Annotated in this window: 48 protein-coding genes (1 of these 48 running past the window's edge); 16 read left to right on the top strand and 32 right to left on the bottom strand. The window is 63.4% G+C overall.

What is annotated here, in order from left to right; translation table 11 throughout:
* Positions 1–2,630, top strand: the 3' portion of a protein-coding gene (locus AC6RV7_RS18665) for a family 78 glycoside hydrolase catalytic domain (protein ID WP_500095709.1). Its footprint begins 184 nt before the window's first position; 2,630 of the gene's 2,814 nt are visible here — the last part of the coding sequence; the start codon falls outside the window, past its left edge; its stop codon occupies positions 2,628–2,630.
* A gap of 57 nt (positions 2,631–2,687) precedes the next feature.
* On the opposite strand, the gene AC6RV7_RS18660 is transcribed toward AC6RV7_RS18665, so the two are convergent.
* On the bottom strand, positions 2,688–5,528 hold the full coding sequence (locus tag AC6RV7_RS18660) for a family 78 glycoside hydrolase catalytic domain (RefSeq protein ID WP_500095708.1): 2,841 nt from the start codon (positions 5,526–5,528) through the stop codon (positions 2,688–2,690).
* Positions 5,529–5,683: 155 nt separating this feature from the next.
* On the opposite strand from AC6RV7_RS18660, the gene AC6RV7_RS18655 reads away from it, so the two are divergent.
* Positions 5,684–8,248, top strand: a complete 2,565-nt coding sequence (locus AC6RV7_RS18655) for a glucosidase family protein (protein ID WP_500095707.1) — start codon at positions 5,684–5,686, stop codon at positions 8,246–8,248.
* A gap of 5 nt (positions 8,249–8,253) precedes the next feature.
* On the opposite strand, the gene AC6RV7_RS18650 is transcribed toward AC6RV7_RS18655, so the two are convergent.
* A complete protein-coding gene (locus tag AC6RV7_RS18650) occupies positions 8,254–9,897 on the bottom strand; it encodes an MFS transporter (protein ID WP_500095706.1) in 1,644 nt (547 codons plus the stop codon).
* A 237-nt stretch (positions 9,898–10,134) separates the two neighbouring features.
* On the opposite strand from AC6RV7_RS18650, the gene AC6RV7_RS18645 reads away from it, so the two are divergent.
* Entirely contained in the window at positions 10,135–11,310 is a 1,176-nt protein-coding gene (locus AC6RV7_RS18645) for a glycoside hydrolase family 27 protein (protein ID WP_500095705.1), read from the top strand.
* Between the two features lie 20 nt (positions 11,311–11,330).
* Positions 11,331–12,794 carry a glycosyl hydrolase family 28 protein gene (locus AC6RV7_RS18640; RefSeq protein WP_500095704.1) on the top strand — a complete coding sequence of 488 codons (1,464 nt, stop codon included), beginning with the start codon at positions 11,331–11,333 and terminating at the stop codon, positions 12,792–12,794.
* A gap of 141 nt (positions 12,795–12,935) precedes the next feature.
* Here the strand turns inward: AC6RV7_RS18640 and AC6RV7_RS18635 are convergent, their stop codons facing one another.
* The 13 genes from AC6RV7_RS18635 to AC6RV7_RS18575 form a co-directional block, all read right to left on the bottom strand.
* Entirely contained in the window at positions 12,936–15,008 is a 2,073-nt protein-coding gene (locus tag AC6RV7_RS18635; RefSeq protein ID WP_500095847.1) for a glycoside hydrolase family 43 protein, read from the bottom strand.
* 229 nt (positions 15,009–15,237) lie between these two features.
* A complete protein-coding gene (locus AC6RV7_RS18630) occupies positions 15,238–17,229 on the bottom strand; it encodes an alpha-L-arabinofuranosidase family protein (RefSeq protein WP_500095703.1) in 1,992 nt (663 codons plus the stop codon).
* A gap of 116 nt (positions 17,230–17,345) precedes the next feature.
* Positions 17,346–20,537, bottom strand: a complete 3,192-nt coding sequence (locus AC6RV7_RS18625; RefSeq protein ID WP_500095702.1) for an alpha/beta fold hydrolase — start codon at positions 20,535–20,537, stop codon at positions 17,346–17,348.
* 167 nt (positions 20,538–20,704) lie between these two features.
* Positions 20,705–21,658 (bottom strand): ribokinase, encoded by a 954-nt coding sequence (locus AC6RV7_RS18620; RefSeq protein WP_500095701.1) that lies wholly within the window; start codon positions 21,656–21,658, stop codon positions 20,705–20,707.
* 5 nt (positions 21,659–21,663) lie between these two features.
* On the bottom strand, positions 21,664–22,689 hold the full coding sequence (locus AC6RV7_RS18615) for a nucleoside hydrolase (protein ID WP_500095700.1): 1,026 nt from the start codon (positions 22,687–22,689) through the stop codon (positions 21,664–21,666).
* An 11-nt stretch (positions 22,690–22,700) separates the two neighbouring features.
* The gene (locus tag AC6RV7_RS18610; protein ID WP_500095699.1) at positions 22,701–23,663 is read right to left on the bottom strand and encodes an ABC transporter permease; all 963 of its coding nucleotides are present in this window, start codon (positions 23,661–23,663) and stop codon (positions 22,701–22,703) included.
* Positions 23,660–25,186 (bottom strand): sugar ABC transporter ATP-binding protein, encoded by a 1,527-nt coding sequence (locus tag AC6RV7_RS18605; protein WP_500095698.1) that lies wholly within the window; start codon positions 25,184–25,186, stop codon positions 23,660–23,662. Before AC6RV7_RS18605 ends, AC6RV7_RS18610 begins: the two co-directional genes overlap by 4 nt.
* Positions 25,187–25,217: 31 nt before the next feature.
* On the bottom strand, positions 25,218–26,165 hold the full coding sequence (locus tag AC6RV7_RS18600) for a substrate-binding domain-containing protein (RefSeq protein ID WP_500095697.1): 948 nt from the start codon (positions 26,163–26,165) through the stop codon (positions 25,218–25,220).
* Positions 26,166–26,210: 45 nt separating this feature from the next.
* Entirely contained in the window at positions 26,211–27,788 is a 1,578-nt protein-coding gene (locus AC6RV7_RS18595) for a sialate O-acetylesterase (protein ID WP_500095696.1), read from the bottom strand.
* Between the two features lie 4 nt (positions 27,789–27,792).
* A complete protein-coding gene (locus tag AC6RV7_RS18590; RefSeq protein WP_500095695.1) occupies positions 27,793–28,833 on the bottom strand; it encodes a sialidase family protein in 1,041 nt (346 codons plus the stop codon).
* A 9-nt stretch (positions 28,834–28,842) separates the two neighbouring features.
* Positions 28,843–31,731, bottom strand: a complete 2,889-nt coding sequence (locus tag AC6RV7_RS18585) for a TonB-dependent receptor (protein ID WP_500095694.1) — start codon at positions 31,729–31,731, stop codon at positions 28,843–28,845.
* A 74-nt stretch (positions 31,732–31,805) separates the two neighbouring features.
* The gene (locus AC6RV7_RS18580) at positions 31,806–32,861 is read right to left on the bottom strand and encodes a sialidase family protein (protein WP_500095693.1); all 1,056 of its coding nucleotides are present in this window, start codon (positions 32,859–32,861) and stop codon (positions 31,806–31,808) included.
* 324 nt (positions 32,862–33,185) lie between these two features.
* Positions 33,186–34,190, bottom strand: a complete 1,005-nt coding sequence (locus tag AC6RV7_RS18575) for a LacI family DNA-binding transcriptional regulator (RefSeq protein WP_500095692.1) — start codon at positions 34,188–34,190, stop codon at positions 33,186–33,188.
* A 329-nt stretch (positions 34,191–34,519) separates the two neighbouring features.
* Between AC6RV7_RS18575 and AC6RV7_RS18570 the strand changes: the two genes are divergently transcribed.
* From AC6RV7_RS18570 to AC6RV7_RS18535, 8 genes are all read left to right on the top strand, one after another.
* Positions 34,520–35,173 (top strand): phosphopantothenoylcysteine decarboxylase domain-containing protein, encoded by a 654-nt coding sequence (locus tag AC6RV7_RS18570; RefSeq protein ID WP_500095691.1) that lies wholly within the window; start codon positions 34,520–34,522, stop codon positions 35,171–35,173.
* A gap of 111 nt (positions 35,174–35,284) precedes the next feature.
* Positions 35,285–36,064: a ParA family protein gene (locus tag AC6RV7_RS18565; protein WP_500095690.1), complete on the top strand. Its 780-nt coding sequence runs from the start codon at positions 35,285–35,287 to the stop codon at positions 36,062–36,064.
* A gap of 87 nt (positions 36,065–36,151) precedes the next feature.
* On the top strand, positions 36,152–36,964 hold the full coding sequence (locus AC6RV7_RS18560) for an ABC transporter permease (RefSeq protein WP_500095689.1): 813 nt from the start codon (positions 36,152–36,154) through the stop codon (positions 36,962–36,964).
* Positions 36,965–36,969: 5 nt separating this feature from the next.
* Complete coding sequence (locus AC6RV7_RS18555; protein WP_500095688.1) at positions 36,970–37,761, top strand: ABC transporter permease; 792 nt, start codon at positions 36,970–36,972, stop codon at positions 37,759–37,761.
* Complete coding sequence (gene rnc, locus AC6RV7_RS18550) at positions 37,758–38,453, top strand: ribonuclease III (protein WP_500095687.1); 696 nt, start codon at positions 37,758–37,760, stop codon at positions 38,451–38,453. The genes AC6RV7_RS18555 and rnc overlap by 4 nt, the downstream gene beginning before the upstream one ends.
* Before the next feature lie 65 nt (positions 38,454–38,518).
* Entirely contained in the window at positions 38,519–42,025 is a 3,507-nt protein-coding gene (gene mfd / locus AC6RV7_RS18545) for a transcription-repair coupling factor (protein ID WP_500095686.1), read from the top strand.
* On the top strand, positions 42,022–43,017 hold the full coding sequence (locus tag AC6RV7_RS18540) for a peptidylprolyl isomerase (protein ID WP_500095685.1): 996 nt from the start codon (positions 42,022–42,024) through the stop codon (positions 43,015–43,017). The genes mfd and AC6RV7_RS18540 overlap by 4 nt, the downstream gene beginning before the upstream one ends.
* A gap of 118 nt (positions 43,018–43,135) precedes the next feature.
* A complete protein-coding gene (locus AC6RV7_RS18535) occupies positions 43,136–43,645 on the top strand; it encodes a hypothetical protein (protein ID WP_500095684.1) in 510 nt (169 codons plus the stop codon).
* 16 nt (positions 43,646–43,661) lie between these two features.
* Here AC6RV7_RS18535 and AC6RV7_RS18530 read toward each other — a convergent pair whose 3' ends face one another.
* Entirely contained in the window at positions 43,662–44,405 is a 744-nt protein-coding gene (locus tag AC6RV7_RS18530) for a ThuA domain-containing protein (protein ID WP_500095683.1), read from the bottom strand.
* Positions 44,406–44,454: 49 nt separating this feature from the next.
* Here AC6RV7_RS18530 and radC point away from each other — a divergent pair, with 49 nt between their 5' ends.
* Positions 44,455–45,180 carry a RadC family protein gene (radC, locus tag AC6RV7_RS18525; protein ID WP_500095682.1) on the top strand — a complete coding sequence of 242 codons (726 nt, stop codon included), beginning with the start codon at positions 44,455–44,457 and terminating at the stop codon, positions 45,178–45,180.
* A gap of 186 nt (positions 45,181–45,366) precedes the next feature.
* The gene (locus AC6RV7_RS18520) at positions 45,367–46,647 is read left to right on the top strand and encodes a Gfo/Idh/MocA family protein (protein WP_500095681.1); all 1,281 of its coding nucleotides are present in this window, start codon (positions 45,367–45,369) and stop codon (positions 46,645–46,647) included.
* 73 nt (positions 46,648–46,720) lie between these two features.
* Here the strand turns inward: AC6RV7_RS18520 and AC6RV7_RS18515 are convergent, their stop codons facing one another.
* Positions 46,721–47,506 (bottom strand): PRC-barrel domain-containing protein, encoded by a 786-nt coding sequence (locus AC6RV7_RS18515; RefSeq protein WP_500095680.1) that lies wholly within the window; start codon positions 47,504–47,506, stop codon positions 46,721–46,723.
* A gap of 386 nt (positions 47,507–47,892) precedes the next feature.
* Between AC6RV7_RS18515 and AC6RV7_RS18510 the strand changes: the two genes are divergently transcribed.
* Positions 47,893–48,567: a phosphoribosyltransferase gene (locus tag AC6RV7_RS18510; protein ID WP_500095679.1), complete on the top strand. Its 675-nt coding sequence runs from the start codon at positions 47,893–47,895 to the stop codon at positions 48,565–48,567.
* A 103-nt stretch (positions 48,568–48,670) separates the two neighbouring features.
* On the opposite strand, the gene AC6RV7_RS18505 is transcribed toward AC6RV7_RS18510, so the two are convergent.
* The 9 genes from AC6RV7_RS18505 to AC6RV7_RS18465 all read right to left on the bottom strand — a co-directional run bounded on the left by AC6RV7_RS18505 (position 48,671) and on the right by AC6RV7_RS18465 (position 53,112).
* Positions 48,671–48,967 (bottom strand): hypothetical protein, encoded by a 297-nt coding sequence (locus tag AC6RV7_RS18505; protein ID WP_500095678.1) that lies wholly within the window; start codon positions 48,965–48,967, stop codon positions 48,671–48,673.
* A gap of 87 nt (positions 48,968–49,054) precedes the next feature.
* Entirely contained in the window at positions 49,055–49,489 is a 435-nt protein-coding gene (locus tag AC6RV7_RS18500; protein WP_500095677.1) for a pyridoxamine 5'-phosphate oxidase family protein, read from the bottom strand.
* Between the two features lie 281 nt (positions 49,490–49,770).
* On the bottom strand, positions 49,771–50,343 hold the full coding sequence (locus AC6RV7_RS18495) for a transglutaminase-like domain-containing protein (protein WP_500095676.1): 573 nt from the start codon (positions 50,341–50,343) through the stop codon (positions 49,771–49,773).
* A 40-nt stretch (positions 50,344–50,383) separates the two neighbouring features.
* Positions 50,384–50,752 carry a DUF2200 domain-containing protein gene (locus AC6RV7_RS18490; protein WP_500095675.1) on the bottom strand — a complete coding sequence of 123 codons (369 nt, stop codon included), beginning with the start codon at positions 50,750–50,752 and terminating at the stop codon, positions 50,384–50,386.
* 84 nt (positions 50,753–50,836) lie between these two features.
* Positions 50,837–51,247: a GFA family protein gene (locus AC6RV7_RS18485; protein ID WP_500095674.1), complete on the bottom strand. Its 411-nt coding sequence runs from the start codon at positions 51,245–51,247 to the stop codon at positions 50,837–50,839.
* Positions 51,248–51,279: 32 nt separating this feature from the next.
* On the bottom strand, positions 51,280–51,681 hold the full coding sequence (locus tag AC6RV7_RS18480; RefSeq protein WP_500095673.1) for an MmcQ/YjbR family DNA-binding protein: 402 nt from the start codon (positions 51,679–51,681) through the stop codon (positions 51,280–51,282).
* Between the two features lie 229 nt (positions 51,682–51,910).
* Positions 51,911–52,312 carry a hypothetical protein gene (locus AC6RV7_RS18475; protein WP_500095672.1) on the bottom strand — a complete coding sequence of 134 codons (402 nt, stop codon included), beginning with the start codon at positions 52,310–52,312 and terminating at the stop codon, positions 51,911–51,913.
* A gap of 90 nt (positions 52,313–52,402) precedes the next feature.
* Positions 52,403–52,627, bottom strand: a complete 225-nt coding sequence (locus tag AC6RV7_RS18470) for a hypothetical protein (protein ID WP_500095671.1) — start codon at positions 52,625–52,627, stop codon at positions 52,403–52,405.
* A 143-nt stretch (positions 52,628–52,770) separates the two neighbouring features.
* Complete coding sequence (locus AC6RV7_RS18465) at positions 52,771–53,112, bottom strand: YciI family protein (protein WP_500095670.1); 342 nt, start codon at positions 53,110–53,112, stop codon at positions 52,771–52,773.
* A 175-nt stretch (positions 53,113–53,287) separates the two neighbouring features.
* On the opposite strand from AC6RV7_RS18465, the gene AC6RV7_RS18460 reads away from it, so the two are divergent.
* Positions 53,288–53,614: a zinc ribbon domain-containing protein YjdM gene (locus AC6RV7_RS18460; RefSeq protein ID WP_500095669.1), complete on the top strand. Its 327-nt coding sequence runs from the start codon at positions 53,288–53,290 to the stop codon at positions 53,612–53,614.
* 192 nt (positions 53,615–53,806) lie between these two features.
* On the opposite strand, the gene AC6RV7_RS18455 is transcribed toward AC6RV7_RS18460, so the two are convergent.
* The 6 genes from AC6RV7_RS18455 to AC6RV7_RS18430 form a co-directional block, all read right to left on the bottom strand.
* A complete protein-coding gene (locus AC6RV7_RS18455; protein ID WP_500095668.1) occupies positions 53,807–54,247 on the bottom strand; it encodes a hypothetical protein in 441 nt (146 codons plus the stop codon).
* A 105-nt stretch (positions 54,248–54,352) separates the two neighbouring features.
* Positions 54,353–54,643: a VOC family protein gene (locus tag AC6RV7_RS18450; protein ID WP_500095667.1), complete on the bottom strand. Its 291-nt coding sequence runs from the start codon at positions 54,641–54,643 to the stop codon at positions 54,353–54,355.
* Positions 54,644–54,846: 203 nt separating this feature from the next.
* On the bottom strand, positions 54,847–55,341 hold the full coding sequence (locus tag AC6RV7_RS18445) for an energy transducer TonB (protein ID WP_500095666.1): 495 nt from the start codon (positions 55,339–55,341) through the stop codon (positions 54,847–54,849).
* A 117-nt stretch (positions 55,342–55,458) separates the two neighbouring features.
* The gene (locus AC6RV7_RS18440) at positions 55,459–55,836 is read right to left on the bottom strand and encodes a hypothetical protein (protein ID WP_500095665.1); all 378 of its coding nucleotides are present in this window, start codon (positions 55,834–55,836) and stop codon (positions 55,459–55,461) included.
* A gap of 535 nt (positions 55,837–56,371) precedes the next feature.
* Positions 56,372–56,740 (bottom strand): hypothetical protein, encoded by a 369-nt coding sequence (locus AC6RV7_RS18435; RefSeq protein WP_500095664.1) that lies wholly within the window; start codon positions 56,738–56,740, stop codon positions 56,372–56,374.
* 114 nt (positions 56,741–56,854) lie between these two features.
* On the bottom strand, positions 56,855–57,196 hold the full coding sequence (locus tag AC6RV7_RS18430; RefSeq protein ID WP_500095663.1) for a CPCC family cysteine-rich protein: 342 nt from the start codon (positions 57,194–57,196) through the stop codon (positions 56,855–56,857).
* Between the last annotated feature and the right edge of the window lie 475 nt (positions 57,197–57,671).

Below are 57,671 nucleotides of genomic sequence, written 5' to 3'. Positions count from 1 at the left end.
GCGGACGCGTGTCCAGCGAACAATCCGTGCAGGTCCGCTACGCCGGCCAGCCCCTCCCCTCGCGCACCCGCGCCTACTGGCAGGTGACCTACTGGGACGACCAGGGCACGGCGGTCACCAGCCAACCGGGCGCAAGCTTCTGGGAAACAGGACTGCTGCGACGCGAAGACTGGTCCGCGCAATGGATCGGAGCCCCATGGCATGGCGACCAGCGCCGCGGCGCGCACGCGCCGTACCTCCGGAAACGCTTCGAACTGCCGGCGACGCCCGTTTCCGCCCGGTTGTATATCACCGCGCTCGGCCTATATCAGGCCTATCTCAACGGCCATCAAGTGGGCTCCGATGTTTTCACGCCGGGCTGGACCGACTATATCAAACGCGTCCAATACCAAGTATACGACGTAACCGAGCTGCTGGTGGCGGGGCAAAACACGCTCGCCGGAGTCCTGGGCGACGGCTGGTACTGCGGGCATGTCTCCGCCGAGGGACGGGAAAGATACGGCCATCAACCCCGTCTGCTGGCCCAGCTCGAGATCACCGGCCGCGATGGCCAGCGCGTCACGATCGTCTCAGATGGCACCTGGCAGGTGGCGCGCGGAGCGATCGTCGAGAACGATCTCCTCATGGGCGAAAGTTACGACGCGCGTCAGGAGTTGGCGGGCTGGCCGGGCGCCGCGCCCGACGACCGGACGGCCGCCGTGACGACGTCTCGCATCCCGGACACCAAGTCCACCAACGGCGAAGCGACGCCTACCGACCTCTGGGAATCCGCGATGGTGTTCCCCGATCCGAAGATCGAACTCTCGCCGACGCTGGCCCGCCCCGTGCGGGCACATGAAACGCTCACGGCCAAGTCCATCGTCAAGACCTCCACCGACGAACGGCGCGAGGGGTTCATCTTCGACTTCGGCCAGAACCTTGTCGGCAACGTCACGCTTCGCGTCAAAGCGCCGGCCGGCACCACCCTGCGCCTGCGTTTCGCCGAAATGCTCGACGCCTCGGGCAAATTATACACCGAGAATCTGCGCACCGCGCGGGCGACCGATTACTATACCTGCAAAGGCGACCCGGCCGGCGAAGTGTGGACGCCCCTGTTCACGTTTCACGGGTTTCGCTACGCGGAGATCAGCGGTCTGCCGGACGAGACGACACCCGACACCACCACCCTCGTCGCCCGCGTGCTGCACACCGATCTACCGGAGAGTGGCGGCTTCACCTGCAGCGATCCGCTCATCAATCAGCTCCAGCACAACATCCAGTGGGGCGAGCGGGGCAACTATCTGGAGGTTCCGACCGACTGTCCGCAGCGCGACGAGCGCCTCGGCTGGACCGGCGATGCGCAGGCGTTCATTCGCACGGGCATCTGGAACCGCGACGTCGCGGCATTCTTCACCAAATGGCAGCGCGACCTTGCCGACGCGCAGGGCTCCACCGGCGCCACGCCGCCAGTCATTCCTTCCACCGACCGCTCGGGCAGCGACGGCGGGCCGGCTTGGGCGGACGCGATGGTGATTTGTCCGTGGACTGTCTATCAGTGCTACGCCGATCGCGCGCTCCTCGAACAGCACTTCGACTCGATCCAGCGCTATGTCGACTTCATCGCCACGCGCACGCTGAACGGCATCCGCCTTCATCCCGACCTTCCGCATTGGCAGGGATTCGGCGACTGGCTCGCGCTCGACGGCAGCGGCAAGGTCGACGGGGGCACCCCGAAAGACCTGATCGGAACCGCCTTCTACGCCCACGATCTCCGCCTGCTCGCCGCGATGGCTTCGGTGCTCGGTCAGGACGAACTCGCCCGGCGCTACTCCGCCCAAGCCGAGCAAATCAAAGCGGCGTTTGTCCGCCGGTTCGTCACCCAAGACGGACTGGTCGCGGGCAACACCCAGACGTCGTATGTGCTCGCGTTGCACTTCGACCTGGTGCCGCCGGAACTGCGCCCCAAACTTACCGCTGCGCTGGTGCGCGATATCCGCAGCCGCGGCACCAAGCTGAGCACCGGCTTTGTGGGAACGCCGTATCTGTTGCACGTGCTCACCGCCGAAGGGCAACTCGATCTCGCGTATGAACTGCTGATGCAGAAGGAGTGGCCGTCATGGTTGTACGCGGTGACCCAGGGCGCCACGACAATCTGGGAGCGTTGGGACGGCTGGACGAAGGAAAAAGGGTTTCAGGATCCGGGGATGAATTCGTTCAACCACTACGCCTACGGCGCCGTCGGCGACTGGCTCTACCGCGTGGTCGCCGGCGTGGAACTCGATCCGGCCAAACCAGGCTACAAGCACTTCTTTCTCCAGCCGCGCCCTGGCACGCGGCTGACCTCCGCGCGGGCCCATCACCGCTCGCCCTACGGCGAGATCGTCAGCGATTGGAAAACATCGCCGGAGACGTTCGAGTGGGAGGTCGTCGTTCCGCCCAACACGTCTGCGACTGCCCGTTTCCCCGTGCCGGCAAACGCCACCGTCGTCGACGGCAACACGCCCGTTGACTCGACGATGGGAGTGACGCAGGTGCGACGTGAGGGCGGTGTGCTCACGTGCGAGCTGGCGTCCGGCCGGTATCGCTTCCGGGCGACCTGGCCCAAAGACGAAGCCACGCCGGTCCCGGCCGACGCGCAGAAGACGCTTTGACGCCGCCGCGAACTTTGCCCGCTCGCGGAAGTGGGCGCACGTTGAGATTGCTCGATCTCAACGTGCCATCGCGGCCGTTGGCTGCTCGATCGAAGAAGGTTCGGGCAGCGTCGAGGTGAAGCGGTACTTTCCTGAGCCCACCGTCAGGAACGCCCGGCCGTCGCTCAGGTTGGCCGTATCGACGCCCTGCACTTTGGCGAGCGGCTGGTCACCCTCGCGCACGGCATTGAGAGACACCGCCGGGATCTGCACCGAGGCCGTTGTGTTCGGCGGCACCGTGAGATCCAGCGTGAACATCCGGCCCTCCCTCCGCCAGGCGACCTCGATTCGCCCGGCGGGCGAATCGTAGGCGCCACGCGCCCAGGTCAATCCGGGTTCGCCAACCGGTCCCGGCCGCACGACAAATGTCCGGAATCCCGGCACCGTCTCATCCGGCTGGATACCGAGAACCCCGTGAATGAACCACGCGCCGACATACAGATACGAGCTGTGCAGCCGGGACAGCTTGTCCTCCCAATCTTCCGGGATGGTCGTGTTGCCGCGGCGCAGCAGATCGCCCCAGCCCGGATAACCGGGCTGGCGCACCATCGTGTACAACAGGTCATCGCGCCCTGCTTCCATGAGCGTCTTGAAAAGGAAAGCGCCTGCCGTAATGCCGGCGTGGATATGGCCCTTGTTCACGACGAGGATCTCGCGTTCGAGCCGCCGCCAGACGGCCGGCCGTTCCGTTGCCGGCGGCACGTCGGTGAGCAGCGCGATCGCGAGATAGGCGGGGAATCCGTTCACATAGCTCGCGTCGGCGGTGTTGTAGAACTCGCGATGCACCGCGCGCCGGACGGTCTCCGCTCGCGCCGACCACGCGGCCGCTTCCGCGGGCCGGCCGATCTGCTCGGCGATGCGCGCCGCCGTGGCCAGGTTGTAGATCCAATAGCAGTTGTTGAAAAACAGCGTCTCGCGCGTGTCGCCGTTCACCCCGCGGGCGCCGGGCCAGAGCCAGTCGCCCAGAAAATCCCAGTCGCCGCCCCAACGTCGCAAGAGGTCGCCCGAGCTCTTGGTTTCGAGGAACTGCAGCCAGCGCACCATCATGTCGAAATTGTCCTCGAGAATCCGGCGATCGCCCGCGATCCGGTACATTTCCCACGGAAGGTGCACACAAATGCCGCCCCAGCTCGGGCCGCCGCCGCCCCAGTAGGTCGGCGCAGTGTACGGCAGCTCGCCGGGATGGACCGGCGCCGCCTCTTCCAATCCGACCCGCTGCGATCCCTGTACATCGCGCCAGTCCTGCATCCATTTTGTATACAGCGCCTCGGTGCGGAAATTCATCAACCCCGTGGTGGTCGTCGCGTGTCCGTCGCCGCCGTACCCCATCCGCTCGCGCTGGGGACAATCCACGATATAGCCGCCAACCGTGAGGTTTTCGTAGGTCCACAAAGTCGTATCGTAGATCTGATTGAGCAGCGGCTCCGAACATTCGAACTCAGACGCGCGCGCATAATCGGTGCGGACCAGCCAGCCCGTGAAATCTTCCGCCCGCGGCGCGGACGTCAGCCCGCGGATCGTGACCCAGCGACCCGACATGTAGTTGAACCGGTGTCGGAACCGGCCGCGGCCTTCGGGCCCGACCACGTAGACGCTGTGCAACGCGTGCGTCATCGAGCGCTCCTCGCGTTCCGAAAATTCGAAGGTGATCCGATCGCCGGGCGCGCCCGTCACCTGCGCTTCGAACCATCCGGCGTAATTGCGTCCCATGTCCACCCGATACACTCCCGACTCGACTTTTTGGATACTAATGGGATCGAGCTTCGCGACGAGACGGTTGGGTTCGGAATACTCCGGAGAAAGCTCCAACGCCGCCTGGTACACCTGCACCGGCCGCCATTCCTCACCGCCACCGCCCACCGCCGCCCAGTCCCGTTGCTCGCGCCGTGCATCGTACTCTTCGCCGCCGAAATCCATGAAGTTCCACGAACCCAGCAAACGATTCGGGCTCGAGCGACACGTCCAGGCTCGGTCCGAGGCGATGCGCACCCGGCGGCCACCGGTCATCTCCGCGTCGAGCTGAGCGCGGACGATGGGCGCCCAAGGTTTGTCCGATGTGGCGTATTCGGGAAAAATCGACCAAGCCGTGCCGAGCCACAGGCCGAGGGCGTTACGACCGCGCTGCAGAAGCGGTGTGACGTCGTAGGTCACATAGCGCGCGCGCCGGCGGTTATTGGCCACGCTCGGCATCAGCACCGCGTCGCCGACCTTTTGGCCGTTCACATAAAGTTCGTGATAACCGACGGTCGCGACCGTCATCAATGCGCGGCGGGGGACTTCCTCCAGATCGAACTCGCGCCGCAGCCACGGATCGGGCTGCGCGACGAACTTTCCGGCCGCCAGCGGATCGGGCGGAGCCTCGAAGTGCGGATCGTCGGGCGCGCCAATCCACTCCGCGGTCCAGTCCGTGGGCGCAAGCAGTCCCATCGTCCAAGTCGCCGGCGGGCTCCATTCGGACCATTCGCCGTTTCCATCCCGCACGCGCACCGACCACACGCAGCGCTGCGCCGAACTCAACGGCCGGCCAGCATATTCCACTTGCGACGTCGCTGCCGAGATCACCTCGCCGCTGTCCCACAGGTCGCCCGCCGGCAGGCCCGCCGCACCGGGAGCCCCGCTCACACGAATATGGTAGGCGGTTTGCCGCACGCCCCGAGTCGAAGGGTCCGTCGCGGAAAGATTCCAACTCAAACGCGGACGCGCCGCGTCGATGCCCAGCGGAGAGTCGAGGTATTCCGTTCTCAGATCCGTCGGAGCAAGCGCGGCCGCCGATGCGCCCGCCACGCCTATGGCCAGGGTCGTCATCGTCGCCATCCGGCGCATCCACCGAGTGATCCATCTGAAAGTACGGAGCGTCATCGGGGCAAACTCATGGGCGGTCACCGCCCCAGCAATTGGCATAAAGGTAATCCCGTTGACTTTTGGGGTTCTGGATTTGCATCGCCGACGGCGACCTCGTTTCGCTTGCAGAGTCGGCCGCACGGGCACTCCCGCCCGGCGCGGCGATTCACCCCATGCACGCGTTCTCTCGCTTCGTCTTCGTTGCGACCATTGGCTCCGCGCTCGGCGTGCAGCCCCGACTGCCCGCCCGTCCTGCTCCGAATCCGCTGGTTCAGCAGGCCACTCGCGAAGGTCTGCCCATTGCGGTGCAGCGCGCCCAGCCACTCGATCGTCTGGTCGTGACGGACGCGAAAGACGCGACCGTCGAAGTGCGCGACGGCGCCGGCCGCGTGTATGCCAGCGGCACGGGCAATCCCGCCTTTGTCTTCCGGGCCGGCGGCGCGCTGGGCACCCACCGCGTCACCGTACAGCGGTCCAGCGGGGAGGCGCACGCGGCGGAGTTCGAGCTCGTGGCGCAGACGCAGGTCGTCGACGGCGGGAAGTACGAAGACATGTTCAACCTGCTGCTGAAGGGAATGAAGACAGACCGGCCTGACGGCGTGTTCACGATCGACTGGAACGGACGCCCCCGGCGGATGTTCGTGAACTGGGGTCTCGACCATTTTCACACGATGAAAGGGATGAAGTACTTCAGCGACGCGGGCGGCGACTTCATCGACATGCAACGCGACACGCAGCGTGAAGATGGGATGATCTGGAGTTTCATCAACCCCGGCGACGCGCTGGCGTATTACCGCACGGCGTATAGGCCTTTCGGATACGTGCGAGCGTACGGCGACCGCACCTTCGTCCGGCAGCCAAGCGAAAATCATCCGGAATACATCTATGTCAGCTCCGTCTACCAATGGTGGAAGGCCAACGGCGACGACGCCTGGATGCGCAACCATCTCTCCTCCGCGATGCGGGCGCTTGATTATCCGATGAACGATCCCGCGCGATGGAGCACGCGCTTCCAGCTGCTCAAGCGCGTCTATACGATCGATTCCTGGGATTTTCAGGTCGACGACGCCTACACGCCCGACATCGGGCTCACCAACACGATGCTCGTCGATCCGGACAAATCGAAGTTCGGCGTCTTCTTCGGCGACAACGTGCACTATGCGGCGGCCTGCGAGGAACTCGCCGAGATGCTCGACCGAGCCGGCCGGCCCGATGAGGCCGCCCGATTTCGCGACCGCGCGGGCGGCATCCGCCAGCGGCTCGACTCCCTGTCGTGGAACGGACGCTTCTTTACGCATTTCATCGACGAGGATCCGAGCGTGAAACGGGATCTCGGCGTCGACGAACGCTCGCAACTGGCGCAGGGCAACATGTACGCCCTCAACCGCGGCATCACCGCCCCGAAAGCGACCGCGATCATCGGCACCTACCAGCAGTTGCTCGGCCATCTGCCGGTCGGGTCGCCCGGCGAATGGTACTCCATCTATCCGCCGTTCGAGCGCGGCTTCGAGATGCACAGCCCGAAGTGGCAGTACATGAACGGCGGCGTCGCCGGTCACGCCGCGGGCGAGTTGGCGCTCGGCGCCTTCCGCTGCGGTCAGGAAGACTATGGCCGCGACATCCTCGACCGCTTGAGCGCACTGGGCCACCGGCACGGCGACAAGATCTGGTTTGCATACACGGGTTCGATTCCGCCGCCGCCCCCCGCCCCGGCCTACCAACCGATCGATCTCAGTCCGTTCGCCAATATGGACCTGTGGTCAACCGATTCGCCCCGTGCGAAACGGTGGATGCTTCAGAAGAAGCCCGGCGACGACGTGCGCGGGCTGCCGACCGGCGAACAGGATTTCGCCGGCATCCGCTTCCACATCGTCGATCCGGCGCGCAACGAGCGACGGGCCGCGGTCGCCGTCTCACACCAGCAGGATTTTCCCACCTCCGTCACCGTGCCCGTGAATGCCAAAGCCGGAAGCGTTTACCTCCTTCACACGTCGTCGAAGCCCAGCAGCGAAAACGTCTGTGGCAGCGTCAACCTGGAGTACGACGACGGCACCTGGTCCACCCACTACATCACCATGGGGAAGCACCTCACGTATTGGTGGTTTTCCGAATTGAAAACGCCCCGCTCAGGAATCGCGTGGCATGGGCCGAACCTCGTGAGCGACGACGTGGGCCTGTCGTGGTGCGCCCTCGATAATCCGCATCCGGAAAAAACGATCGCGGCGATCCGTCTCCAGGCACCGGAGGACACCGGCATCTACACCGTGGTGGGCCTGACGCTCGCCACCCGTCCGCACTACGTTCCGCCCAGCGCGACATCGTTTGGCGGGCCCGACAACTGGGCCGCCGCCACGGCTATGGGGGCTTTCATCCGCGGTCTGGCTGGTGTCGACGACGACGGCGGTTCAGAGGCGTTCTCACACCCGCTGCTTTCGCCGCGTTGGGACACGCGCGAGTCACGCTCCATCCGCACGACGGTTCGTTATGCCCCGTCGTCCGGATACGTTTCGTATTGGTTTCAGCATGACGCCGCGGAGCACACGACCGACCTGACGATCACGGGCAGCGCGCGATACGTTCAATGTCATCTGCCGCTTCCTCCCGGCACGAGCCAGCCCAGATCAATCGAGGTGGATGGCGCGGCGACGGCGTATCGAACCATCGCCGTCGGCACCTCGACCTACCTGGATCTTCCGCTCGACCTCTCGCGGGTGCGCACGGTGCGCCTCCGCTACTGAATGCATCAGCGGACAAGCGTGGGCTGAGATTTCAAGGCAGCCTCGGCCCGGTTTGCTGTGCCGTCGGACGCGAGCCCGAGGCGGCCGTATTCGACGATCGCGCCACGCCGCACGGTCTGCACGATCCTGGTCAGCACTGCCAGTGCGATCAGGCCCACGATCATCTGGAACAGGTAGTTGCTCGCATAGTCGGGCCGGCCTTCAGGCTCGCCGCGGGAAAAGAGGTAAATCCAATAGCCGCCAAGATTCGCGAACACGGCCGAACTGACATAGCCGATCACTCCGAATCCCGCGCTGAGCGTCCCCATCTTGTCGCAAGGAACGAAGTCGAAGACCATCGGCGCCACCACGACGGCATTGGCGCCGATGAAGCTGCCGAATGCCTGCGAGCAGGCGAGCCACACCAAGGGACTCGGCGGCGCCCCTCCCGCACCGAACTTGATCACCAGCCACAATACGCCGGCCGAGGCGATCTGGACCATCAGCGTGACCCACGCGACGCGAACCCGCAGGGCTCCGACGGCCGTTTCACGCGAGACCAGCGTTTGAATGACCAGCAAGTAGCAAGCGCCTCCAAGCACGGTGGCGAACAAACCGGTCGCAAACACCGCCGCCAGCGGCGGCGGCGCGCCACCCCCGCGAGTGGCACTCCACACGAGCGCAGTGAAGGCGGTGCCGATCAGTCCAAGCAGGAGCCAAGGCGGGAACCGCGGCAGCCGGTCGGAGTACCAGCCGAAAAAAGGAGCAATCGCGACGATCGAGAGGATGGCGCACGGCAGCCCCAGCAACGCCACGGTCAACTTGCTATAGCCGAGCTGCTCGGTCGTGAGCAACACGTCCATATGTGCCCAGCAAACATTGCCGAGGCTGAGCCCGCCGAGCATATAAACACCGTAGATCCACCACCACCGGCGGTCGCCGAACACCTCCGAAAAGAAGGTCACGACCACGCGATGCAGACTGCGTGTGGCCGTCGGGACGACAGGAGCGGGCGCCGGTTGGGTTTCACGGAGCACAAGCGCCGTGAGCGCGACCATCGCGAGAAAGAACGCACTCGTAAGCGCATAGATGAGCTGCTCGCCCGAGAAGCGATGCCCACCGATCACGGGTATCGCGACCGGCCAGACGAAGTGCAGGTCGAACAGCGGAAACAGCCCCTGGAAATACACGAGCGCCGCAATACTCACCATGGCCTGCCGCATCGCGAGAGCGCGTCCCCGCTGCGCCGGCGGAAAAAACTCGATGCAGAAAGGTTCCAGCGGTCCCGCCAGGGAGACCACGACCGAGTAAGCGACCAGCACGACCAGCAACGCCGGCAAGTCCGGCATGTGCGGGACCAGCCCAATCCCGATGCCGGCGGCGGTCCAGCCGACGATAATGAAGGGACGCCTGCGTCCGAACGGCGTCCAGATCCGGTCGGCCAAATAATTACAGAGCGAGCCCACCGTCAGCCCGAGCAACGGCCACAGGCTCGCGATCAACGCGAACACCCTCGGATCCTGGGTGAAACGGCGCGTGGTGAGCACCACCGCGTTGCCCTGCACGAAGACGCTGAAGATCTGGCAAACCCAGAGCAGGTTGACGACGCCCACCGACAACCAGGGCAATCGCGGCTGGAGAGTGGCAATCGGTTGGAGCCAGCGGGGCATGGGGGTGCCGTGATCGCACCGATTTCGCGACCATCCGCCAATCACTTTTCACGAGCCTGTTCGCAAGGCCTCCCGCGCCACGCCCCTTGGCCCGCATCGCTGCGATCGCCGACACAGGGGTCAACGGGATCACTGTCTCTCCGGCCCTGCAACGGGTCCTGCGCTTGCGACGTTTCGTCAGAAGGTTGGGTTTGTCCTCACAGTCATGCCCCACGGTCGCCCCGTTGTTTCTCCTTCATGAACTCGTCCCACCTGCTCGTTTCCGCGCTGACGGCCATGCTGTCGTTGCGCGTGCTGGCCTCCAGCCTTCCGCTCACGCCACCGATGGGCTGGAACAGCTGGAATCATTTCCAGGCAAACATCACCGATGCCATCGTGCGGGCACAGGCCGAGGCGATGGTCAGCAGCGGCATGCGCGACGCGGGCTATGTCTATATCAACATCGACGACGGGTGGCAGGGATCACGCGCGGCCGACGGCACGATCCAGCCCAACGAGCGTTTCCCCGACATGGCGGCGCTCGCCGACTTCCTCCACGCGAAGGGTCTGAAGCTGGGGCTCTATTCATCGCCCGGCACGAAGACGTGCGCGGGCTACACGGGCAGTTTCGGGCATGAGGAACAAGATGCCCGCACCTACGCCGCCTGGGGCGTCGATTATCTGAAATACGACCTGTGCAGCTACAACGACGAGGTTGTGAACAAACTGACCACGCCTGCCGAGCGACTCGATGCCATCCGTGAAGCTTACGCGAAAATGCACCGCGCCCTGCGACAGACAGGCCGGCCCATCTTCTACAGCCTCTGCCAATACGGCCTCAATTACGTCTGGCGATGGGGCGCCTCTGTCGGCGGCAATTCCTGGCGCACGACTGGCGACATCGGCGACAGCTACGCCGCGATGGCAGCGATCGGCTTCGGTCAGGCCGGCCTCTCCCGCTACGCCAGCCCCGGTCATTGGAACGATCCAGACATGCTCGAGGTGGGAAACGGCGGCATGACCGCCGAGGAATACCGCACGCACATGAGCCTCTGGGCACTCCTCGCTGCGCCCCTGCTCGCGGGCAACGACCTGACAAAAATGAACGCCGAAACCATCGCGTTGCTTACGAATCGCGAGGTCATCGCCATCGACCAGGACCCCGCCGGCGTGCAAGGCGACCGCTTCTCCGCCGAAGGCCCTTACGAGATCTGGGGCAAACCACTCGCCGACGGCAGCAAGGCCATCGGCATTTTCAACCGCCAGGACACCTGGACGCGCGGCGAAGTCATCCCGGTCGATCTGCGGCCGCTCGGCTTCCCCTCGGGCGCACACGTTCGCGACGTCTGGAAACACATCGATCTCGGCCGCCGCGAGATCATTGAGGCCACGGTGCCGCCTCATGGTTGCGTGCTCCTTCGGGTCCGCGCCTGACGTTCCGCGCCGCCATTCTCATGATGAAAAGAAACCTCATCGGACTCTGCGGGCTCATGCTCGCCATCCTCGGCCGCGCGGTTTTGGCGCAGCCGCAACCGCTGCCCCTCCACGTCACGATCGCGGGCAATGAACTCCCGCTGCATCACTTCAACCAGGGGTCGTTCGGGAATTTCGAGCTGACCGCGCCCGTCGAGGTCATGATCCGCGCGGACTTCAATGTTCGCTGGGTCGATCTTCGACCACGCTCCGCCGGCGTCACCGCCACGATCGATGCGGATCACCGCACGATCCGCTTTCGCATCACCACGGCGCGCCCGCTCACCGTCGAGTTCAACCGCGACCTCGCCCGCGTGCTGCACCTGTTTCCCGCCACACCGGAAGACGACGCGCCCAAGCCCGGCGACGCGAAGGTCCGCTACTTCGGACCCGGCATCCACGACGCCGGTTTGATGGACCTCGCCGAGGGCGAAACGCTCTACCTCGCAGCTGGTGCGTGGGTGAAAGGCAACGTCCGCTCGATCGGCACCCGGAACGTCAGCATTCGCGGACGCGGCGTGCTGGACGGCACTGACATCCCGAACCGGCCGGCAACGACGTCCGCCGATCGCACCGCCAAACCGATTCCGGAAGATGAGTCCGGAGCGCGCAACATGATCTACCTGCAGAATGTCGAAGGCGCTGCCATCAAAGGGATCACCGTTTTCAACAGCCATTACTGGACGGTGTTCGTCCGTTCCTGCCGCAACGTGCACGTCGACGGCGTGAACGTCCTCAGCGGCAGCAATCATTATGGCAACGACGGATTCGATCTCGTCTCTTCGAGCGATGTGCTCGTCGAAAACGTCTTCGTCCGCACCAACGACGACTGCGTCGTCGTCAAAAATCTGGACGATATCGAAACGAAAAACATCGAGGTGCGCCGCTCCACCTTCTGGAACATGCCGGTCGGCGGCAACGCGATCGAGGTGGGCTTCGAACTGCGCAGCCGGGGCGCCTCTCATCTCGTGTTTCGCGACTGCGACATCCTCCACGTCGAGCGCGGCTCCGCCATCAGTATCCACCAAGGCGATTCAGGCACGGTCGAGGATGTCCGTTTCGAGGACATCCGGGTCGAGGACGTCCGCCGCAAGCTGATCGATTTCTGCGTGCTCTATGCCCAATACGGCATCGACAAACCGGCGTCACAAGCGGAGCGCGAGCGCCGGATGGACCCCGGCGGTGTGTGGGACGGCGAACAACGCCTCACGCCGGACGAATATCGTCAACACGCAGCCGAACGCGGCCGCATCCGCAACGTGCAAGTCCGCAACCTGCAGGTCATCGAAGGTGCGCTGCCCTACAGCATCATCGCCGGTTACGACGACGACCACCTCGTGGAAAATGTCACGATCGACGGCCTCTCGTATCTTGGCCAGCCGCTGCGCACGTTCGAGGCCGCCCAACTGGTCGTGCACGACGCGAAGAACGTCACGATCGACTAGGCCAACGTGCGGAAAGCCCGAGGCCACTGGGCGGGTCGTAGTCCGTTCATCAATACGCAGGGTGGACCTGTCCACCCTGTCCGCGCGTCCCATTTCAGCCTGCGAATGTCGGAACCGCTTCCAGGCTCCGCCAAGTTTGCGCTACTCCGCCGGCACTGCCGTCCACGTCAGCACCGTGCCGTCCTTGCGGTCGGGCTTCGCACCGGGCCAGTCGGCGCCGTAGGGCTCGCCGGTGTCGGGCGCGATGCCGACGAAACGATTCGTCTTCAGCGAAAGCAGCATGCACTGCCGGTCGCGCAACATGTCCTGCCACATGAACAGGCTCGCCTCGGACTCCGGCTTCAGCGGCCGCACATCGGCGGACAACCCCGCGCCAACCACCGTCAGAAAGCCGCTGCCATCCATCGCCTCCAGCGCCACGCGCCCCTGTCCGCGATCATGCACGCGGAAACGCGACTGCGCGCTCGTCGCCTGCTTCGAACCGGGCGCCGCGGAGTGCAACATGCCGTGCGGATTCGCCCACACGACGGAGCCATTGGACAGATTTGTGAACGTCACGATTTTGCCGAGGGGGATATTGGCCGAGCGATCGGCGAGAGGTTCGTCGACGCGAAAATCCGCGAAATCGGCATACCCACCTTCTCGGCCCGCGGTGTTGAACGCGAAGAGCCCGAGGCGCGTGCCCTGGAACGTTTTCAACTGATACGGCAGCCGAATTTCGCCACCGATTTGGGCGAAGGCATTGCCGTCGACGCTGACGCTGAAATGCGCGACGTCGTTATCGTAATCTCCGGTCGCGCGCAGCCAGAGGTGCGGCGACGCGAGCGGTTGCTCGATGGTTTCGTTTTTCGACTGATCGTAGTAGCGCAGCACGAAGCCCGCATCGGTGCGGACCACGCCCAGCGTCGCAAAGGGGATATTGACCAGCGCGAGTCCGGCATAATCGCCCACGCGCAAGCCCGCCGCGTCGAGTTCCGCGGTCGCCACGGAAACCGGTCCGATCGCACGCTGCGTGAGCATGTTCTTCGCCCACAAGAGATGGTCGGCGGGGAGCGTGTGCAAACGGAGCGCACCGGGTGTCTCCGTGAGCGACCATTTCTCGTCCACCGGGTGGTGATTCCACTGCCACACCGGCAACAGCTTCGAGCCCGAAAAATCGTCGCTGCGCTGGTAGGGCGCGTGCGGCTCCACTTGCGTGCCAAGCGCCGGTTTGGTCCACGTGCGCGGCGTGCGGCCGAGATTACCCGGGAGACCGAAATACGGCCAGCCATCGACCCAGGTGACCGGCGAGAGCGCCGTGGTGCGACCAACGGAGCGAAAATCGAGCATCGAAAAACCCCACCACTCGCCATTCGGCAAATCAACGATACCGCCCTGGTGCAGCGGCACGGCGCCGAGTTGGTTGCCGCCAGGTGGCGTAAGTTTAAAATCTGATCCGGGGCCGGGGATCTTCATCCCCAGGCCGATGGGCTGCAGCAGCCATCCGCGCTGCGTTCCGAGCGTTTCCTTCGCCGCGATCACGACTGTTTCGTAAGGGCCGTAAATATGATCGGCGCGCGCGGCCTGCATCCGGCCCGTCGGCGCATAGTTGGCGCTGAGAATATAATACTTGCCGTCGATTTTGTAGAAATGATGCCCCTCGCCCATCGCGTTGCCGCGCGGAATGATCACCCGGTCGGAGCCTTCGACGATGCCGCTGAGGTCCGGCTTGAGCTCGGTGAGAACAACCTCGTCGTATCCGTGCACAGCATACACACGGTTGTCGTCATCGAAGAGCACGGAAAGATCGTGGATGCCGCCCTGGAAGCGGCGATGCTCCCAGGGCCCTGCGGGATTCTCCGCGATGAAGACCTGCAGCCCGTGGCCGTTGATGTTGGCGAACAGGTAGAACTTGCCGGCGTGGTAACGAAGGCACGGCGCCCAAATGCCCTGGCCGTAGATCTCCTTACCCTCGTCGAGCTTGAACCCGGGCCCCAAGTCCAGCCGCTGGAACGCGTAACTGAGGAATTTCCAGTTCACGAGATCCTTGGAGTGCAGGATCACGAGCCCGGGCATCGCGTGCATCGTCGTGCCCGCGAGATAGAAATCCTCGCCGACGCGGATCAGGTCGGGATCGGAGAATTCGTCGTAGAACAGCGGATTCGTGAACGTGCCGTTGCCATTGTCGGCCGTCCAGCTCACCGGCGCGGCCGCGGCCCACCCGGGAGCAACCATCACGAAGGCGGACAGGCAGACAAGAAGGGACAGGAAGCGTCTCACGAATGACATATCTGGAAAACGAGAAGGGTTATGGGGGAGCGGGGCAACGCGGCGACGACGCGGCAATGCAAGAACGGAGGAGCGGGCGCCAACCTCAAGGATGCGTTGGCCATACCCGCGACTATTACTTTAGGCAGGTCCGCGCCCAGGCGGCGCCGGTCCCACCAGCGCGGAGTTCCACACCTCAACGCGCCCGAATGCGCCAGATCGTCAGCGAGTTTGCCGGCGCCTCGTAAGTGAACTCGGCGGACAGCGGCACGGTTTCGGTGACCGGCGTGACGGCCGGCGGCTGGCCATCGGTGTTCACCGCATCGGCGTCGGCTCCCCCGAAAACGGTGCGCTCGGCGGTCGCGGGGAGGCGGCTCGCCCCAGCCAGTTTCGTTGCGACGGACTGAGCGGTGGCTTCGCCGTTGACGAGCTTCACGATGAGATCGCCGTTCCGGCTGTCGCGCACCGCCGAGGCCGCCAGTTTCGCGCCGGTAGGCCCGGCGTCGAACGAAGTCGTCACGGCCGTGTCTCCGCGATTGCGACCGAAAAGCTGCTGCACGGTATAGTTGAGACTTGGATACACCTCGGTCGCGTTGAAATAGATCATGTCCGGGTGCCATTGGGTGTGCTGACGGCGGGCGAGCAGCGGCGCATACGAGGCCAGCCGCACGACGTCGCCGTTGCGCTCGAGGCTCGTCAAATACGCGGCCTCGGCGATCGCGGTGCGCAGGGTGTTGCGGCGGTCCTTTTCATGTGCGGCGTATTCGCCGAGATAAACCTTCGGTCCGTTCCGGTCGTAGGAATCGTAGCGGGAAAGATTCTCCCACATCCACTGCGGTGAGACGTAATAATGCTCGTCGACCATCGCCAGCTTCAGCTCGCGCGCGAACGCCCAACCAAGGTCGAAATCCTCCCCGTTCGCGAACGGGCCGGAGGTGCCGATGACGACAATCTCGGGATGTTTCTCCTTGAGCACGTCGTTGATCATCCGGAAGCGCTCCTTAAAGTCCGGCGTGATCGCGTCCTCGTTGCCGATGCCGAGGTATTTCAAGCCGAACGGCGCGGGATGTCCGGCCGCGGCGCGCACGGCGCCCCACTTCGACGTCGCCGGACCGTTGGCCCACTCGATCAAGTCGAGCACGTCCTGGATGTAGGCCGGCATGTCCTCCAGCGGCAGCCCTTCCTGTCCTCGGCCCGGCGAATGCCCCGCGTGCTGACAGCAGACGCCCGCCGTCACGACCGGAACCGCCGCCGCGCCGATGTCCTCGCAGAACTGGAAATACTCAAAATACCCAAGCCCCATGGTCTGGTGGTAACCCCACGAATTCCGCGACGCGACCCGCTGCTCGACCGGTCCGACCGTGTGCTTCCAATCGTAATACGCACGCACGCCGGGACCGTGCACGAGACAGCCGCCGGGGAAGCGCACGAACTTCGGCTTCAGGTCGGCGATGGTTTGCGCGAGATCGCGGCGCAATCCCTTGGGGCGGTGCTTGAACGTGTCCCGCGGGAAAAGCGAAACCATGTCGAGCGCCACGGCGCCCTGCTCGTGCGCGAGCAAAACAAAGCGCGCCTCGGGATCGGAACGCGACGGCGTGAGCGTTACGGTGTGCTTCGTCCACGTGCGACCGGATACCTCGAGCTTCGCTTCGGCCAGCACGCTGCCGTCCTTGCCTTCGAGACGGAGCGTCAGCGGCATCGGCTTCGTCTGGTCGCCCGGACCCCACATCACGCCCATGTAGGCCTGGTAAGCCCAGAACGACGCGTCGTAGGCCTTGCCGGCCTCGAGCGGAAGCTGGTCGAAACCGCGATTGGCGATCCCGACGCCGTCGCCGGGCTTCGTCACCGTGAGAATCAGGTAATGCGGGTTGTTGACGTGCACCGGACGCGCATCGCCCAGCCCGAGCCGTCCGTCGCCGTCGGCGGTTTTCACAAGATCCCAAAATGAAAACGGTCCCCAATTCGCCTGCTCGGTGGCGCTGTATTCGAAAGACCGGTTCTGCAACAGCTCGGCGTAGAGTCCGCCATCCGCGGCGTAGTTGAGATCCTCGAAGAAGATACCAAATAGCTCCGGACTGATCGCCTTCGCTGGCGCATCGAGCGCCACCGTGAGGGTGCGCGGCTGGGCCGCGAAAGCGGAAACGAACGCGAGAAGAAACGGCAGCCCGACGGGGAGAAAGCGCATCATAACGCCACAGCCTGCGGTCGCGCCCGTGATTTTCCAGCCAGGCGTTTTGTGACCGTCACATCGCAAGACGTGGCGGCCGGAACCGCCGCCTGCCCTCGCGCGCGGCTCCGTCGCAATCAGCGCAGTTCCCAAACGTAAGCCTCGCCGGCGCGGAGGGCGATCTCCTGCTTTCGCGCGCCGGTGCGGAGGGTGACGCGGCCATCGTGCTGCGCCCGAATCGTCGCCGACACGAGTTTTCCGTCACGCCACACCAGATCCACCTCGTATCCGCCGCGCGCGCGCAGGCCGCGCACCGCTCCGGTGGGCCAATGACTCGGCAGCGCGGGTAGCAGCACGAGGTCGTCGTGCTGACTTTGCAGCAGCATCTCGCAGATTCCCGCCGTGACCGCGAAGTTGCCATCGATCTGAAACGGCGGATGCGCGTCGAAGAGATTTGAATACGTCCCGCCCCCGCTGCTGCTCTGCGCCCGGTCCGAGGGCGCGAAACGCAGCTGTTGCTGGATCATTTTGAAGGCGTGATCGCCATCGAGAAAACGCGCCCACAGACAGATCTTCCAACCGAGCGACCAGCCCGTGCCGTCGTCGCCGCGGAAACGCAGCGACTGCTTCGCCGCCGCAAACAGCTCCGGCGTCACCGGTGAAATCTCCTCGCCGGGAAACACGCCCCACAAATGCGAAACGTGCCGGTGCCGGCTGTTCGGATCGTCCTTGTCCTCCAGCCATTCCTGCAGCTGGCCATGGCGTCCGATTTGATTCGGCGCGATCTGCGCGCGCAGGGCTTCGAGTTGATTCGCAAACTCCGCATCGCGGCCGAGCGCGCGGGCCGCCGCCGCGGTGTTCGCGAAGAGTGCGCGGATAATCTGGTGATCCATCGTCGGTCCCATCACCAGCCCGCCGTGCTCGGGCGAATTCGACGGCCCGCTGACGAGCCAGCCCGTGCGCGGATCCTTGACCAGATAATCGACGAAGAACTCGCTCGCCCCCTTCATCGCCGGATAGGCGCGCTGCGCGAGAAACTCGCGATCGCCGGTGAAACGAAAGTGCTCCCACAGGTGCTGGCAAAGCCACGCGCCGCCGGTCGGCCAGATGCCGTGATTTGACGCGTTGATCGGCGCCGTGCCGCGCCACAAATCCGTGTTGTGATGCAGCACCCAGCCGCGCGCACCGTAATGCGCCCGCGCCGTCTCCCGTCCGCTCACCATCAGATCGTCGATGAGGTCCCACAACGGCACCGCGCATTCCGCCAGGTTCGCCACGTCGGCGGGCCAGTAGTTCATCTCGGTGTTGATGTTCACCGTATATTTGCTGCCCCACGGCGGATTTGTGCGGTCATTCCAGATTCCCTGGAGATTCGCAGGTTGACCGCCGGGACGGCTGCTCGCGATCAACAGGTAGCGCCCGTATTGAAACATCAGCGTCGCCAGCTCCGGATCGGCCGACTTGTCCGCGGCGCGCAGGCGCTCGTCCGTCGGCCACCGGCGCGCCGGTGACGTTCCCAGATCAAGGCTCACGCGCCGGAACAGCGCCCGATGATCCGACACGTGGCGCTCGCGCAACTGCGCCGCGTCGAACGCCTCCGCCGCCGCCATCGTCCGCGCGGTCACCGTCTCCGGATCGCCCGAGATGTCGCGGAAGTTCTTGAAACTGGTCGCCGCTGCGATCCGCACGACGGCGGAATCGGCGCCTTCGACCTCGATGCCGGTTGCGCTCGCGCGCACCGTGCCGCCGCGGGTCGTGACGTTCACCTGCGTTGCGAAACGCAACCCGTCATCTTGCACGCGTCCGAGCAGCAGCAGCGTATCCGAATTGACAACACGCACCGTCGCCGCCGCGTGCGGTGCCCCGAGCCGGAGCGCGAAACGCAACGCGCCGGGCCGGTCCGTTTTCAGTTCCTCGACAATCAGCTGATCCGGGTGACTCGCATAAGTTTCGCGCGAGAACGTCGCCTCGCCGACGCGATAACGCACCCGCGCGATCGCCGCATCGAGATCGAGTTCGCGTTCGTAATCGCTCGCGCGCTCGTGTCCCGGAAACTGCAGCAGCAGATCGGCGAGCGGTTGATACATCTTCTGCCGCAGCGGCACGCTCATGAACTCGCGCATCGCGAGGTCCTCGGCCTCCTTTTGCGCGCCGGCCCAGAGCAGTTCCCGCAGCTTGGGCAGCACGTTGACGGCGCCTTCGTGATGATACGCATGCGGCGCGCCCGTCCACAGCGTGTCCTCGTTCAACTGCAGCCGCTCTTCCGCCAGGCCGCCAAACACCATCGTGCCCAGTCGGCCGTTGCCGACCGGCAATGCTTCGGTCCACGCGGTCGCCGGCTGGCGATACCAGAGGCGAAGGGGGCGCGCCTCCGCCGCGTCGTTCGCCTGCGCCGCGCGGATGATCGGCCGCGGCGTTTCCCGATTCGTCTCCTGGTCACTTCCCTCCAACTGCGTGCGAATCCACGCGATCATGCGATCCGGATAATCGGGCGCCAAATCGCGCCAGTTGGCCAACCGATGCCCCGCGCCGGGGATCACGAGCAGATCCGCGTGTGCGCCGACGGAGCGCAGCCGGGATTGAAAGTTCAGTGACTGCTGCAGCGCCACCGTCTTGTCCGCATCGCCTTGCACCAGCAGAAACGGCGGCGGTGCCGGCTTCTCCTTTACGGCTTCGATCGGCGCAAACGCCCGCAGCAGCGCGAGAGACTCCGGCGTGATTTCCTTCGGTCGATCGAACAGCGCCTGCAGCGACGTGCTCAGCCCGCCGCGCACCGGCAATTCGAATTCCGGATCCGTGACCGCCGCAAAACCCACCACCGCCTGCACGCGTGCGTCCGGCGCCGCCGCGAGACCGGTGAGACAGGCGAGTTGTCCGCCCGCCGAGTGTCCGAAAAGAACGATGCGCTGCGGATCGCCTTTGAATTCCGCGGCGTGTTCCTTCACCCAGCGGATCGCAGTTTGCACATCGTCGAAACACGCGGGCCAGCGATGTTTCGGCGCGAGCCGGTAGTTGATCGAGAACCAGGTGAAGTTCGCGCGGGTGAGCGGATCGAACCACGGCGTGATGTCCGCGCCGTCGGTGGGCCGCGTGCCGGCTTTGTCGCCGCCACTCCAACCGCCGCCATGCACGAGAATCGCGATCGGAAATGGCCCCTCCCCGTCCGGGACGCTCGCATCGAGCACCAGCCGCTCGCCGCCCGCTTCGCCATAAACCAGATCGCGACGGATCTCCGCCGCCGACATACCCATCATCGCTCCCAGCAGCAGCGCGAGTCGGGCGAAAATTTTGATCAACGACGAAGACAGCGAGAGGGGAAAAGTGCGCATGCAAGGGGTGGTTGGGGAGCCGCAGGCTATAGCGGCGGCGCTCGTTGTCCAAAGCCGCAGCGGCGCGCTCAAACGCCGCGCTGCTCACATCGTTGAAATCCGACAAAAAAGCCGCTCCCGGCTTGGAAGCGGCGCTGAGTCGTGGCGGACGCGGGCGGCGCGCGTCGCTAAATCGGACGCGGCTCCAGCAACTCCTCCACGCGCGATCGCTGTGGCATCGCCGATTGCGCACCAAACGACAGCGTCGACAGTGCCGCGGCGACATTGGCGTGCCACAGTGCTTCCGGCCAGGACGCCCCTTCGGCGAGCTTCACCGCCAGCGCGCCGACAAACATGTCCCCTGCGCCAACGGTGTCCTTCGGTTCCACGCGATAGGTCGGAATCACATGCGTCGCATCCGCGGAGAAATGCAGCGTCGGCTCGCAGCCCTGCGTCACCACCAGGTGCTGCAGTCGGTATTTTTTCAGAAATTGGCATCGCCCGGCGCGGTCGAGCGCCCCCAGTTCCGCCGGAGTGCACTGGAAGAAATCGCGGCACTCGTGCTCGTTGATCACGGCCGAGTCGATCGGCTGGTCCCACCGGAAATCCGACGTAAACGGCGACGCGTTCAGAATCGTGCGCACACCGCACGCGGCCGCCTGTCGCAGCGCGTCGGATACAACCGCCGCGGGGGTTTCCAGCTGTGCCAGCAAAACGTCGCTCCGCGCCAGCAGCGCCGGCAATGCCGGTGCCAGGGAGTCCGAGGTCACGCGCCAGTTGGCCCCGCTCGCCACCACGATCTGGTTCTCGCCGCGCGCGTCGACATAAACATGCGCCGAGCCGGTGATCGTATCGCGTTCCGTGCCCACAGCCGAACAGTCCACGCCCATCTCTGATAAATAAGTGCGGTAGCGCTCGCCATCGTCGTCGCCGCCGACCGCGCCCATCATCGCCACGCGCGCGCCCTGACGGCACGCGGCCACGGCTTGGTTGGCGCCTTTCCCGCCGAACTCCGTGCGCGTCGCACTCGCGAGCACGGTCTCCCCGCGCGTCGGCAGTTCGGCGACCGACCAGATCCGGTCGACATTGAGCGAACCCAGCACGGTCACGCGTGCCGGTTTTGAAGAACGGGAAGGCTGCATCAGAGTCATTTCGCCGCCGGCTCGCTGACGAGCGCCGCAAACAGTTCCCGCACGCGTGCCGCGCGCGCCGGATCCACGATCAGGTAGCGGTCGCGTCCAGTCTCTCCTTTTTTTGCCGGCACGAATTTCGTGAAACTGTCCGGCAGCACCTCCACGCGGCCGGCAACCGACAGCGCGAAGTAGTCCCGCTCCGGCCAGACCGCCTGCAGCACGCTCGTGAGATCGTAGCACGGCCGCTCGTGCGGCGTCGGGATATACAACTGATACGACTCATGCACCGGATGCCGCGCCACGTAGCCGAAATCGTGATCGACCACTGTCGCCGGGAAGCGGATCGCCTCGCCGATCTCCACGCCGCTCCAAACCATGGGCGTGGGCCACTCGGCCGCGACTTTCTGCGCCGAGGCGATGTCGTAGCGCACGTTGAACTCGAGCGGATAATTGCTCCCGTTGAGCGTGCTAAAGCCGCCGGCCATCAACGACAGCTCGCGCACTTTTTTCGCCACGAGCTCGCGGCCCGACAACGGGCTGTAGTCATCCGCTGGTGACGCCAGCAGCGCCGCAAGATTCGTGAAGAAACCCACCTGCAGCAGCACGATCTCGCCATCGCGCGCAGCAGCGAGGGTCTTGCGCAGCAATGCGACCGCGGACAACGCGTTCGCCGGATCGAAATCGTGCGGGTAGTTTTTCTCCGCCTTCAGATAACGACTGCCCTTCCCGACCAGGGGCGCGGACGGGTTCACGCCGATCGGAATATCCGGCCGTCCGTAGAACGTGTTGATCGCGTCGACCAGTTTCCCGGCCTGCGGTTCGGGATTCGTGAGCGTCACCGCCAGCAACTCGCAGGCGCCACGGTTCTGCAGCGCATGAATCACCGCCAGCGCCATCGCATCGTCGCAGTCGTTGCCGATATCGGTGTCGAAGATCAGCTTCACCGGCGCCGGTTTCGAGCCGGTTTCAGGCGCAGCCAACGCCGGCTCCGCGATGAACAAGGGAAGCGTCAGGGCAAGAATGGGGATAATTTTCCGCATAAAGTCAGCGTTCAGTTCGCGCGATTCAGCCGCCGGGCCACCCAGCCGGTGCGCAGCGCCTCCGCCGCGACCGCGCCAACGATCACCGCGCCCGTCACCACCCGCTTGATCGGCTCCGACACGCCGAGATGCGCGAGTCCCGCCTCGAGCGTGGCGATGATCAACACGCCTACAAACGTCGAAAGCATCGAGCCGCGTCCGCCCATCAAGCTCGTGCCGCCGATCACGGCGGCCGCGATCGCGGAGAGTTCGAGGCCCGAACCCGCATTCGGGTCGGCCGCGCCGAGGCGCGAAACATGGCAAAGCCCGGCCAGCGCCGCGAGCACGCCCGAAAGCACAAACACCGCAGCGCGCACCCGCGACGGCGACAAACCGGCGAGCCGCGCCGCCTCTTCATTCGTGCCGACCGCCACCACGTGCCGGCCAAACACCGTGCGCGTGATCGCAAAGTGCGAAATCAGCATCAACGCCACCGCCAGGAAAAACGCCGTCGACAGCCCCGCTCCCGGCAAGGTCGCCTGCAGGAAACCAAGCCGTTCGCCGAGGTATTTTGTCTGCGAATCCGTCGCGAGATACGCCAGGCCGCGCGCGCCTTCGAGCACGCCGAGCGTGACGATGAACGACGGCATCCGCAGCCAGTTGACGAGCGCGCCGTTGAACGCGCCGCATGCGAGCCCGGCGCCGAGCGCCGCGGCAAACGCGATCGGCAGCGGCGTGCCCTGGTCGATGACCATCCAGCCAAACACCGCGCCCGCCAGCGCCGAGATCGATCCGACCGAAAGGTCGATGCCGCCGGCCATCAACACGAACGTCATTCCGATCGCCGCCAGAGCGAGCGACGGAATCCGGTTGGCCACCGTATTCAAAGTTTGGAGCGACCAGAAATGATCGCTCAGCCCGCTGAACAAACCGACCAGCGCCACGAGCAACGCGGCGAGGAAAAGAAAATCGGCGAAACGTCGCACCAGATTCATGAAGAGAAAGAAGTTTCCGCGCCGGAAAAGCCGGCGAACGCCGCAGCCATGAAAGCCTCCGGCTCGAGCGCCGAGCGCTCAAACGCCGCGGTGAGGCGGCCATTCGACATCACCAGCACCCGGTCGCACAACTGCGCCAGCTCCTCGTAGTCGCTCGAGGCGACCAGCACGGCGGCGCCATCGGCCGCGAGGCCGCGTAGCAAATCGTAGATCCCCTGCCGCGCGCCGACGTCGACGCCGCGCGTCGGCTCGTCGAGCAACCACACGCGCACCGGACACTGCAGCCAGCGACCGATGACGACTTTCTGTTGATTGCCGCCGCTGAGCTGCGCGATCGGCTGCTCCATGCTCGCATGGCGCACGCGCAATTTCTCCAACAGCGCCGCGATGCCGGTGCGTTCTCCCGCCGCATCGATCCAGCCCGGCAAACCCCGCCGCGTCGGCAACCGCGTGACGCTCGCGTTGGCACGCACGGAGAGCGTCGCGAAAATTCCCTGCTGTTTCCGGTCCTCCGGAACAAACGCCAGCCCGCGCCTCACCGCGTCACGCGTGCTGCGCGGATGGAACGGCCGCGTGTCGTCGCCGAGAAAAATCTCGCCCGCGCTACGTCGGTCCGCGCCGAAAATTGCGCGCAACAATTCCGTGCGGCCAGCCCCGACCAATCCCCCGAGTCCGACGATCTCGCCGGCCGCCACCTTGAAACTCACGCCACGCACCGCGCTACCGGAACGCACCTCGCAGACCTGCAGCGCCGGCGTCCCGCGATGAACGCGCGCGTCCGTCGTCGCCGCCGGAGCGGGCAGCGCTCCTGCCATCAATCGGATCAATTCGTCGCGCGGCGTTGTCGCCGGCAGCGTCGCGACGAGTTGCCCGTCGCGCAGCACACTCACGCGATCCGCCAACTGCGCCAGTTCTTCGAGACGGTGACTGATATAGAGAATCGACGTACCGGCCGCGCGCAGGTCGCGCAGCAGCGCGAAGAGCGTGCGGATCTCCGCGCCTGACAGGGCCGCGGTGGGTTCGTCGAGGATCAGCACGCGGCACTGTTTCGTCAGACCCGCCGCAATCTCCACGAGTTGCTGCTGTCCCACGCCGAGCGTGCTAGCGGAACGATCCGGATCGAGATTGCTCAGACCGACCCGCGTGAGCGCAACCTTGGCGTCGCGCGCGAGCCGGCTACGTTGAATCCAGCCGGCGCGCGCCGGCAGGTCGTCGAGGAAAAGATTCTCCGCGACCGAGAGCGTCGGCAGCACGTTGAGCTCCTGCAGCACCATCACCACGCCCGCCGCCTGTGCTTCCTGCCGCGACGCCGGCGCGAACGCCACGCCGTCGAGTTTGATTTCTCCGCCATCGCGCGTTGCCAGACCGGCGATGATCTTCGAACACGTCGACTTCCCCGCGCCGTTGCCACCAATGAGCGCGTGGATCTCACCCGGCGCGAGCGCGAGATCGAGCCCGCGCAACACGACGTTGCGCCCAAAGGCCTTTTGCAGGCCGCGAAGCTCGAGTCGGGAAGGCTGCATCACGCGAGGAACGATCGGACGATTCGGACGCTCAGCGCGTTTCCGCGGTCACCACATCGACCGGTGTCGAGCGATCCTGCGCCGAACCGGACTGCAACGCCGCGAGCGCCGCTTCGATCCCGAAGACCGCGAGCTGGCCGCCGTGCTGGTCGGCGGTGGCGACGATCGCGCCGCTCTCGAGCAGCGGTTTGACCGCACCGATGTGATCGAAGCCGGCGACGAGCACCTGGCCCTCGCGGCCGGCGGAGCGGATCGCGGCGACGGCGCCGAGCGCCATGTTGTCGTTGGCGCAGAAGATCGCCTTGAGTTGCGGATGCGCGTTGAGGAGCGCGTTGGCGACGGTGTTGGCGCGTTCCATTTCCCATTGTCCGCTTTGCACGGATACAAGATTCAGGCCGGCGTCGCGCACGGCGTCCTCGAAGCCGAGGCGACGCTGGCGACCGTTGTCCGCCGTCGGAATTCCCTCGATGATCGCCACCGCGGCGCCGCGCTCCAGTTTGGCGGCGACCACTTTTCCGACCGCGGCCGCTCCCGCGCGGTTGTCCGGACCGACGAACGGAATCGAAACGCCCGCCTCCGCCAGCGCCGCCGCATCGAGGCGGTTGTCGATGTTGATGGCGACGATGCCGGCGTTCATCGCGCGTTTCAGCACCGGCACGAGCGCTTTCGAATCGGCCGGCGCGATGACGATCGCTGACACCTGCATCGCAATCATCTGTTCGACGAGGCCGACCTGCTCGGCGAGGTCGGTCTCGTTTTTGATGCCGTTCGAAATGAGATCGTAGTCCGACGCATGCGCCGCCTGGTGGGCTTTGGCGCCGGCCGCCATCGTGCCGAAAAATTCGTTCGCCAGCGATTTCATCACGAGGGCGACGCGCGGTTTCGCCGGCGACGAAGCGGAGTCGGAAGACGATTTGCTGCAGCCGGAAAAAAACAAAAGCCCGGCACTCAGCGAAAGGAGCAGACAACGAAGTTTCATGGATACGAACGGGTTTGAGGGCGGCGCCGATTCAGGACGAAAGGCTCAGCGAAAGCGACGCGCGATCGTGGGCGAGGAATCGAAAACTTTGGCCGCAACCGACTCGCCGCCTGCGGGCCAGTCGTCGGAGCGGAACGGCGCGGCCGGCAGACCTACGTCGTTGAACAACGAGACCTCGGGCGTGTTGCGCCACGCGTAGCGAATGGCGACGGGCGCCGGCACCGCCTCGGCGCGCACCAGCACCGTTTCACCGTCGAGCTCCGCGTGGGCTGGATGGAATTTTTGGTCTGCGCCGGCGATCTCGAAACCCGCCGCGCGGCCGTCGCGAAACCTCAATCCCCGCGCATGCGAGAACGAGACGCGAATCGCGGCGCCTTCGACTTTGGCGCTGAGATAAAGCGGACCGGAAAACTCCAACGCTTCGTGTTGCAGCTGCGCGCGCGCGATGAGCGAGAGCCGGCGCCCGGCCTCCTGCTTGTTCTTGAAATGAATATTGCGGTCCTCGCCGATATCGACGGTCACGATCATGCCCGTGTGCGGCAGCGCGAGCGCCGCGGCCTGCGCCTCGCGAAGAAACGCCCAGGTTTGCCCGCTGGGATCGTTGGGCGTGGCGTAGTTCGCAAGTTGGACGAAGTAGAACGGCCAGTCTTCGCGCTGCCAGTCGGCGCGCCACTGCCGGATCATGGTTTGAAACAATTTCCCGTATTCAGCGGCGCGAAACTCGTTGGCCTCGCCCTGATACCAGAGCACGCCGCGAAACGGAAACGGCCGCAGCGGGTGAATCATGCCATTGTAGAGTCCTGACGGCAGCCAGCGTGACCCCGGACCTTCGGCGGCGGCCGGTTTTCGCTGCGTGATTTTCTTTCCGGCCGCTTTCGCCGCGGCCGCTTCCTTTTCCCAGGCGGCGATGGCCGCCTGTTGTTTCAGATCCTCGGCGGGAAACGTCGCGAGCCGCTGCTGCCAGCGTGTCTGCACGACCGCGAAGTCCGGATCCGCGGCGAGCGCGGGTGCACTGATCCACGACTCAACCTGCGTGCCGCCCCACGCGCTCGTCACGATCCCGATCGGAACGCCGAGCGTGCGATGTTGGTCGCGCGCGAAGAAATATCCGACCGCGGAAAAACGCAGCACCGTCGCCGGACTGCACGTCGCCCATTTCGCTTCGACGATCGCGGCCGGCGTCTCGCCCACCGTGCGGGTGATCTTGCAGTGCCGGATCTGCGGAAAATTGGCCGCGGCGGCTTCCGGCTGAGGATTCAACGCAGTCGACACCGCCCACTCCATGTTCGATTGTCCGGAGCAGAGCCACACGTCGCCCACCAGAATATCACGAAGCTCGAGGCGGTTTTTTCCTTTCAGCACCAAACTGGCCGGCTCGGCCGACGCGCCGAGCGGCGCGAGCGTGACCTGCCAGCGTCCGTCTTTGCCGGCGCGTGTCGTGTGTTGTTGATCGCGAAAACGCACGTCCACGCGTTCGCCCGGATCGGCCCAGCCCCACACGGGATGGGCGATGTCGCGCTGCAGCACCATACCGTCGGCGAACAGGGACGCGACGGTGACGTCGGCGCGGGCCGAAGCCGCGATGACGGCGAGGACAAAACCGAGAAACAGCGAGAAGCGCATGAGATCAGATCAAGGAGGGATCGAGGACGACGTAGCGGATGCGTTTGCGTCCCCAGGTGTAGGTGAGATGCACGCGCTCATCGGAGCCGACGAGCACGCACGGATAAGCATAACCTTCACGGATCGGCGCCGTTTCAAGATCGATGACGTTGCGCCAGTGCAGGCCATCCGTCGAGACGGCGACGGTGAGCGGATAACGCGGCCCCCAATCGGAAGCGCGGGCAGGTTTCCCGGTCGGTGTATAGACCAACAGGATACGCCCGTCCGGCAGCCGCGCGGCGTCGATCGCCGAGTTGGCCATCGTGATGCCGAGGCCGGTGAGCGGCGTCCACGTTTCGCCGCTATCCGCAGACCACGCGGTCGCGAGCTCGCGCGCATACGTGCGGCAGAGCATTTGCACGCGACCGCCGCCGTGGTCGATCAGCGTCGGCTGTAAGGCGCGCAATCCAGCGGGATCGGCGAGCTGCGGCCGGCGCCGCCACTGCGTGAGCGACGCATTGGAGATTTCGAGATGCACGCCGCCGCTCGCGGTCGACGGATGCAACCAGGCGCCGTTCGCGAGGCGTAGCGGACGATTGCGATCCGGCCCGCGCATACCTTCGGGCAAGCGCGTAGGCTCGCTCCAAGTCGCGCCGCGATCGCTCGACCACTGAATCCAGGGCAGCCACGACTCGCCCTCCCACCCGGCCGAATGCACGAGCGCGAGACGGGAGTCGTCGACGGCCATCAGCACGGGATTGTAGGCGGGCACCGGTTCGCCCGCCGGGCCGCGCGCGCGTGCCACTTCGTGCGCGGCGGACCAACCTGACGCATCGCGACGGGCGCTCCAGATGGAGACGTCGACGTTGCCTTCCTGCGAACCCGCAAACCACGCCGCGACGAACCGGCCGGGCGACGCTTCGACGAGCGTCGAAGCGTGCACTTCCGGTTGTCGCGGCGCGGGCTCAATGAATTCCTCGACGAGCCTGGGGCTCGTCGCTGCGCCGGTGGCCGGGATCGAACCGCAGGCAGCGGACAACCAGATCCAGAGGAGGCGGCGGCGCATGGGCGGAAATCAGAAGCGTCCGGTCACGCCGAGCGTGAGACGCATGCCGGTGATCTCGCTCTTCAGAACGCGATTCTTGTTGTCGAGGTTATACCAGAACGAGCCCTCGTTGAGCACGTTGACCATGTCGACGTAAACGGCGATCGCGTTGCTGAAGCGGTAGCGGACGTTGAGATCGAGGCTGCGGTCGGCCGAGTTGCGGTAGGCTTGGAGCGGGTCGCCGTTATAGTTCACGAGGTAATCGCTCTTGTAGGTGAACGCGGCGCGAAGCGTGAGATTGCGCCAGGAATGCGCGAGACCGGCGTTGTAGGTGCGCGGCACGAAGTTCACGAGGTCGTTCACGCCATCGCCGTAGTTGCCCTCGGTTTCGAGGAAGGTCGCGTTGCCGAACACCGTCAGCGCGCCGAAGCGCGACGGCAGCCACGGCAGCTTCTGATTATAGTCGAACTCGATCCCCTGGATCTTCGCGCTGCCGAGATTGCGCTTGGTGCGGTATTCGAAGCCTTCGAACTGCCCGCCGAAGCCGTTGTCGGGACCGGCGCCGATGATGTAGTTGTCGCTCGAGATGAAGTCGTCGATGTCCTTGCGGAACACGCCGACCGAGATCACGCCGCTGGGCCGGAAATAATATTCGGCCATCAGGTCGAAGTTCTCGGAATACTGCGGCTTCAGGTTGGGATTGTTCTGCGTGAGCGTGCCCTCGGCGCCGATGGCGGACGAGTAGCTCACCGTCGTGGAGGGAGCGACATTGGCGAGCGACGGACGCGCGAAGCTGGTGGTGACGCTGCCGCGGAAGATCAGCTGCTTGGTCGCGCTGTACTTGAGGTGCAGCCCGGGGAAGAAGTTATCGTAGGAACCTTCCTTGCTGATGCTCTTCTTGTCGGGCAGCTGCGGATCGGAATAGGAGCCGATCGCATCGATGCGCGTGCCTTCGTAGCGGACACCGGCGGTCGCGATGAGTTTGCCGAACGAGAAATCGGACATCGCGTAGGCAGCGAAGACCTGCTCGTCGACCTCGGACGCCGGCGCCGGCACGTTCGAGAAGTTCGGCTGCGCCGCGAAGTTGGACGGCGCGGTGAGGAAGTCCTGATAGATCGACTGGAAATTGAACTCCGCGGTCGAATCGTAGTAGCCGTTGAACAGACCGTACGTCGGGTTCGGGTTGAGGAAACGCGCGAGGTTGTCGTCGCTGTTCAAGTTGGCCGGACCTTGCACGCCATTCGGCCCGACATAGTTCCAGCGCGGCGCCCAGTTGCGGCTGTAACGGTATTGCTCACGGAACGCGGCGCCCGCCTTCACGTTCATCGGCACCTTGCCGTGGAACGACTGGCTCGCGTCGACGTAGGCGGTGCCGATCTCGTCCTTCACGTGGCTGAAGCTGAGATTGAGGACGCCCGTGTAGTAGCGCATGTCGGTGTCGGCTCCAATGGAGCGGCCGTAGGTTTGCGTGAACACCGGGCGTTCCGGGTTCGTGCTGTCGATGCCGAGGCCGATGCCGCGGGTCGTCGCCGCGAAGGCGTTGAACGAGGAGTCGGCGACGGAGCGGCTGAAGGTGCCGCCGGCGGTGACCACGAGGCCGGAGTCGAAGGTCTTCTTCACCGACGTGCCGACCTTGTAGGTTTCGGTCTCGCCGTCGCCGCGTGCGCGCTGGTTCACGAACGTGGCGTGCAGCATTTCCGTATAGGTGTCGGTGTAGCCCGGCGCGACGCTCGCGGTTTGGTTCGTGGCCGTGCGCGGTTGTGTGCCGTTCTCGATCGCGGCGCGGGAGACGCGGCTGTAGTCCGCGACGCGACGGCCGCCCGAGTCGCTGATGTTGAGATTATTCCGATCCGAGGACTGCTTGTATTGATTGACTGCGGCGTCGAAGCGAACCTCGAGGTCGTTCGCGAGGCGGAACTCGAACTTGGAGGAAAGGCCGCGGCGTATCCGGTAAACAATGTCATCCAGCCGGCGCGCCTGCGTGACGCGGCCGTCGTTCTCCAGGCGCTGCACCTGCACCCAGTCGCGGGGATGCGTGCTCTCGTTGTGCGAGGCGGAGAGCGCCACGCCGACGTTGCGCGCCTGGCCGAGCGTCGTGAGATAGCTGATACTCGCCTGCGGACGCCAGTCCCACAGGTCGTCGCGATAGGTGTTGACCGAATAACCGGCCGAATACGTGAGGACGGGGTTGCGATAGTCGAACGCGGACTTGGTCACGAGGTTGACCGTGCCGCCAATCGAGTCGGACCACTGGTCGGCGGTGTTGGCTTTGACGACCTCGATCTCCTTGATGAATTCGGACGGCAGATGGTCGATGCGCACGGACCGATCGCCCTGGTTGATACCAGAGTCGGCGGACGCGAGACGCACGCCGTCCATCGTGACAGAGTTCAACTCCGGTGGCGCGCCACGGACGATCACGCCCACGGCGTCGCCCGCGTCCTTGTTGACCGCGATGCCGGCGACGCGCTGGAGGAAATTGCCGATGTTGCCGTCGGCCACGGTGCCGTAGGTGTCCATCGAGAGGACGTTCTCGATGTTGTTGGCGGCCTTCTGGCGCGCCACGGACGCGGCGTAACCTTCCTTCTCGGTCGTGACGACGAACTTCTCGAGCAGGAGCGCCTCCGCTTCGTCGGAGGATTCGCGCAGGCCGACGTCGACCGCGCGCGGCGCGGTGTCGGTGGCCTCAACCATCAGCGCTTCCGGCTCCAGGCCGGGATACTCGACGCGCAGCTGCCGCGCGCCCGGCTCGAGCTGTTCGATGGTGAAACGACCGGTGCGGTCGGTGCGGAAAACGGTCGGTTTGCCGTCGACCGTGATTTCGGCGCCTTCGAGATAAGCGCCGGTGCGTTGGTTGCGCACGGTGCCGCTGACGCTCGCCGCTTCGATCGCGGCCGGCAGAAACAGGCCGGCGGCCATGAGGACGGTTAGCTTTCTGAGTCGGGGTATGGATCGGTTTGTCATGGGTGAGGAAGATGGGAGAACGCCGCGCTTCAGCGCGCCTCGAGGACCACGTGCTTGATGCGCGCGCGATTCCACGTGTAGGTGATGTGCACCCGGCCATCGCCCGACTGGATCACGGCGGGATAGGCGTAGCCGTGGCGATTGGGCGCGGTTTCGAGCGTGAGGATCGTTGTCCAAGCGAGGCCGTCGTCGGAGTGCGCCACGACCAGCGGACGCCGCTCGCCCCAGCTCTTCGGGTTGGCGTCCTTCGGAGACGGATTGTAGATCAGCAGAAATCCACCGTCGCGCAGCGTGACCGCGTCGAGGCCGGAGTTCGGCATGAACAGCTGCGTCGGTTCGAGCGGCGACCAGGTGACGCCGCCGTCCGTGGACCAGGTCTGCACGAGTTGCCGGACGCTGCTGCGGCACAACGCCTGCAGCCGCCCGTCGGCGTGAACGAGAATCGAGGGCTGGATCGCGCCGAGCCGCTGCGGATCGGCGACATCCGGGCTCACCGTCCAGCGGCGCAGCTGCGCATCCGTGCGCTCGATCCGCACCGCCCAATGCTTCGCGTCGTATTCGAAACTCGAGGGGCTCACGATCGTGCCGTCGGCGAGACGAACGGCCTTGTTCTTGATCGGGCCGAGCACGCCGTCCGGCAGCTTCTGGCGCTCGCCCCAGGTCCGGCCGTGATCGTGCGACACGAGAAACTCGCCCCACCACTTCTCGGGCGACGGACCGACTTTGATGAACAAAATCAGGCGACCGTCGTCGGCGCGGTGCAGCACGGGGTTCCACGTCGGATAGCGCCGGCCGTCGGGCTCCTCACCCGTCGCCGCCACCACCGCGGTCGTCCACGCGCCGCGCTCGAAACGCGACACCCAGATATCGATGTCGTCGTTGCCTTCCTTGCTGCCACCAAACCACGAGGCCACGAGCGAGCCGTCGCCGGCCTCGACGATCGTCGACGCGTGCACTTCGGGGACTGCGGGCGCGGGTTCAATGAACTCGTCGCGCACGACGCGCCACGACGCGGATTCCGCCCGCAGGCTCAGGAGCGCGAAAACGAACGAAGTAAGAACAAGAAACCGGAAGCGGAGGGGCATGGCGGGAGGGGGTTGGGCGAAGCGCAGGCCGCCGGATAAGCGAACAGGCGGAGGGATGCGCTGGAAGTGAGCAATCGATTGCGCAGGCCAAAAACAATCGTCAAGCGCAATCGATTGCGCAACTTATTAGATTATTTCCTAACTGTCTGGTCTAACTACGCCTTACAAAGATAAGAGCGGCCGATTTTTCTTTGCCGGTCCAAAACGACACCGCGTCACCGAAGCAACTTCGCAGCGTGCTGCTCGAACCGGTAGCGGCGATCGTCCTGATCGCCACAAATGCGCACCGCCGCCCTTTCTCGCAATCCGCCGTAAACCGGAGAGCTACGATGACTTCCGCACAATCAATTCCGGCGATAGCGAGAGTCGAATGAACTCCGCTTGCGGCTCGTTAAGCCGCCGCAGTAGCAGCTCCGCCGCCTTCTGCCCTACTTCGTAAGCCGGTTGCCGCACCACGGTGAGCGGCGGATTGAACACCGCGGCCAGCGGCACGTCGTCGAAACCGACCAGCGCGATCTGCTCCGGGATGCGTAGCCCGCGTTCCGACGCCTCCTGGATCGCGCCGACGAGCATCTGGTTGTTACACGCAAAAATCGCCGTCGGTGGCTGCGTCAGCCCCAACAAAGTCCGCGCGACCTCCCGACCTGAATCCTGCTTGTAATTACCGAAGCCGACGAGGTTTTCCACCAAGGGAAGACCCGCGTTTTTGTAGGCGCGACGATAACCTTCGAGGCGCGCGCGGCCGGTCGACGAATCCAGCGGTCCCGAAATCAAACCGATCCGCCGATGCCCCTTCTGCAGCAGGTGCGTAACCGCATCGAACGCGCCGCGCTCGTTGTCCACCTCGACCTTGTCGATGCTCGGATCGCTGAGACTGCGGTCGACGCATACGATCGGCACGCCGCTGCGCTGCACGCGCAACACATCCGCATCCTCTTCATGCGAAGGAGGTAGAATAATTCCGTCGACTGACTCGGCGAGCATCACATCGAGGTAAAACTGCTCCTTGCGCGGATCCTCGTCGTAGTTGCACAGCATCACCGCGAAATCGTTTTTATAAGCCACGTCCTCCACGCCGCGCGCGATATCCGCGAAAAACGAGTTTTGGATGTCGGGAATGATCAAGCCGATGAGATGGCGTTTCCCTCCCTGCGCGCGCAACCGGCGCGCGACGCGATTGGGCTTGTAGCCGAGTTCGCGCATCACGCGGTGCACGAGCTCGCGTGTCTCCTCGCTGATGCGACCGCTGCCCGTAATCGTCCGCGAAACCGTGGAAACGGATACATTCGCGCGTCGCGCGACATCTTCGAGGCTGGGCTTGCCGTTCATGGAACGAGCAAACGATTGCGCACCCGCGCTCCAGCGCGAGGCGAAAGTGTGTCACCTTCATGCGTCCCCCTCAACCGCCGCCCTCTTTAACCCACCCACCTCAACGCCTCCCTGGCTGTTCACCAAGTCCCACCGCCAAAACCAGAGTGTCATATAATGTATGACACTTTACACTCCCGAGCGCGGCGGTGACTCCCCGCCCCGACTCACTCCGCGCGCACGGCCCTCGCCACTGCGCGCGCGGACGCGACACCGCGCGGGTTGCGCGACGTAGCGCGTCCTTGCCTCGCTGCTTGGGCCCCGCTTCCGTCGTTAACTCCCCGCTCCCGATGCCTTCTTCGCCGACTCCGCTTCGTTGCTTGATCACCGCCGGGCCGACGCGCGAGCACCTCGATCCGGTTCGCTTCCTCAGCAACGGCTCCAGCGGCAAAATGGGCTACGCGCTCGCCGCCGCCGCGCAGGCGCGGGGTTGGGAAGTCGATCTCGTCAGCGGTCCCGTCACGCTGCCCGCGCCGGCCGGCGTGACGCGTCACTCCGTCGTTTCCGCCGCCGAGATGTTTGCCGCGTGCGAATCGCTCTTTCCTCGCTGCGATGTCTTTATCGCGGTTGCCGCGGTCGCGGATTATCGGCCGCAGACTTTTTCCGCCGAGAAACAAAAGAAAACCGGTGGCGCCGTGATCCTTCATCTCGTGCCGACCATCGACATCCTCGGCACGCTTGCTTCGCGCAAGCAGACGCAGCAGTGCGTCGTCGGTTTCGCCGCCGAGACACACGACGTCGAGACCTACGCGCGCCACAAACTCGCCGCGAAACACCTCGACTGGATCGTCGCCAACGACGTAAGCCAACCCGGCATCGGCATGGACGCGGATGCCAACGCCATCCTGCTACTCGGCGCGCACGGCGAGCGTCACGCCTTCGGTCCCGCGCCGAAAGCGGCGGTGGCGGAGTTTATTCTCGCGCACGTTCGACCGGAACGTTGACGCGCCACCGTCGCGGCCGACGCGTCAGGAAACGCCCGTTTTCGCATCGCGCGAATCCCGCCGACGCCGCGCTTGCGCCGCGCCGCGTTTCCTCCTTACCCATTGCTGCAAATGCCCACCACCGTCTTCACGATCGCCAACCAGAAAGGTGGCGTCGGCAAAACCACCACCGCCGTCAATCTCGCCGCCGCGCTCGCGGAGAAAAAGATTCCGACGCTGCTGCTCGATCTCGATCCGCAGGCCAACGCCACCAGTGCGATCGGCGTCGAAAAGCAAAACGGCAAAAGTCTCTACGGTCCGCTCCATAACGAAGGCACCGCCGCCGAGATGGTGACGACCACCAGCTACGAACACCTTGCGCTGATCCCGAGCGAGGAAGACCTCGCCGCCGCCGAGATGGAGCTCGCGCAATCGGAGAACTACCTGCTGCGCCTGCGCACCGTCCTCGAACCAATCCGCGCTTCCGAGCAATACCGCGCCATCATCATCGATTGCCCGCCCGCCCTCGGCATGTTGTCGATGAACAGCCTCGCGGCCGCCAACTACCTCCTGATCGCGCTGCAGTGCGAATACATGGCTCTCGAAGGTCTCGGCCAGATTCTTCGCAACGTCGACCGCCTGAAAGCCGCGCACGTCAACGACGACCTCGAACTCGGTGGCGTGGTCATGACGATGTTCGACATGCGCACGAATCTCTCGCGCCAGGTCGTCGAGGAAGTGAAGCAGCACCTGCCCGAGAAGATCTTCAAGACCGTCATCCCGCGCACCGTCCGGCTCAGCGAAGCGCCGAGTTTCGGCAAAACGATTTTCGCCTACGACGCGTCCAATCCCGGCGCGACCGCCTACCGCCAGCTGGCAAAGGAAGTGATCGAGCGTTTCGGCCTGAAATAAACGTCATCGCTTCCGCGAATTGACGCCGGCCGGCTCCGCGCTTCGTTCCTGCGAATCGCGCCGGCTTCATCACCGACGGTTTCCCACATGTTTTCCGCGCTCGAAAAATACCGCTACGCGTTCCTCGTCGGGCTGCAGAGCAACATCGTTTACCGGTGGAACTTCGCGATTCGCGGGTTCTTTTCGCTCTTCCATCTCGCGGCGATTTTCATCCTGTGGACGGCCGCATTTTTCGGGCGCGACGAGCTCGGCGGCTTCTCGCTCAACCAGACGCTCACCTATTTCGTCACGCTGCTGGTGCTCCAGTTTTTCATCAGCGCGTTCAACGAGGATTATCAGATCAGCGAGGAAATCCGGCAGGGCATCATCAACCAGTTCCTGCTGAAACCGATCAATTACTTCCTGTATCGCTTCAGCATCTTCGTCGCCGCGCGTCTGGTCTCCGGCGCGCTCGTGCTCGTGCCGCTCGTGATCGCGATGCCGTTCGTGCACGACGCGCTCACGTTTCCCGCGGAACCGTGGCGGCTCGCGGTCGGCATTCCCGCGATGATGCTTTCGGCCATGATCCAGTTCAGCATCGCCTACTGCTTCGGCCTGCTGACGTTCTGGTTTCTCGAGATCCAAGGCTTTGTGATTCTTTCGATGGCGATCGAAACAATCCTCGGCGGACAGATGTTTCCTTTGGATCTGCTGCCGACGTGGGCCTACCAGATCGCGAAATATCTGCCGTTCTATTACCAGATGTATTTTCCGGCCGCGATTTTCACCGGACGCCTCAGTGACGGCGGCGCGATCGCCGAGGGTTTCGCGATCCAGATCGGCTGGGTGCTCGCGCTGCTGCTACTGAATCACTGGCTCTGGCTGCGCGGACTGCGCCGTCACACTGCGGTTGGAGGCTGATCACGATGCTGCATTATCTCAAAGTCTGGCTCGCGTCCGCGCGGTATTCGATCGTCCGCACGCTGATGTTTCGCGGCGACTTCTTCGTCTGGTCGCTCGTCGAACTTTTCTGGATGGTCGTCACGCTGCTCACGATCGGCGTAATTTATCAACACACGGACTCGATCGCCGGCTGGAGCAAATACGAGATGGTCCTGCTCGTCGGCACCTCGATGATGATCCAGCGGCTGCTGATGGGTTTTTTCTGGAGCAGCCTGTTCGAGATGGGCCGCAATATCCGCACGGGCAATTTCGACTTCATGCTGGCGCAGCCGGGCAACGTCATGTTCATGGCATCGACGCGCAAACTCGATCCTGACGGCCTCGTTAACCTCGTCGCCGCCGGCGCCGTCGTCATTTACGCCGCGCAGCAGTTGCAGCTCGAGATCACGGTCGCCGGCGTCGCGCTGTATCTCCTGATGATCTTCTGCGGCCTGGTGATTCACTACAGCATCCTCGCGCTCTCGATCTCGGTCGCTTTCTGGCTCGCGAACGCACAAGGACTCGAGGGCGGGTATTTCACGCTGACGGAGTTTTCACGTTTGCCGAAGCAGGCGTTCACCAACCTGGCGACGCGCGTGATTCTCGTCTGGGCGCTGCCCGCGGTCGTCGTCACCAACGCCCCCGCGAGCACGTTGCTGCACGGCTTCGATCACACGTGGTTGCTGTGGCTCGTAGGTTGCACGATCGTCTGGTTCGGCCTCGCGGTGTTCGTGTTTCACCGCGGCCTGCGCCGCTACTCCAGCGCCAGCTCATGAGCACGCCGCTCGAACAACTGCAGGACCGGCTGACCTACACGTTCCGCAATCCAGCGCTGCTCGAGTGCGCCGTCACGCACCTCTCCTATTTGCCCGAGCATCCGGAGGTCGCCGAGAGCAACCAGCGGCTCGAGTTTCTCGGCGACGCCGTGCTGCAGCTCGTGTTGACGGAAACGCTGTTTCAACTGTTTCCCGGCGATCGCGAGGGTTCGTTGAGCAAGCGCCGCGCGGCGCTCTCCCGCGGCGCGTTTCTCACCGAACTCGCGCTGGAACTCGGCCTCGACCGCTGCCTGCGCCTCGGCACCAGCGAAGAGTCGACCGGTGGACGCCAGCGCCCCGCCGCACTCGAGGATGCGATGGAAGCGCTCTTCGGCGCGCTCTATCTCGACAGCGATCTCACCACGACGCGCCGGATCATTCTCGGGCTTTACCGCGACCTGCCGGAACGGCTCAACGCCACCGTCGAGGAACAGAATCCGAAAGGCCAGCTGCAGGAGCTCGTGCAACCGCAGCATGGCAACAGCGCCCTGCGCTACGAAGTCATCCGCATCGAGGGCGAAGATCACGCGCGCCAGTTCGAGGTCGCGGTGTTCCTGCACGAACGGGAACTCGGCCGGGGTCGCGGCAGCTCGAAGAAAACCGCCGAGGAAGGCGCGGCGCGCATGGCGCTCGCGACGTTGCGCCAAGGCTAGCGTTCGCCGCGCCGCTGGCGGCGGTTGCGCTCCGTTCGTTCCCTCGTTTCCTGATTGCCTCTCCCATGTCAGATCTCGCCGCGCTCACGCGTCACAAGCTCACCGGTGTCTGCCCGCCCGCGCGCGGCGCCGTGATCCAGGAGCTCACGCGCGCGCATCCGTCGCCCGTGTGGGTGATCGTCACGGAGGATCTCAAAGCCGCCGAGGAGCTCGCCGAGGACGTGGCGTTTTTCCAGAACGCCGCCGGCGCGATGGGTGCGACGACCCTGGTGTTTCCCGAATCGATGCCCGACAACCGCGACCTGCGCGAAGCCGTCGCCGCATCGAACGATCGCTATACGGTTCTGTCGAAACTCCGCGCGACGCGCTCGCTCTCGCGCCCCCCCAACTCCGCTGGCACCGCGGCCTCCTCCTCTCGACCTTCCGCGCCCAACCCTCAACTCCTCATCGTCACGACACCCGCCGCGCTCCTGCAGTCGGTGCCGGCGATCGAGGAATTCGCCACGCGGGAGTTCACACTCGCGAAAGGCCAGACGCAGTCGTTTCAAGGCCTGCTCGAGCGCCTGCAACAACTCGACTACGATTCCGAGGCGGTCTGCGAAGCGCCCGGCCACTACGCCATCCGCGGCGGCATCATCGATGTCTACCCGGTGACGGCGAGCGAGCCCTACCGGCTCGATTTCTTCGGCGACGAAATCGAGGACATCCGCGCTTTCGATCCCGTCACGCAGCGTTCCGGCGCGTCCGTCGGAAGCATCACGATATCCGCGTCATCGCGCGTGAAGCTCGATCCAGCCAAAACCGGCATCGCCGATTATCTCACGCCGCGCGCGCATCTCGCGTTCGTCGAGCCGGCCACGCTCGACGAGGCCTTCAGCGCCTCCGCACGCGAAGGCACCGACGGACTCACGCCGCTGCTCGAAAAATGCGCCGCGTCGTTTGCGATCAGCGACCTCGACGAAGCCAGCGCCCTTTTCGAGAACGTCGAACACGAGACCACGTGGGACACCGAGAGTCTCGTTCATCACCGCAGTTATCCCGAGGACTCGCTCGTCGCGCAGGAACGTTTGCAGGTCGAAGAAGAGGCGCGCGCAAAATTCCTGCTGCAAATCGCCGCGTGGAAGAAAGACGGCTACGCTGTGCTCTTCGTCGTCACCAAGGAGGGCGAAGAACAACGCATTCGCGAAATCCTCGACGAGGATTCCCGCTTCAAGGCTATCCAGCCGCGCTTCCTGCGCGGCACGCTCAACGAGGGTTTTCGCGCCACGTTTCGCGAGACGACCGACCTTCGCTCCCTTTGTCGGGCGGGGTCTCCCGATCCCGCCGGGCGAGCGAAGCGGCCGGGCCGGGAGCCCCCGCCCTACAGCGGGCTGGTGGTCGTAACCGAGACGGAAATTTTCGGCCGCCAGCGGCTGCGTCGTGCCAATGTGAATACGCGTGCGGTCGCCCAGCGCGCCCAGATCGACCAGCTCCTCGATTTCTCCGAGCTGGTCGAAGGCGATTTCGTTGTACACCTCCAGCACGGCATCGCGCTGTATCGCGGCCTCACGAAACTCGATACGGCGCAGGGCATCCGCGAGGTCGTTTCGCTCGAGTTCGACGACCACGTGACGCTGCACGTGCCGCTGCAGGAATCGCACCTGATCAGCCGCTACGTCGGCCTGAGCAAAACGAAACCGCAGCTTGGCCGCATCGGTTCGGGTCGTTGGGAGAAAGCCCGCGCCGCCGCGGAGCGCGCCACCATCGATCTCGCCGCCGAGCTCCTGCGCATCCACGCCGCGCGCGAAGCGCAGCCGGGTTTCGCCTTTCCGCCGGACAACACGTGGCAGAAGGAATTCGAGGCGTCGTTCCCCTTCACCGAAACGCCCGATCAAATGCGCGCGATCAACGACGCGAAAGGCGACATGGAGCGCACCCGTCCGATGGACCGGCTGATTTGCGGCGACGTCGGTTTCGGCAAAACTGAAGTCGCCATTCGCACCGCTTTCAAGGCCGTCCAGGGCGGACGCCAGGTCGCCGTGCTCGTGCCGACGACGGTGCTGGCGCAGCAGCATCTCAACACGTTTCGCGAACGCATGGCCGGCTATCCGATCGCGATCGAAATGGTCAGTCGCTTCCGCTCGCGCCAGGAACAGAAGAAAATCCTCGCCGAAACGACCGCCGGCCACGTCGACATCCTCATCGGCACGCACCGACTGCTGCAGGACGACGTGAAGTTCAAGGAGCTCGGGCTCGTCGTCATCGACGAAGAGCAGCGCTTCGGCGTGAAGCACAAGGAGGTCTTTAAGAAAATGCGCGAGACGGTCGACGTTCTGTCGATGAGCGCGACGCCGATTCCGCGCACGCTCTATCTCGCGCTCACCGGCGCACGCGATTTGAGCGTGATCGAAACCGCGCCCACCAACCGCCACCCGATCCAGACGATCGTCAAAACCTACGACGAGAAAATCGTCGTCGACGCGATCCGCCACGAGATCCGCCGCGGCGGCCAGGTGTTTTATCTGCACAATCGCGTGCAGACGATCGATCTCGTCGCCGCCCGGCTGCGCGAGCTCATGCCCGATCTCAACATCGGCACCGGCCACGGCCAGATGGAATCCGCGGAGCTCGAACGCGAGATGACGGAATTCGTGGCGGGACGTTATCACGTGCTCGTGTGCACGACGATCATCGAGAGCGGCCTCGATATCCCGAACTGCAACACGATCATCATCGAGGGCGCGGATCGCTTCGGCCTCTCGCAACTTTACCAGCTTCGCGGCCGCGTCGGCCGTTTCAAGCATCAGGCCTACGCGTATCTCCTGCTCCATCGCCACACGCGGCTGCTCGAAGTCGCGCGGCAGCGGCTGACCGCGATGCGTCAGCACAATCAGCTCGGCGCCGGTTTCCGCATCGCGATGCGCGATCTCGAACTGCGCGGCGCCGGCAACCTCCTCGGCGCCGAACAAAGCGGACACATCGTCGGCATCGGTTTCGAGCTTTACTGCCAGTTGCTCCGGCAGTCCGTTTCCCGGCTCAAGGGCGAGAAAACCGCCGCTGCGATCCGCGCGAGTGTGAAGCTCGATTTTGTCTTCGTTGGCGAAAGCGTCGATCCGGCGGCCGCAGTCGGCGCCGGACGCGGTCGTCACCACGACGGCTACACCGCGATCCGCGACGCAGAGCTCGACGAAAGTGGCGCGGTCGAAGTCGCCAAGATCCAGGCGCGTCTGCCGGCCTCCTATCTTCCGGAGACGCGGCTGCGCATCGATTTCTATCGCAAGCTCGCGATGGCCGACACGCCTGCGCGGCTGAAGGAAATTGAAGCCGATTTGCGCGACCGTTTCGGCAAGTTCGGCGACGAGGTGCGCGCGCTGCTGCTGATCACCGAGATCCGCATCCGCGCGGAACAAAAAAACATCCTCTCCGTCGAAACCGAATCGAACCGGCTGAAATGTCTTCGGAACAGCGGGCGCCGCGACGACTGGGTCCAGGTCGGAACCCGGTTTCCAAGGTTGACCGCCCCGAAGCCCCTCCTACGGTTACGGGAAGTCATCGCGTTTTTGAATAATCTGCCCACGCCGCCCACTCCATGATGTCAGGTCGTATCCGTTTTGCGTTCGTTTCCCTCGGCCTCGCCTCGATCGCTTTTGCGCAATCCAGCCCGCCGCCTGACGACGGTCTCAATCTCCGCTTTGCCAACGGCATCGCGGCCATCGCCGAGGACAAGGTGATCACCGTGGACGACGTTCGTCGCGAGATCGCGCCGCTCGTCGGTCAGCTGCAGCGCGAGGCGCGCAGCGAGCGCGAGTTCAACGAGAAGCTCGAGCAGCTGCAGGACGACGTCATCCAGAGCCTCATCGATCGCGTGCTGATCGTGAAGGAATTCCGCAAGGACGAGAAGAAGCACATCCCGATCAGCTTCGTCGACAACCGCATCTCGGACATCATGACCGAGCAGTTCGACAACGATCGTTCGAAGTTCCTTTCCTACCTGCACTCGCGCGGCATGACCATGCGCGAATATCGCCGCGAGGTGGAGGAAGACATCATTTACCAATACATGCGCCAGCAGCAGCGGAAGTCGCAGAGCCTGATCAGCCCGGTGCGCATCGAAACGTATTACAACGAAAACAAGGACCGCTTCTATCAGGAGGACGGCGTTCACCTGCGGCTGATTCAGTTCACGCGCACCAATGGCGAGACCGACGCGGACCTCCAGGAAAAAGCGAACATGGTTTATGCGCGCCTGAAAGCCGGCGAGAAGTTCGAGGATCTGGCGAAGGAATACAGCCAAGACTCGCGCCGCGCCAAGGGCGGCGACTGGGGCTGGATGAAGCGTTCCGACCTCAAGCCCGAGTTCACTGAACCGCTGTTTGCGCTCAAGCCCGGCGAAGCCTCCGATCCGATCCTCCTGCCCGAAGGTTGCTTCATCCTTTATGCGGAAGACCGCAAATACGCGGGTATCCAGCCGATCGACAACGTGCGCGACGAAATCGAGCGCGCGCTCGTCCAGCAGATGTCTCGCAACAGCCAGGAACGCTGGCTCGAGCGCCTGCGCCGCAACGGCTACGTGAAGCACTACTGAGCGCTTCTTTATTCCTGCATTCTTCTTTTCGGCCGGTCCTTGCGACCGGCCTTTTTGTTAGCCGCGTTTCGATTCGACCCGGGTTTGACCCCTTGGCGGCTCTCGCTACCCTGTCGCCATGACGACGCTCGAATGGCTCGAAGCGCTCAGCTACGTGGTGACCATCGTCGGTCTGCCGTTCGCGATCGTCGTTTTCCTCCAGGAACAGCGCAAGGAGCGCCAGGGCGACGACGAGGCGCGCTACCTGCAGCTATCGGACGAGTATACGAAATTCCTGCGGCTCGTGCTGGATAACGCGGACCTGCATTTGATGACCCATTTCGAACCGCCGAAGCCGTTCACATCCGACCAGATCGAACGGCGCAACATCCTCTTCGAAGTGCTGGTTTCGATCTTCGAACGCGCCTACATCACCGTTTACGAGGAGCGGATGAGCCGCCAGGCCACGCGTCTCTGGCAGACTTGGGACGACTACATGCGCGAATGGTGCCGACGACCGGATTTTCGTGAACTCCTGCCTGAATTGCTGCAAGGCGAGGATCCGGACTTCCAGGCTTACATCCGCCAAATCGCCGGCGACGAATCCTCCCGCGTGCACGGCCAAAGTCCCCAAGCCACCGCGGCGTAACCGCACTGCGCGGCTGTCAGCGCTGCTTCGGCGTGATGCGCTCGAGCGGCACTTTTGTGTTCGGACACGAATCCACCCAACGCCCCTGCGGTCGCGCCCACTCCACGGCGTTGGCCAGCACGCGTTTCACGTTGGCGTCATGATATGTCGGATACGTTTCGTGTCCCGGGCGGAAATAGAAGATCTTCCCGTTGCCCCGCCGCCAGCAGCAGCCGCTGCGAAAAACATCCCCGCCCTCGAACCACGAAATGAACACCTGCTCCTCCGGCGCCGGAATGCCGAACGGCTCGCCATACATTTCCTCCGCGGGTAGCTCGAAGCAGCGGTCGAGACCCCGCGCGATCGGATGCCCGGGATTGCACACCCACAGCCGCTCGCGTTCGTCCGCCTCGCGCCACGTGAGCGAACACGAGGTGCCGAGCAGTCGCTTGAAAATTTTCGAGTAGTGCCCGGAGTGCAGGACGATCAGCCCCATGCCTTCGAGCACGCGTTTCTGCACGCGATCGACGACGGCGTCACTCACCTGCTCATGCGCCACGTGGCCCCACCATGTGAGCACGTCGGTTTCCGCGAGCCGCTTTTCGGTCAACCCGTGCTCGGGTTCGGCCAGCGTGGCGGTTGAAACCGTGGCGTGCGCGAGCGATTCGCGCAGACCGGCGGCGATCGCTTCGTGCATGCCGTGGGGATACACGGCGGCGACCTTCGCATTCTTGTGCTCGTGCACATACTCGCTCCAGACGACGACACGCAGGGGATTCATCACGGTTTCAAAGGTTGGCAGGCCGCAAAATCCTGTCCAAAAGAAACGCGTGTCCAGCCCCGAGGCATACCCCAACGGCAACCGCTTGCGCGAGATGGCCGCCGGCGATCGTCCACAGGAACGCCTCCAACGCCTCGGCGCCGGCGCTCTCAGCGACACCGAACTGCTCGCGATGCTCCTGCGCAGCGGCACCCGCGGTCAGGATGTCCTCACGCTCGCCGCGCGGCTGATCGGCGAAGCCGGCTCGCTCTCCGGCCTCATCAGCTGGTCCGAATCCGATTACCGCCGGCTCAAAGGCATCGGCCGCGTGAAAGCGCTGCAGTTGCTCACCGTTGCCGAAATCGCCCGGCGCGTGGTCATCCAACAAGGCGGCGAGATGCCACTCCTGAATCGTTCCGACCTCGTCGCGGCCCACCTGCAGCCATTCGCCCAAGGTCTCTCCGTCGAGAAATTCTGGGTGCTCTGCCTCAATCGCAAGAACCGCCTGATCCGGCGCGTCGAGGTCACCTCCGGCACCGCCACCGCCGCGCTCGCCCATCCGCGCGAGGTGTTTCGCCAGGCGATTCGCGAATCCGCGACTGCGATCATCTGCGCCCACAATCACCCGAGCGGCGATCCCGCGCCGAGCGCCGCGGACCTGCAGCTCACGCGTCAGCTGCGCGAGGCCGCCCGTGCGGTCGATATCGATTTGCTGGACCACGTCATCGTCGGCCGCGCGGGACACGACCCGGCGGGGCGCGGTTACTACAGTTTCCGCGAGGCAGGTGTGTTGTGAGCTTCGCCGGGAGACATTTCCGTCAACGGTTCGCACGCGGTGCGTCGAGATCGGACTGGACTGCGGAAATCCGTCACGGAAAGCTGCTGCGGTCGTTTGCGCGAGCGTTGTCTTGCCTGCGATCAAACCTCCCGGGCGGCAGCGACCGCGTCGCGCCGTCCTTCGCCTTCGATCCTCATTGAAATCATGAATACCCCTGAGTTCTCCCGTCGCGGTTTTGTCAAAAGCGTCGCCATCGCCGGCTTGGCGATGCAGGCCCGTCCGATCTTCGGTCAGGCGTCCGCCACCCGGCGTTTCAAGGTCGGCGTCATCGGCTGCGGTGGTCGCGGCCGCGGCGCCATCGCGAACCTGCTCGAGGCCGCGCCGCTCGCCGGTGTCGAGGTCGAGATCGTCGCGCTCGCGGATGCGTTCGCCAGCAAGGCGGTCGAGGCCGGCCAGAAGTTCGGCGTGCCCGCCGATCGCTGCTTCGGCAGTTTCGACAGCTACCGCCGCGTGCTCGAACAGCCGATCGATCTCGTGCTGCTCGCCACGCCGCCGAATTTCCGACCGCTGCATTTCGAAGCGGCCGTCGCCGCTGGGAAGCATTGCTTCATCGAGAAACCGGTCGCGGTCGATCCGCCGGGCGCGCGCCGCATCCTCGCCGCCGGCGAACTCGCGCGCCAGAAAGGCCTCGCCGTCGTCGCCGGCGCGCAGCGCCGCTACATGAGCGCCTATTTGAGCAACGCACACGCGGTGCGCGAAGGCGCGATCGGCACGATCACGGGCGGCACTGTGATGTGGAACCAGCCGCAGCTTTGGTTCAAGGAACGCCTCGCCGGCGAAGACGACGCCAGCTATCTGGCGCGCAACTGGGTCAACTTCCTCGAGATGTCCGGCGACCACATCGTCGAGCAGCATTTCCACAATATCGACGTCGCGAACTGGTTCATCGGCCGCACGCCGCTCGCCGCCGTCGGTTTCGGCGGTCGCATGCGCCGGCAAACCGGCAACCAATACGATTTCTTCAGCGTCGATTTCGACTACGGCCAAGGCTGCCACATCCACAGCACGTGCCGTCAGATCAATGGCTGCTACAACCGCGTCGGCGAATTTTTCACCGGCACCGAGGGCACGGTTTACCCTAACGGAAAAATCGAAACCTTCGCGAAAACGCCGGTCGCGTTGAAAGACTTTCCCACCCACGCCGATGGCCAGGTGCAGGAACACGTCGAACTGCTGCGCAGCATCGTCGCCGGACAGCCGCTCAACGATTCCAAGAACGTCGCCGACTCCACCCTCACCGCGATCATGGGCCGCATCTCCGCCTACACCGGCCAGCTGGTTCGCTGGAGCGATCTCACGCAGCCCGGCGCAGCCTACTACGATCTCCGCCTCACTCCGACGGCCGAGGACTTCGAAACGGGCAACGTGACGTGCCCGGCCGAGGAGGTGGCGCCCGTGCCGGGTGCAGCCCGCGCAAAGGCCTGATGAGCTGAGTCCAAACCGCGGGCGACCGGCCGAAAGACCTCGCGGTCGCCCGCCGTTTTGTCGCCTTACCGCGTCACGGCCGCCGCAGCGGCCGGTCGACGTAACGCTCCCGTCCGTAGTGGTCGTGCAGCCGGTCGATGTAATCCGACTGCGTCATCACCGCGTCGTCGAACTCCGGACTCGCCCGCACCGCCTCGCGGGTGAGATCCACGTAGACCCGCGTCGTTTCCCAGCTGATCTCGCGCGCCCAATGCGGAGCGACGATGACCTTGCGGCCCGGCAGCCAGTTTTTCGTATCGATCAGCAGATAGCGAATCGCCCACCCGACATCGTCCACGATCAGGTCTTCGATATGCCCGATGGCGCCGTCGGTCGCCTCGACATGATAACCGGTCAACTCCCGCGCACTGCGCAGATGCGGATCGCCTTCCTGCGCGGTTGAGCGATTCGCGAGGGCCTCCTGCGCCCGGGTTTCAGCGACCGTGGGTGGAATCGCCGCCGACACCGGTGGCACCACGCCCTCCGTGTAAATCGATCCCCAGTAAGCCGGCCAGCCGTAGTAAGTGCGCAGCTCCATTTCACGTTGTCGCGATACCGGCTTCTGCGTGTCGACCTCGGGGCTGTGGCGAACCTGATCCGGCGACAGGTTGACCGCCAAAGCGCGATGTTCGCGATCGAGCGATTGAAACGCTTCCGGACCGATCAGCACGTCACGCCGGTTCAGCCATGCGCCCGTTTGCACGACAAAGTAGCGCGTCTGCCACTCGCGATCGTCGAAATACACATCGCGCACGCGCCCGATCTCCTCGCCGCTTGCACGAAGGGTGAAGTCGTCCAGTTGCTTAAGTTTCGTCAGCATGGGAATCCTTTCGTTTCGATCGCGGCAATTGGCGCAGGTTCACAGGGTGCGAAACGCCACGCCGCGAAATTAAGTTTAGTGTCACGGCTCGGCAGATGCCATGGGACGTTCGCCGTAACGCGCATCCGGCCTTGCGCGTCGCCGCCTTCAGGTCGCGACCCGATAGGTCCGATGATAAGCAATCGTTAGGCGTAAACGAAAAACTCGCGCGGCTGACTTCACTCACTGCCAAACCCAACTATTGTTGTTGTGTGGCCGTGTAGTGGTGCCCGAGCGAACATTTCCAAGCGCTGTGAATTCCATCCAGCGCCTGAGCAGTGATTGCTGCGGCGGACCTGTATCGAAAATACCCCTGCACCCCGCTGGCGGCCGCAGGAAGGGACGTCATGACGAGAAACGAACCTTATCGAGATCGCCACGAAGCCGGGCGATTTCTGGCCAATTGCGTGCATGCGCGGGTCGCACCGTTCGACCCGATCGTGCTCGCACTCGCGCGCGGCGGAGTGCCCGTCGGCCTGCCGGTCGCCGCCGCCCTTCGGGCTCCATTGGATACAGTGGTGGTGCGCAAACTCACCCTGCCGCAGCATCCCGACATCGCTTTCGGCGCGATCGCGCCTGGGGGCGTCGAGATCCTCGATCCGGAATTGGTGAAACGATTGGGACTAACCCCGCTCGAAGTCGCAGCGATTGCCGACCGCGAGCTCGTCGAGCTGCAGCGTCGTGAGGCGTGCTATCGCGAAGAGCACGCGGCTCTCGACGTTCGCGGACGAACCATCCTCCTCGTCGATGACGCCCTCGCCTCTGACCTTCCGATGCGCGCCGCCATTTGCGCGCTCCAGGAACGCCACGCGAGACGCGTCCTGGTCGCAGTGCCGGCCGGCTGCCACGCCGCGTGCCGGAAACTCGAAACGGAAATCGGCGAACTCGTATGCCCGTTTCGGCTCGAACTCTTCCCCGCGCCACACGCGTGTTACCGCGATTATCCGCCCACGTCAGATTCCGAGGTCTGCCGTTGCTTGAGGGAAAGCCAGGTCGGCATGACTCACGAAATGATGACCTAACCGCGCCGAAAAATGCCAAGCGGTGCCCCGTCGCGTCTGACGTCCCGTGATCGCGGAACGAAACGTTTCGCTTATGCCTGTAGACCAGTCAGCCTGCAGACCCTTACGTGTCGCCCTCGCCCGCTCGCTTCGCGCGCGCGCTCCCGATCACTCCCGTGAAGAACAGGACGTGGAAGGCTGTGACGACCCAAAATCCCGCTGCGATGGCGTGCCACTCTCCCGCGCAGGCACTCCACTTCGGCAGTGTTTCTGCACCGATGCCTGCGATGCGACTCATCGTGGCCGGACTCGCATAATCATGCCGAATGTCATGCAGGCCGAGGAACAAAACCGCCAGGCCTGCAACCGAAAGGACGCCGGCTGCCAGCGTGAGCGCTCGCCAATGTTGGTGGTTTTTCATGACGTGGATCGCCGACGCACTAGCTTCGCAGTTTCTCGCGGTCGCCGCGCAGACGGAACGTCCTTTCGACTGCTCATGCTACCTCGTTCAAAATTGAACGTGCGCCAACGCAGGCTCCTTCAGCACGTCCGACATGCACCAGAAGTGCGCGTCGCAATGGCTCAGTCGGAACACCTCCACCAATGAATCGACCGGACGCCCCGCGAGCTCGGCGAGAAAAGCCCGGTCCTTCGTGGCGCGCTCCTGCAACGCTCGATCGTTCACCAGCTCCATGCGGCCGGAAACACGTAGCTGACGCGCTCCCGCGATGTCGTCCGGATGATTGAGAAAACAAACCTCGGCCTTCGGATTCGTCTTCAACTGCGCACTCACCGACTTCGGCGAGAGCAGGATGAAATAAAAACCGGAGTAATCCGCGAACCACAATAGAACGGTTCTGACCCGTGGCTGATCCCCATCCACGGTCGCCAAATGACAAACGGGATTCGCCCGTGCGAACGCGATGCAATCGTCGATTTTCATGGCGTTCCCCTTCTAGCATAAAATTCGCCGATCGTCACTCTTCCGCGCGCTTCCCCCGGCACGCGCAACCTCACCAGCAGGCACGAATCGCGGAGGTGTCTCACCGACACGCTCCACGGAGGTGAGAGTTACATCGTCGATCACCGGCCTGAGTTCGTCCCGAAGGATAGGCCCCCAATCGCGCGTATCGGGCTCTTTCGTTTCCTTGACGCCCTTTGTGAACAGGACTTCCGCGGCTCGTCCGGCGCTATCCCAAGCTACAGCGCAATTCTGTACAACCTTTACCGTGAATAACCCGGCAAGTTCGCACGAACCTCCGCCGCCGTCGGCCAGCGCCGAAGGGTCGATACCACGCAGCCCATGGCATCCGCCAATCGTTCCGGAAGGTCCATCTCTCCCGGCAGCCTCGGCGCGTAAGGCAGCCGTTCGACAGGCGGCGTGAAATCCGACGACTCGCCTGGCTTCCCTCCCCGCGGGTCCACGCGATACCAACCATATTGTTTCAAGTACACTGCCACCAGTCCGTGCAGGAAGAAACCGGAAGCCGTATCGTCATAGGCCAGGCGCTGATAACATAACGCAGCCGGAACGCCGCGAGCCCGCAGCAATGCGGCCAATAAGTGGCTCTTCGCATAGCAAAACCCCACGCGATGCTCCAGAACGTCAGAGGCCTTGCAGGTGACAACCGGACGCTGTACGTCCGAGCTGTGCTGCACCTGGTCGCGGACCCACCTGAAACAGCGCCGCGCCACCTCCTCATCTTCGGTGGCGTCGCCCGCGATGCTCGCAGCCGCGGCGACGATCGCCGGATGAGCGGCGTCGATCGTGTCGGTCGGTTGAAGAAACGCTTCCACAACTATCTCAGGTTGCATCGACGATGAGCCACGCGGGCCCTCATCCGCCAGCCGGTTTCGTTCGCAGAATCGTGTCCAAAGGCTTCCCCCTCGCCAACTCATCCACCAGCTTGTCGAGATATCGAATCTCACGCATCGTCGGTTCCTCAATCTCTTCAACGCGAACGCCGCAGATTACGCCCTTGATATAGCGTCGTGACGGATTCGGCTTCGGAGCCTCTTTAAAGAAGGTTTCGAAGTCGGCTTCCTTCTCGAGCTGACGCTCCAGCTGTCGTTGCGTGTAGCCGGTCAACCATCGAATGATCGAATCCACCTCGGACCTCGTGCGACCTTTCTTCTCGGCCTTCGCGACGAGGAACGGATAAACCTTCGCGACACTGGTGGTGAGAATCCGATGTTTCTTTGGCATGACACTGTCCGGCCTAGTCGACTTCCCTTACCGCTCAAAGCTTTTCTCGCTGCCCTCGCCTGCCGGCCAACTCCGCCACTGCCCCTAAGCCAGCGGCCCCTCATGCTTGGGCATCAGATCTGCCGACACATACCACGGCGCATGTTCCTCCCAGAATATGTTCGCCTGCGGTTTGATCCCTGGATCCGCATCCAACGTTCCGCTCGGCACCACCCAGAACTTCCCATTTCGGCTCAGTTTCGGCACCGGCGAACCGCACCGCCTGCAGAACCGGCGCGGAAAGCCCGGGTTCTCCTCCGTATCCACAAAGAGCTCGATGAGATTTTCGCCCCGACTCCATTTCACCGCCCCTTCGGGATACGCCAGATTCGCGGCATGAACAGACCCGCTCGACCTCTGGCAGGAGCGGCAGTGACAATAAAGAAACATCAGCGGCGATCCGTTGACCGTGAAAGCCACCTTGCCGCACAAACAGGATCCCGTCACGGGTTTCATATTATTTTGTACAGTCTGAAGAGCGGCGCTGGCTAGCGGGGCTCCGACTCCGGACCAGACGCGGTGCCATCGGCCGTTGGGTCTGCCCCCTGAACAACCTCGTTTTCTTGTTCACGCAAGCGGACGAGCTTTTTAGGTGCGACAATCCGCCAAGCCTGTTCGATCAACTCCCGACACTCCTCAACCGAAACGTGCGCGAGATGCACGTTCGTCCAACCCTGGCGCGACCAGGCGTTCAACGAAAAGGCCGCGGCCCTCGAGCCGACCAAATCCGCTTGCTCTTTCAGGCTCAGTTTCACGACCGCACGCCTCTCTGTTGGCCAAAGCGTCGCGAAGATCTTGTCGCGAACTCGAAACGAGGGATGCCCGCGATGATCTTGCTCCTCCGTCGCGGGCAGCGAGAGCGCCAGCCGTCGAAATGATTGTTGGTCCACGAATCGCCTTTTGCCCGAGGTTAACGGAGAGTCACGTTCATTGCTTGTCCGGAGCTGCGATCACAGAAGGCGTGGCGCGTGCGTGTCAACTCGCGCGCACGTTCGGATTTCCTGAGGTCCGCGCTAACGCGATCCGTTGCTGAAAACACGACCGCTACCCGACCCGCCCAACCCCACGTTTCACGTCGGATTCATTTTCAAACGAAACAACTCGTCGCCCGCCCCACCACTACTCGGGGAACAATTCCCTGATCTCTTCGCCGCATTCGACAAAGCGCCGCCGGCTAAACCGGCGCATCCGCATCGGTGGCTGCAAAACGTTCTGCGGGTAACTCAGCACCTCTTCGATGAGGACCTCCGAGCGATCGAACAAAAACACATAATCGAGCCAGGCCTGTCGCGAAAACTCGTCAGGGGGCTCCGGATAGCGATAGCGTTGTCTCACGCTGACCCTTTCCTTTAGCGACGTTGGGTCGAGGCCGTCTGCCACATCTTCGATCCAATCGCGAACCTGAGCTTCCGTGCGATCAAGCTCCATCCGGTCGATCTCATGAAAGTCGTCCGGATCGCCGAGATAAAATATGTGGGCGGCAAGAAGACTTAAGTAAGGCCATCTCTCCTTCGAGTTCATCGCTGGAGCTGATAGATGAGCCACGCCCGCGACTCGGGCAAGCCGCGTTCGTGCAGGAACCCTGAGGTCAGCGGAACCGAATACAGTTGCTTACCGTGCGTAGCCGTTCTTCACGTGCGAATGCGTATTGACGAACGTCGTCAGCCCCTCTCCGGCATCCGCAAGCTTCTTCATCGTTTCCAGATCGGCGGTCCCGATTCCGCTCGCCGTGTAGCGGTAGGTTCGCCCACCCGCGAACTGAAGATCAATCCAGCTCGGGCCATGATCATATGCGACAACACCGGCATCACCGCTGCGGTTCTGATACGGTTTCATACCGCCCTTTTTCCGCGTCGAAGGCACCTCATGCGTGTGCCTGGAACGAACCATGCGAAGTCACAAAGCGAGATAAGCATACGCGCTGGCCGTAGCGCTAGGTTCGGTGTATCGCGCGCACCGAGTTGTATAGACGTGCAGCGTCAGGACTGTGGATCGAACCCAAAAACACGGAGTTCCTGAGCGCAGCGACAAGCCTTCGCAAGCCGTGCCGCCCAGATGATGGCATCCTCGCGTGAAGGCAGTTCGAGCACGGTGAATCCACCGTTGAGAGGCGGAGCCCACGGGTAGCCCCCGGCGGCGACGCTACCGTCGGCAGACACAAGCACCGGCGGCACGCCCTCGTCGATACCTCCACCAAAGACATAAACGCCGGCGGCTTTGGCCTGGCTGATGACCGCGTGTGCTTCGCGACCCACGCTCTCCAACTCGCCATCGGCCACGACCATCGCTGCACTGGGAAATGAGATCAGGTATTTGGCCATGGTGCGCTCTCGTTGGTTATCGATGCCATTCGTTTTGGCTAACGTCAAACGGGACTTCCGGCCGGAGCCGCTCCTGCTCCGCAGCGACGTGACGCACGCTCGGGGCGTCTGGTACGTGGAGCATTTGAACGCTTGAAGAGCGACCGAAGAGCGCCTTTAGCTGCACGTCCGAATCATGAGTAAGCCAACCTGCCCTGAATGTACGATGGAAGAAGTGCTGAGCCATCCCGACCATTGGGAATGCGCAACCTGCGGTCACGAGTGGCCGAAAGAAGCGGCACCGGATGCAGGGCGCGTGGTGAAGGACGCACACGGTAACGTGCTCACGGATGGGGACACGGTCATATTGATCAAAGATCTGAAGCTGCGCGGGTCATCCGGGACGCTGAAACAAGGTACAAAAGCGAAAAATATCCGATTGGTGGATGGCGATCACGAAATCGACTGCAAGATTGATGGCACGCCCTTGGCGTTGAAAGCCTGCTTCGTCAAGAAGTCCTAGTTTCATATTCTGCTCGAACGCCTCAGATAGCAGTCACGCTCGCTTTGCGTGAGCTGTCCCTTTTTTACGATATTGACTGCTTGTGCAAAAAGCCTCTGAGAAGTCGACTCGGTCAAAGTGGTCGCGATATTCACAAAGATACGGTGGACAGTAACCGACTAGACTCTCGCTGTGCCTTCCGATCCGGGCTCCTTAACGCGGATGACATCGTTCGTCGTAGCGCATCTGCCGAAGAAAAAACACGAACCGCGACAAGCATACGCATTGGCTGTAGCGCCTGGTTCGGCCTTTCCATCGCACCCAAACGACCTGAATCAACAAAGCGGATAATGCGACGGTAATAGCAATAATCATCCATCGGAAGTCTCGGCGCACCGCGCGTAATGCGGGCTCGATCGAAAGCTTCGACGCCCACGCAGGATTTCCAATCGCAATCTCATAAAAAACCGGAGACTGCCACGAGTAAGTCCAACGCGAAAACAGCGCCTCCCGTATTCTAGCGGGCAACAACTCAGCCTCTTCTTTCTTCACACACCTCATCGCGGTGATGGCGCAAAAATATCCGATGGCGAGGCGAGCGCCAAAAAACGCAACCACGCACGAGGAGAGAAGCGCGAGTATCAGCACGGTCATTTTGCCGAACGTCAAAGATTAGCCACGACTCTGCTTGGCGTGTCTCGCGCGCGAGCACGAGACATGACAAGCAGAGTCGTTGGCTCTAGCGCCTGGTTCTGCTTTTCAGCGGCGCTCTTCCATCAAACCAACAAGATTACCGTCAGGATCGCGAAGAAATCCGATCCATAGCTCATGGTCTGGCAATCGCGATGTAAGCTGAGGCTCGCGCTCAGCACGTCCCCCACGCTCGATCGCAGCACGATAAAAATCACCGAGCGCTGTAGTTCTAAAATAGATGATGGAATTCTTGCCGGCCTCACCTTCACCTTGCGGCGTGGTGAGCATCAATCGAACTGAACCAGCTGCCAAAAAAGAAAGATTTGGTCCTGCATCAAACAACAGCCGCAATCGCAATACTTCCGTGTAAAACTTCTCGCCGCTGCAACATCGCTAACTACGATCGCGATCTGACCGATGTCGTGTATTGTTGATGCATTCATATTGGGATATTATTGCCGAACGTCAAAGATCAGCCACGCGTGTGCTTGGCGCGGGGCGTGCGTCCGCACAAACCGTGACAAGCATACGCGTTGGCTGTAGCGCCTGGTTGGGCCTTTTCATCCTTTGCCTGCGAACTCCACGGGTGCGGTGATTACGACAATCGTCGGACCGTCTTCGAACTCAGCGGGCAAAAACTTCCATTTCATCGCGGCATCCACAGCAGACTGATCGAAGCGCGAATCAGAAGACTCCATCACCCTTGCATCCATGACTGACCCATTTCGGCCGACGACGATGGAAACCAAGACACGGCCTTTGATGCCTGCGAGCAACGGAATGGTGGGATACGCCGGTGGACTCATCGAAATTAATCGAGGCGTCTTCTTGAACTTTCGCTCTTCCTGAATCGCCGCGACATACTCAGAAACGTCCGCCCACAAGCGCACCAATCGGTCCTTGAGCTCCGTCGAATCAGTTTGGGCCGGCGCTGCCTGTTGAGCAGCAAGGCTGGCGTTCGCCCTCTCAGCATAATCGGAGGGGACCTGCGATGTGTAGCAGCCAAAGGACAACGCGCATAATATCGAATCGAGCGTCAACTTAGTGATGTTCATAATATATTGCCCAACGTCAAAGATCAGCCACGCGTGTGCTTGGCGCGGGCCGTGCGTAAGCACGGAACGTGACAAGCATACGCGTTGGCTGTAGCGCCTGGTTGGGCTTTTTGTTCATCAGGGATAGGTCCTCTCGCTTCTCACCTCGAGTAATCGAGCTTCTTCAAACGAGAAATCGCCTTCGATACGTTTGCCGACTTTCGACTTCAGGTGGGCAATCACTTCTTCGCTGCCTGACACCACCGCACTCCAGCCAATCATATTCGCTCCAGGCTCATATCTCGTGAAACGCATGTCCGTAACCTCGTAGCTCTCTTGCGAGACGCTCGGCAACAAACTAGCAACCAACATCTGAATCAATTGATTTGGCTCGTTGCCGTAACGCGTCTTCCCCCATTCAACAAACGCGCTCGCAAGAAAATATCCACTAACCTCGGTTCGGCTTGTTTCTGCTTTTCGCACGTCGAGCGTATATTCGCCGCGCTTTGTCGTCATAAGACAGCCACAGAGAAGGACGGAGAAGACTAGAATCGTAGCGGCCGCAGTTTTCATGTCTTTGCCCAACGTCAAAGATCAGCCACGCGTGTGCTTGGCGCGGAGCGTGCGTCAGCACGATCCGTGACAAGCATACGCGTTGGCTGTAGCGCCTGGTTAGGCGGATTTGCGCTTCTTGGCATGTGCACCGCACGCGAACCAAGTGGTCACCGCAACTACAAAAAACAACGGTATCGCAAGAAATATATAGGACGGCATCACTGCGATAAACCAAGAGACCACGATGAAAGTGCAACACCAGCCGCACGCTAAGGATGCGAGAATGCCGATGATCCGATAAAGGTCCCGGCCCGTGCGTCGGAGACCAATCCAAGGAAGAACGATCGCCGCGACTCCCATGGCAAGAAAAGCGAGGTCTATCACGTATCGCATCTGGATCTTTGCCTAACGTCAAAGATCAGCCACGCGTGTGCTTGGCGCGGGGCGTGCGTCAGCACGACACGTGACAAGCATACGCGTTGGCTGTAGCGCCTGGTTAGGCATTTTGCTTTTTCCACGGCCACAATAATACTACGCAAAAGGGAAGCGCTGTAAGCGCCGATTCCCACATCGGCCTGGACGAGAGAACGAAAAGCAGAGCTGAGGTGCCGAGGGCCGTCCGCGCAAATATCGAGACTGCCCCATTTTCTTTCTTGAACAACGCGACAACTGCACCGACTGCGCCAATGACTCCAAGAAGTGCTGCGAAATCAACCAGATGAACGCCCCCGCCCCTTACACCAATTGTCAGACCGAAAAACGGGATAGCAAAGATGAGTGGCGCGGCCGCGTCCGGCACTTCCAGCCACATCGTGCAGCAGAAAAGAATCAAAAGGCCGACGTGGCAGAATCTTCTCTTCATCATTTTTGCCTAACGTCAAAGATGAGCCACGATCACGGCTGGCGCGAGCCGTGCTGCTCGGAGCACGGATCGTGACAGCTGTGATCGTTGGCTCTGGCGCCTTGTTGGGCTCTTCTTTCATCTGAGCTTCGGCGTGCGCCAATACGCGAGGTCTGGCGCTGTCTCGCCCACAAACGTCCAATGCTTGTCCTTCGCAATCGCGGCAAAGCGAGCAATCTCCTCTTCCCGCAGCGGACGCCAATCTGGATCGCGCTCAAAAACACGCATCTGCTCCGCTGACCACGTGGCCGCGCGCTTCTGACAATCAACGAGCGACTCTTTATTCGCGCCGCCACCCGAGCACGGATTCGCAAGCTGGACGGCATCGTCTTCCCATCCGCAGACAGGACAGATCTCGTATGAGCCGTAAAGCTCTTCGCCTATAGTGCGGAAACCGCAGCATGGACATGCGAGCGTCATATTTTGCCCAACGTCAAAGATGAGCCACGATGGGACTTGGCGCGCCTCGTGCCGCATCACGATTCACATTCTGTCGTTTCATTTCGAAAACAGATTCTAAAGCACGAGGCGTGACAAGTCCCGGCGTTGGCTCTTGTAGGTTCACTGGCCAAGGGGAGCGGCCACCAGCAAGCTCTCCTTGGCCAGTGAACGGCCGTGGCGGGTGATCGCCCGCCACGGCCTGCCCCGCGTCAGATCGATTGGCTCTCGGAGCTTGGACTCCGTGCGCTAGCAGGATCGGCGCGAGGCTCACCGGCCGCTTAACTCGAACCGTTGCAAGAGCGGCGGCCGGAAGGTCGTCAGCTCGCCTTACAAGAAGGGGAGGTATCAGTAATTCTGTGTGTGGATCGGTTATGGTGTAGTTTCCTTTTGCCCTCAGCTAGCTGAGGGCAAAAACCGCGATCCAAAAAGAACGGCAAACTGGCCAAGTGCTTTC

The organism is Opitutus sp. sgz309028, from assembly GCF_059821195.1.
The sequence above is the reverse complement of the archived record's forward strand: the minus strand, read 5'-3'. Positions and strand labels throughout refer to the sequence as shown.

Coding starts and splice junctions, on each gene's coding strand:
- AC6RV7_RS18500 (WP_500095677.1), bottom strand. CDS start 49,489: ATGAAAATCGACGATTGCATCGCGTTCGCACGGGCGAATCCCGTTTGT.
- AC6RV7_RS18510 (WP_500095679.1), top strand. CDS start 47,893: ATGACGAGAAACGAACCTTATCGAGATCGCCACGAAGCCGGGCGATTT.
- AC6RV7_RS18485 (WP_500095674.1), bottom strand. CDS start 51,247: ATGAAACCCGTGACGGGATCCTGTTTGTGCGGCAAGGTGGCTTTCACG.
- AC6RV7_RS18505 (WP_500095678.1), bottom strand. CDS start 48,967: ATGAAAAACCACCAACATTGGCGAGCGCTCACGCTGGCAGCCGGCGTC.
- AC6RV7_RS18650 (WP_500095706.1), bottom strand. CDS start 9,897: ATGCCCCGCTGGCTCCAACCGATTGCCACTCTCCAGCCGCGATTGCCC.
- AC6RV7_RS18520 (WP_500095681.1), top strand. CDS start 45,367: ATGAATACCCCTGAGTTCTCCCGTCGCGGTTTTGTCAAAAGCGTCGCC.
- AC6RV7_RS18570 (WP_500095691.1), top strand. CDS start 34,520: ATGCCTTCTTCGCCGACTCCGCTTCGTTGCTTGATCACCGCCGGGCCG.
- AC6RV7_RS18555 (WP_500095688.1), top strand. CDS start 36,970: ATGCTGCATTATCTCAAAGTCTGGCTCGCGTCCGCGCGGTATTCGATC.
- AC6RV7_RS18660 (WP_500095708.1), bottom strand. CDS start 5,528: ATGACGCTCCGTACTTTCAGATGGATCACTCGGTGGATGCGCCGGATG.
- AC6RV7_RS18620 (WP_500095701.1), bottom strand. CDS start 21,658: ATGCAGCCTTCCCGTTCTTCAAAACCGGCACGCGTGACCGTGCTGGGT.
- AC6RV7_RS18585 (WP_500095694.1), bottom strand. CDS start 31,731: ATGGCCGCCGGCCTGTTTCTGCCGGCCGCGATCGAAGCGGCGAGCGTC.
- AC6RV7_RS18560 (WP_500095689.1), top strand. CDS start 36,152: ATGTTTTCCGCGCTCGAAAAATACCGCTACGCGTTCCTCGTCGGGCTG.
- rnc (WP_500095687.1), top strand. CDS start 37,758: ATGAGCACGCCGCTCGAACAACTGCAGGACCGGCTGACCTACACGTTC.
- AC6RV7_RS18605 (WP_500095698.1), bottom strand. CDS start 25,186: ATGCAGCCTTCCCGACTCGAGCTTCGCGGCCTGCAAAAGGCCTTTGGG.
- AC6RV7_RS18575 (WP_500095692.1), bottom strand. CDS start 34,190: ATGAACGGCAAGCCCAGCCTCGAAGATGTCGCGCGACGCGCGAATGTA.
- AC6RV7_RS18440 (WP_500095665.1), bottom strand. CDS start 55,836: ATGACGACAAAGCGCGGCGAATATACGCTCGACGTGCGAAAAGCAGAA.
- AC6RV7_RS18475 (WP_500095672.1), bottom strand. CDS start 52,312: ATGAACTCGAAGGAGAGATGGCCTTACTTAAGTCTTCTTGCCGCCCAC.
- AC6RV7_RS18655 (WP_500095707.1), top strand. CDS start 5,684: ATGCACGCGTTCTCTCGCTTCGTCTTCGTTGCGACCATTGGCTCCGCG.
- AC6RV7_RS18455 (WP_500095668.1), bottom strand. CDS start 54,247: ATGACCGTGCTGATACTCGCGCTTCTCTCCTCGTGCGTGGTTGCGTTT.
- AC6RV7_RS18435 (WP_500095664.1), bottom strand. CDS start 56,740: ATGATGAAGAGAAGATTCTGCCACGTCGGCCTTTTGATTCTTTTCTGC.
- AC6RV7_RS18565 (WP_500095690.1), top strand. CDS start 35,285: ATGCCCACCACCGTCTTCACGATCGCCAACCAGAAAGGTGGCGTCGGC.
- AC6RV7_RS18625 (WP_500095702.1), bottom strand. CDS start 20,537: ATGCGCACTTTTCCCCTCTCGCTGTCTTCGTCGTTGATCAAAATTTTC.
- AC6RV7_RS18615 (WP_500095700.1), bottom strand. CDS start 22,689: ATGCGGAAAATTATCCCCATTCTTGCCCTGACGCTTCCCTTGTTCATC.
- AC6RV7_RS18530 (WP_500095683.1), bottom strand. CDS start 44,405: ATGAATCCCCTGCGTGTCGTCGTCTGGAGCGAGTATGTGCACGAGCAC.
- AC6RV7_RS18465 (WP_500095670.1), bottom strand. CDS start 53,112: ATGGCCAAATACCTGATCTCATTTCCCAGTGCAGCGATGGTCGTGGCC.
- AC6RV7_RS18600 (WP_500095697.1), bottom strand. CDS start 26,165: ATGAAACTTCGTTGTCTGCTCCTTTCGCTGAGTGCCGGGCTTTTGTTT.
- AC6RV7_RS18595 (WP_500095696.1), bottom strand. CDS start 27,788: ATGCGCTTCTCGCTGTTTCTCGGTTTTGTCCTCGCCGTCATCGCGGCT.
- AC6RV7_RS18630 (WP_500095703.1), bottom strand. CDS start 17,229: ATGATGCGCTTTCTCCCCGTCGGGCTGCCGTTTCTTCTCGCGTTCGTT.
- AC6RV7_RS18515 (WP_500095680.1), bottom strand. CDS start 47,506: ATGCTGACGAAACTTAAGCAACTGGACGACTTCACCCTTCGTGCAAGC.
- mfd (WP_500095686.1), top strand. CDS start 38,519: ATGTCAGATCTCGCCGCGCTCACGCGTCACAAGCTCACCGGTGTCTGC.
- AC6RV7_RS18610 (WP_500095699.1), bottom strand. CDS start 23,663: ATGAATCTGGTGCGACGTTTCGCCGATTTTCTTTTCCTCGCCGCGTTG.
- AC6RV7_RS18430 (WP_500095663.1), bottom strand. CDS start 57,196: ATGACGCTCGCATGTCCATGCTGCGGTTTCCGCACTATAGGCGAAGAG.
- AC6RV7_RS18460 (WP_500095669.1), top strand. CDS start 53,288: ATGAGTAAGCCAACCTGCCCTGAATGTACGATGGAAGAAGTGCTGAGC.
- AC6RV7_RS18635 (WP_500095847.1), bottom strand. CDS start 15,008: ATGGTTGCTCCCGGGTGGGCCGCGGCCGCGCCGGTGAGCTGGACGGCC.
- AC6RV7_RS18470 (WP_500095671.1), bottom strand. CDS start 52,627: ATGAAACCGTATCAGAACCGCAGCGGTGATGCCGGTGTTGTCGCATAT.
- AC6RV7_RS18580 (WP_500095693.1), bottom strand. CDS start 32,861: ATGCCCCTCCGCTTCCGGTTTCTTGTTCTTACTTCGTTCGTTTTCGCG.
- AC6RV7_RS18645 (WP_500095705.1), top strand. CDS start 10,135: ATGAACTCGTCCCACCTGCTCGTTTCCGCGCTGACGGCCATGCTGTCG.
- AC6RV7_RS18535 (WP_500095684.1), top strand. CDS start 43,136: ATGACGACGCTCGAATGGCTCGAAGCGCTCAGCTACGTGGTGACCATC.
- AC6RV7_RS18445 (WP_500095666.1), bottom strand. CDS start 55,341: ATGAACATCACTAAGTTGACGCTCGATTCGATATTATGCGCGTTGTCC.
- AC6RV7_RS18540 (WP_500095685.1), top strand. CDS start 42,022: ATGATGTCAGGTCGTATCCGTTTTGCGTTCGTTTCCCTCGGCCTCGCC.
- AC6RV7_RS18490 (WP_500095675.1), bottom strand. CDS start 50,752: ATGCCAAAGAAACATCGGATTCTCACCACCAGTGTCGCGAAGGTTTAT.
- AC6RV7_RS18590 (WP_500095695.1), bottom strand. CDS start 28,833: ATGCGCCGCCGCCTCCTCTGGATCTGGTTGTCCGCTGCCTGCGGTTCG.
- AC6RV7_RS18640 (WP_500095704.1), top strand. CDS start 11,331: ATGATGAAAAGAAACCTCATCGGACTCTGCGGGCTCATGCTCGCCATC.